Source organism: Micromonospora trifolii (genome assembly GCF_022229005.1).
GTDB lineage: Bacteria > Actinomycetota > Actinomycetes > Mycobacteriales > Micromonosporaceae > Micromonospora > Micromonospora trifolii.
Genome location: NZ_JAKKFD010000011.1, coordinates 170,610 through 223,722 on the forward strand (window position 1 = coordinate 170,610; position 53,113 = coordinate 223,722).

General features: G+C 70.9%; 68 protein-coding genes (2 of these 68 only partly in view). 35 read left to right on the forward strand and 33 right to left on the reverse strand.

The genetic code is table 11. The features are described 5' to 3' along the window. The 6 genes from NIE79_RS08430 to NIE79_RS08455 form a co-directional block, all read left to right on the forward strand. Positions 1-47, forward strand: partial view of a lysophospholipid acyltransferase family protein gene (locus NIE79_RS08430; protein WP_238678068.1) — the 3' end only. 724 nt of this gene lie to the left of the window's left edge; the window shows 47 of its 771 coding nt (coding positions 725-771); its start codon lies off the left edge, out of view; its stop codon occupies positions 45-47. A gap of 177 nt (positions 48-224) precedes the next feature. After that, positions 225-1,067: an SDR family NAD(P)-dependent oxidoreductase gene (locus tag NIE79_RS08435; protein ID WP_238677994.1), complete on the forward strand. Its 843-nt coding sequence runs from the start codon at positions 225-227 to the stop codon at positions 1,065-1,067. 62 nt (positions 1,068-1,129) lie between these two features. After that, the gene (locus tag NIE79_RS08440) at positions 1,130-1,696 is read left to right on the forward strand and encodes a hypothetical protein (RefSeq protein ID WP_238677995.1); all 567 of its coding nucleotides are present in this window, start codon (positions 1,130-1,132) and stop codon (positions 1,694-1,696) included. 169 nt (positions 1,697-1,865) lie between these two features. Next, on the forward strand, positions 1,866-2,633 hold the full coding sequence (locus NIE79_RS08445; RefSeq protein ID WP_238677996.1) for a glycerophosphodiester phosphodiesterase family protein: 768 nt from the start codon (positions 1,866-1,868) through the stop codon (positions 2,631-2,633). A gap of 17 nt (positions 2,634-2,650) precedes the next feature. Further along, positions 2,651-4,045 carry an MFS transporter gene (locus NIE79_RS08450; protein WP_238677997.1) on the forward strand — a complete coding sequence of 465 codons (1,395 nt, stop codon included), beginning with the start codon at positions 2,651-2,653 and terminating at the stop codon, positions 4,043-4,045. A gap of 56 nt (positions 4,046-4,101) precedes the next feature. Beyond that, positions 4,102-4,818 (forward strand): thymidine kinase, encoded by a 717-nt coding sequence (locus NIE79_RS08455; RefSeq protein WP_372471426.1) that lies wholly within the window; start codon positions 4,102-4,104, stop codon positions 4,816-4,818. A gap of 73 nt (positions 4,819-4,891) precedes the next feature. Here NIE79_RS08455 and NIE79_RS08460 read toward each other — a convergent pair whose 3' ends face one another. Together NIE79_RS08460 and NIE79_RS08465 are read right to left on the reverse strand one after the other, a co-directional pair. After that, complete coding sequence (locus tag NIE79_RS08460; RefSeq protein WP_308193157.1) at positions 4,892-6,028, reverse strand: low temperature requirement protein A; 1,137 nt, start codon at positions 6,026-6,028, stop codon at positions 4,892-4,894. Between the two features lie 52 nt (positions 6,029-6,080). After that, positions 6,081-6,539: an Rv0361 family membrane protein gene (locus NIE79_RS08465; protein WP_372471427.1), complete on the reverse strand. Its 459-nt coding sequence runs from the start codon at positions 6,537-6,539 to the stop codon at positions 6,081-6,083. A 146-nt stretch (positions 6,540-6,685) separates the two neighbouring features. On the opposite strand from NIE79_RS08465, the gene NIE79_RS08470 reads away from it, so the two are divergent. Then, on the forward strand, positions 6,686-8,389 hold the full coding sequence (locus NIE79_RS08470) for an acyl-CoA dehydrogenase family protein (protein WP_238677998.1): 1,704 nt from the start codon (positions 6,686-6,688) through the stop codon (positions 8,387-8,389). 31 nt (positions 8,390-8,420) lie between these two features. After that, positions 8,421-9,593, forward strand: coding sequence for an outer membrane protein assembly factor BamB family protein (locus tag NIE79_RS08475; protein ID WP_238677999.1), 1,173 nt, complete (start codon positions 8,421-8,423; stop codon positions 9,591-9,593). An 8-nt stretch (positions 9,594-9,601) separates the two neighbouring features. On the opposite strand, the gene NIE79_RS08480 is transcribed toward NIE79_RS08475, so the two are convergent. Continuing rightward, positions 9,602-10,447 (reverse strand): LLM class flavin-dependent oxidoreductase, encoded by an 846-nt coding sequence (locus NIE79_RS08480; protein ID WP_238678000.1) that lies wholly within the window; start codon positions 10,445-10,447, stop codon positions 9,602-9,604. 88 nt (positions 10,448-10,535) lie between these two features. Here NIE79_RS08480 and NIE79_RS08485 point away from each other — a divergent pair, with 88 nt between their 5' ends. Both NIE79_RS08485 and NIE79_RS08490 read left to right on the forward strand, forming a co-directional pair. Then, a complete protein-coding gene (locus NIE79_RS08485) occupies positions 10,536-10,907 on the forward strand; it encodes a VOC family protein (protein ID WP_145788419.1) in 372 nt (123 codons plus the stop codon). Positions 10,908-10,939: 32 nt separating this feature from the next. Continuing rightward, on the forward strand, positions 10,940-11,347 hold the full coding sequence (locus tag NIE79_RS08490) for a RidA family protein (protein ID WP_238678001.1): 408 nt from the start codon (positions 10,940-10,942) through the stop codon (positions 11,345-11,347). A 29-nt stretch (positions 11,348-11,376) separates the two neighbouring features. On the opposite strand, the gene NIE79_RS08495 is transcribed toward NIE79_RS08490, so the two are convergent. The 8 genes from NIE79_RS08495 to NIE79_RS08530 form a co-directional block, all read right to left on the reverse strand. After that, positions 11,377-12,375 carry a tyrosine-type recombinase/integrase gene (locus NIE79_RS08495; protein ID WP_238678002.1) on the reverse strand — a complete coding sequence of 333 codons (999 nt, stop codon included), beginning with the start codon at positions 12,373-12,375 and terminating at the stop codon, positions 11,377-11,379. 71 nt (positions 12,376-12,446) lie between these two features. Continuing rightward, positions 12,447-12,872 (reverse strand): Hsp20/alpha crystallin family protein, encoded by a 426-nt coding sequence (locus NIE79_RS08500; protein ID WP_238678070.1) that lies wholly within the window; start codon positions 12,870-12,872, stop codon positions 12,447-12,449. A gap of 102 nt (positions 12,873-12,974) precedes the next feature. Next, complete coding sequence (locus NIE79_RS08505) at positions 12,975-13,469, reverse strand: GNAT family N-acetyltransferase (protein WP_238678003.1); 495 nt, start codon at positions 13,467-13,469, stop codon at positions 12,975-12,977. A gap of 33 nt (positions 13,470-13,502) precedes the next feature. Beyond that, complete coding sequence (locus NIE79_RS08510) at positions 13,503-13,742, reverse strand: hypothetical protein (RefSeq protein WP_238678004.1); 240 nt, start codon at positions 13,740-13,742, stop codon at positions 13,503-13,505. Positions 13,743-13,810: 68 nt separating this feature from the next. After that, positions 13,811-14,224 (reverse strand): DUF6069 family protein, encoded by a 414-nt coding sequence (locus NIE79_RS08515; protein ID WP_238678005.1) that lies wholly within the window; start codon positions 14,222-14,224, stop codon positions 13,811-13,813. 76 nt (positions 14,225-14,300) lie between these two features. Next, the gene (locus tag NIE79_RS08520) at positions 14,301-14,777 is read right to left on the reverse strand and encodes a MarR family winged helix-turn-helix transcriptional regulator (RefSeq protein ID WP_238678006.1); all 477 of its coding nucleotides are present in this window, start codon (positions 14,775-14,777) and stop codon (positions 14,301-14,303) included. A 52-nt stretch (positions 14,778-14,829) separates the two neighbouring features. Continuing rightward, positions 14,830-15,345, reverse strand: coding sequence for a DUF2087 domain-containing protein (locus NIE79_RS08525; protein ID WP_238678007.1), 516 nt, complete (start codon positions 15,343-15,345; stop codon positions 14,830-14,832). A gap of 55 nt (positions 15,346-15,400) precedes the next feature. Further along, positions 15,401-15,916: a MarR family winged helix-turn-helix transcriptional regulator gene (locus NIE79_RS08530; RefSeq protein WP_238678008.1), complete on the reverse strand. Its 516-nt coding sequence runs from the start codon at positions 15,914-15,916 to the stop codon at positions 15,401-15,403. Between the two features lie 68 nt (positions 15,917-15,984). Between NIE79_RS08530 and NIE79_RS08535 the strand changes: the two genes are divergently transcribed. Next, positions 15,985-17,214 (forward strand): MFS transporter, encoded by a 1,230-nt coding sequence (locus NIE79_RS08535; RefSeq protein ID WP_238678009.1) that lies wholly within the window; start codon positions 15,985-15,987, stop codon positions 17,212-17,214. A 12-nt stretch (positions 17,215-17,226) separates the two neighbouring features. Here the strand turns inward: NIE79_RS08535 and NIE79_RS08540 are convergent, their stop codons facing one another. Then, a complete protein-coding gene (locus NIE79_RS08540) occupies positions 17,227-17,946 on the reverse strand; it encodes a DUF8817 family protein (protein ID WP_238678010.1) in 720 nt (239 codons plus the stop codon). Between the two features lie 281 nt (positions 17,947-18,227). On the opposite strand from NIE79_RS08540, the gene NIE79_RS08545 reads away from it, so the two are divergent. The 3 genes from NIE79_RS08545 (at position 18,228) to NIE79_RS08555 (ending at position 21,820) form a co-directional block, all read left to right on the forward strand. Then, a complete protein-coding gene (locus tag NIE79_RS08545; protein ID WP_238678011.1) occupies positions 18,228-19,469 on the forward strand; it encodes a hypothetical protein in 1,242 nt (413 codons plus the stop codon). Next, positions 19,456-20,352, forward strand: coding sequence for a hypothetical protein (locus NIE79_RS08550; protein WP_238678012.1), 897 nt, complete (start codon positions 19,456-19,458; stop codon positions 20,350-20,352). Before NIE79_RS08545 ends, NIE79_RS08550 begins: the two co-directional genes overlap by 14 nt. A gap of 187 nt (positions 20,353-20,539) precedes the next feature. Next, the gene (locus NIE79_RS08555; protein ID WP_274523771.1) at positions 20,540-21,820 is read left to right on the forward strand and encodes an MFS transporter; all 1,281 of its coding nucleotides are present in this window, start codon (positions 20,540-20,542) and stop codon (positions 21,818-21,820) included. Between the two features lie 5 nt (positions 21,821-21,825). On the opposite strand, the gene NIE79_RS08560 is transcribed toward NIE79_RS08555, so the two are convergent. The 3 genes from NIE79_RS08560 to NIE79_RS08570 are packed head-to-tail and all read right to left on the reverse strand — an operon-like array spanning position 21,826 to position 23,966. After that, positions 21,826-22,407 (reverse strand): GNAT family N-acetyltransferase, encoded by a 582-nt coding sequence (locus tag NIE79_RS08560; RefSeq protein ID WP_238678014.1) that lies wholly within the window; start codon positions 22,405-22,407, stop codon positions 21,826-21,828. A gap of 24 nt (positions 22,408-22,431) precedes the next feature. Beyond that, positions 22,432-22,938 carry a DinB family protein gene (locus tag NIE79_RS08565; RefSeq protein WP_238678015.1) on the reverse strand — a complete coding sequence of 169 codons (507 nt, stop codon included), beginning with the start codon at positions 22,936-22,938 and terminating at the stop codon, positions 22,432-22,434. Continuing rightward, a complete protein-coding gene (locus NIE79_RS08570; RefSeq protein WP_274523772.1) occupies positions 22,935-23,966 on the reverse strand; it encodes an aldo/keto reductase in 1,032 nt (343 codons plus the stop codon). Before NIE79_RS08570 ends, NIE79_RS08565 begins: the two co-directional genes overlap by 4 nt. A 122-nt stretch (positions 23,967-24,088) precedes the next feature. On the opposite strand from NIE79_RS08570, the gene NIE79_RS08575 reads away from it, so the two are divergent. Further along, the gene (locus NIE79_RS08575; protein ID WP_238678016.1) at positions 24,089-25,642 is read left to right on the forward strand and encodes an ArnT family glycosyltransferase; all 1,554 of its coding nucleotides are present in this window, start codon (positions 24,089-24,091) and stop codon (positions 25,640-25,642) included. Positions 25,643-25,671: 29 nt separating this feature from the next. Here the strand turns inward: NIE79_RS08575 and NIE79_RS08580 are convergent, their stop codons facing one another. Continuing rightward, a complete protein-coding gene (locus NIE79_RS08580) occupies positions 25,672-26,151 on the reverse strand; it encodes an RrF2 family transcriptional regulator (protein ID WP_238678017.1) in 480 nt (159 codons plus the stop codon). A 125-nt stretch (positions 26,152-26,276) separates the two neighbouring features. Between NIE79_RS08580 and NIE79_RS08585 the strand changes: the two genes are divergently transcribed. Continuing rightward, positions 26,277-27,017, forward strand: a complete 741-nt coding sequence (locus NIE79_RS08585) for an SDR family oxidoreductase (protein ID WP_238678018.1) — start codon at positions 26,277-26,279, stop codon at positions 27,015-27,017. A 37-nt stretch (positions 27,018-27,054) separates the two neighbouring features. Here NIE79_RS08585 and NIE79_RS08590 read toward each other — a convergent pair whose 3' ends face one another. Genes NIE79_RS08590 through NIE79_RS08600 form a run of 3 tightly spaced genes read right to left on the reverse strand, consistent with a single transcriptional unit; the run spans position 27,055 to position 28,879 of the window. After that, positions 27,055-27,627: a GNAT family N-acetyltransferase gene (locus NIE79_RS08590; protein WP_238678019.1), complete on the reverse strand. Its 573-nt coding sequence runs from the start codon at positions 27,625-27,627 to the stop codon at positions 27,055-27,057. Then, positions 27,627-28,622, reverse strand: coding sequence for an MFS transporter (locus NIE79_RS08595; protein ID WP_238678020.1), 996 nt, complete (start codon positions 28,620-28,622; stop codon positions 27,627-27,629). The genes NIE79_RS08590 and NIE79_RS08595 overlap by 1 nt, the downstream gene beginning before the upstream one ends. Then, on the reverse strand, positions 28,610-28,879 hold the full coding sequence (locus NIE79_RS08600; RefSeq protein WP_238678021.1) for a hypothetical protein: 270 nt from the start codon (positions 28,877-28,879) through the stop codon (positions 28,610-28,612). The genes NIE79_RS08595 and NIE79_RS08600 overlap by 13 nt, the downstream gene beginning before the upstream one ends. A gap of 120 nt (positions 28,880-28,999) precedes the next feature. On the opposite strand from NIE79_RS08600, the gene NIE79_RS08605 reads away from it, so the two are divergent. The 4 genes from NIE79_RS08605 to NIE79_RS08620 all read left to right on the forward strand — a co-directional run bounded on the left by NIE79_RS08605 (position 29,000) and on the right by NIE79_RS08620 (position 32,303). Continuing rightward, complete coding sequence (locus tag NIE79_RS08605) at positions 29,000-29,932, forward strand: LysR family transcriptional regulator (protein ID WP_238678022.1); 933 nt, start codon at positions 29,000-29,002, stop codon at positions 29,930-29,932. 108 nt (positions 29,933-30,040) lie between these two features. Then, complete coding sequence (locus NIE79_RS08610; RefSeq protein WP_238678023.1) at positions 30,041-30,379, forward strand: ArsR/SmtB family transcription factor; 339 nt, start codon at positions 30,041-30,043, stop codon at positions 30,377-30,379. Positions 30,380-30,382: 3 nt separating this feature from the next. Then, complete coding sequence (locus NIE79_RS08615; protein WP_238678024.1) at positions 30,383-30,658, forward strand: hypothetical protein; 276 nt, start codon at positions 30,383-30,385, stop codon at positions 30,656-30,658. 28 nt (positions 30,659-30,686) lie between these two features. Next, positions 30,687-32,303: a serine hydrolase domain-containing protein gene (locus tag NIE79_RS08620; RefSeq protein ID WP_238678025.1), complete on the forward strand. Its 1,617-nt coding sequence runs from the start codon at positions 30,687-30,689 to the stop codon at positions 32,301-32,303. Positions 32,304-32,469: 166 nt separating this feature from the next. On the opposite strand, the gene NIE79_RS08625 is transcribed toward NIE79_RS08620, so the two are convergent. Continuing rightward, the gene (locus NIE79_RS08625) at positions 32,470-33,165 is read right to left on the reverse strand and encodes an NAD(P)H-binding protein (RefSeq protein ID WP_238678026.1); all 696 of its coding nucleotides are present in this window, start codon (positions 33,163-33,165) and stop codon (positions 32,470-32,472) included. Positions 33,166-33,248: 83 nt separating this feature from the next. On the opposite strand from NIE79_RS08625, the gene NIE79_RS08630 reads away from it, so the two are divergent. The 10 genes from NIE79_RS08630 to NIE79_RS08675 all read left to right on the forward strand — a co-directional run bounded on the left by NIE79_RS08630 (position 33,249) and on the right by NIE79_RS08675 (position 40,700). Continuing rightward, positions 33,249-33,962 (forward strand): TetR/AcrR family transcriptional regulator, encoded by a 714-nt coding sequence (locus NIE79_RS08630; protein ID WP_238678027.1) that lies wholly within the window; start codon positions 33,249-33,251, stop codon positions 33,960-33,962. A 196-nt stretch (positions 33,963-34,158) separates the two neighbouring features. Continuing rightward, on the forward strand, positions 34,159-35,613 hold the full coding sequence (rox, locus tag NIE79_RS08635) for a rifampin monooxygenase (RefSeq protein ID WP_238678028.1): 1,455 nt from the start codon (positions 34,159-34,161) through the stop codon (positions 35,611-35,613). 400 nt (positions 35,614-36,013) lie between these two features. After that, entirely contained in the window at positions 36,014-36,337 is a 324-nt protein-coding gene (locus NIE79_RS08640; protein WP_238678029.1) for a hypothetical protein, read from the forward strand. Between the two features lie 4 nt (positions 36,338-36,341). Beyond that, the gene (locus NIE79_RS08645) at positions 36,342-36,836 is read left to right on the forward strand and encodes a WXG100-like domain-containing protein (RefSeq protein ID WP_238678030.1); all 495 of its coding nucleotides are present in this window, start codon (positions 36,342-36,344) and stop codon (positions 36,834-36,836) included. Then, positions 36,829-37,404, forward strand: coding sequence for an endonuclease (locus NIE79_RS08650; RefSeq protein ID WP_238678031.1), 576 nt, complete (start codon positions 36,829-36,831; stop codon positions 37,402-37,404). Before NIE79_RS08645 ends, NIE79_RS08650 begins: the two co-directional genes overlap by 8 nt. Further along, positions 37,401-37,940: a hypothetical protein gene (locus NIE79_RS08655; RefSeq protein WP_238678032.1), complete on the forward strand. Its 540-nt coding sequence runs from the start codon at positions 37,401-37,403 to the stop codon at positions 37,938-37,940. Before NIE79_RS08650 ends, NIE79_RS08655 begins: the two co-directional genes overlap by 4 nt. Next, positions 37,937-38,476, forward strand: a complete 540-nt coding sequence (locus NIE79_RS08660; RefSeq protein WP_238678033.1) for an SUKH-4 family immunity protein — start codon at positions 37,937-37,939, stop codon at positions 38,474-38,476. The genes NIE79_RS08655 and NIE79_RS08660 overlap by 4 nt, the downstream gene beginning before the upstream one ends. Positions 38,477-39,026: 550 nt before the next feature. Next, positions 39,027-39,269: a hypothetical protein gene (locus NIE79_RS08665; protein WP_238678034.1), complete on the forward strand. Its 243-nt coding sequence runs from the start codon at positions 39,027-39,029 to the stop codon at positions 39,267-39,269. Then, positions 39,266-39,715 carry a GIY-YIG nuclease family protein gene (locus NIE79_RS08670; RefSeq protein WP_238678035.1) on the forward strand — a complete coding sequence of 150 codons (450 nt, stop codon included), beginning with the start codon at positions 39,266-39,268 and terminating at the stop codon, positions 39,713-39,715. The genes NIE79_RS08665 and NIE79_RS08670 overlap by 4 nt, the downstream gene beginning before the upstream one ends. Before the next feature lie 322 nt (positions 39,716-40,037). Further along, positions 40,038-40,700, forward strand: a complete 663-nt coding sequence (locus tag NIE79_RS08675) for a nucleoside/nucleotide kinase family protein (RefSeq protein ID WP_238678036.1) — start codon at positions 40,038-40,040, stop codon at positions 40,698-40,700. Positions 40,701-40,775: 75 nt separating this feature from the next. On the opposite strand, the gene NIE79_RS08680 is transcribed toward NIE79_RS08675, so the two are convergent. Continuing rightward, positions 40,776-41,237: an HNH endonuclease gene (locus tag NIE79_RS08680; RefSeq protein ID WP_238678037.1), complete on the reverse strand. Its 462-nt coding sequence runs from the start codon at positions 41,235-41,237 to the stop codon at positions 40,776-40,778. A gap of 137 nt (positions 41,238-41,374) precedes the next feature. Between NIE79_RS08680 and NIE79_RS08685 the strand changes: the two genes are divergently transcribed. Continuing rightward, a complete protein-coding gene (locus tag NIE79_RS08685) occupies positions 41,375-41,767 on the forward strand; it encodes a hypothetical protein (RefSeq protein WP_238678038.1) in 393 nt (130 codons plus the stop codon). A 90-nt stretch (positions 41,768-41,857) separates the two neighbouring features. Here the strand turns inward: NIE79_RS08685 and NIE79_RS08690 are convergent, their stop codons facing one another. Genes NIE79_RS08690 through NIE79_RS08700 form a run of 3 tightly spaced genes read right to left on the reverse strand, consistent with a single transcriptional unit; the run spans position 41,858 to position 43,321 of the window. Beyond that, positions 41,858-42,418, reverse strand: a complete 561-nt coding sequence (locus NIE79_RS08690; RefSeq protein WP_238678039.1) for a dihydrofolate reductase family protein — start codon at positions 42,416-42,418, stop codon at positions 41,858-41,860. 4 nt (positions 42,419-42,422) lie between these two features. Next, positions 42,423-42,911, reverse strand: coding sequence for an SRPBCC family protein (locus NIE79_RS08695; RefSeq protein ID WP_238678040.1), 489 nt, complete (start codon positions 42,909-42,911; stop codon positions 42,423-42,425). Then, positions 42,911-43,321: an ArsR/SmtB family transcription factor gene (locus tag NIE79_RS08700; RefSeq protein ID WP_238678041.1), complete on the reverse strand. Its 411-nt coding sequence runs from the start codon at positions 43,319-43,321 to the stop codon at positions 42,911-42,913. Before NIE79_RS08700 ends, NIE79_RS08695 begins: the two co-directional genes overlap by 1 nt. A gap of 35 nt (positions 43,322-43,356) precedes the next feature. On the opposite strand from NIE79_RS08700, the gene NIE79_RS08705 reads away from it, so the two are divergent. Next, a complete protein-coding gene (locus NIE79_RS08705; RefSeq protein ID WP_238678042.1) occupies positions 43,357-43,602 on the forward strand; it encodes a Rossmann-fold NAD(P)-binding domain-containing protein in 246 nt (81 codons plus the stop codon). A 22-nt stretch (positions 43,603-43,624) separates the two neighbouring features. On the opposite strand, the gene NIE79_RS08710 is transcribed toward NIE79_RS08705, so the two are convergent. From NIE79_RS08710 to NIE79_RS08720, 3 genes are read right to left on the reverse strand one after another with little or no spacing between them, the layout of a single operon-like run. Beyond that, positions 43,625-44,407, reverse strand: coding sequence for an ABC transporter permease (locus NIE79_RS08710; protein ID WP_238678043.1), 783 nt, complete (start codon positions 44,405-44,407; stop codon positions 43,625-43,627). Between the two features lie 31 nt (positions 44,408-44,438). Next, positions 44,439-45,197, reverse strand: a complete 759-nt coding sequence (locus tag NIE79_RS08715; protein WP_238678044.1) for an ABC transporter permease — start codon at positions 45,195-45,197, stop codon at positions 44,439-44,441. 15 nt (positions 45,198-45,212) lie between these two features. After that, the gene (locus tag NIE79_RS08720) at positions 45,213-46,190 is read right to left on the reverse strand and encodes an ABC transporter ATP-binding protein (protein ID WP_372471428.1); all 978 of its coding nucleotides are present in this window, start codon (positions 46,188-46,190) and stop codon (positions 45,213-45,215) included. Between the two features lie 112 nt (positions 46,191-46,302). On the opposite strand from NIE79_RS08720, the gene NIE79_RS08725 reads away from it, so the two are divergent. Beyond that, positions 46,303-46,779 (forward strand): hypothetical protein, encoded by a 477-nt coding sequence (locus tag NIE79_RS08725; protein WP_238678045.1) that lies wholly within the window; start codon positions 46,303-46,305, stop codon positions 46,777-46,779. 16 nt (positions 46,780-46,795) lie between these two features. Here NIE79_RS08725 and NIE79_RS08730 read toward each other — a convergent pair whose 3' ends face one another. After that, positions 46,796-47,779, reverse strand: a complete 984-nt coding sequence (locus tag NIE79_RS08730; RefSeq protein WP_238678046.1) for an AraC-like ligand-binding domain-containing protein — start codon at positions 47,777-47,779, stop codon at positions 46,796-46,798. Between the two features lie 103 nt (positions 47,780-47,882). Between NIE79_RS08730 and NIE79_RS08735 the strand changes: the two genes are divergently transcribed. Continuing rightward, complete coding sequence (locus NIE79_RS08735) at positions 47,883-48,458, forward strand: maleylpyruvate isomerase N-terminal domain-containing protein (protein ID WP_238678047.1); 576 nt, start codon at positions 47,883-47,885, stop codon at positions 48,456-48,458. 156 nt (positions 48,459-48,614) lie between these two features. Here the strand turns inward: NIE79_RS08735 and NIE79_RS08740 are convergent, their stop codons facing one another. From NIE79_RS08740 to NIE79_RS08750, 3 genes are all read right to left on the reverse strand, one after another. Then, positions 48,615-49,904 carry an MFS transporter gene (locus tag NIE79_RS08740; protein WP_238678048.1) on the reverse strand — a complete coding sequence of 430 codons (1,290 nt, stop codon included), beginning with the start codon at positions 49,902-49,904 and terminating at the stop codon, positions 48,615-48,617. Between the two features lie 146 nt (positions 49,905-50,050). Next, positions 50,051-50,593: a GNAT family N-acetyltransferase gene (locus tag NIE79_RS08745; protein WP_238678049.1), complete on the reverse strand. Its 543-nt coding sequence runs from the start codon at positions 50,591-50,593 to the stop codon at positions 50,051-50,053. A 32-nt stretch (positions 50,594-50,625) separates the two neighbouring features. Continuing rightward, complete coding sequence (locus NIE79_RS08750; protein WP_238678050.1) at positions 50,626-51,117, reverse strand: DnaJ family domain-containing protein; 492 nt, start codon at positions 51,115-51,117, stop codon at positions 50,626-50,628. A gap of 230 nt (positions 51,118-51,347) precedes the next feature. Here NIE79_RS08750 and NIE79_RS08755 point away from each other — a divergent pair, with 230 nt between their 5' ends. Further along, complete coding sequence (locus NIE79_RS08755; RefSeq protein WP_238678051.1) at positions 51,348-51,998, forward strand: LysE family translocator; 651 nt, start codon at positions 51,348-51,350, stop codon at positions 51,996-51,998. A 9-nt stretch (positions 51,999-52,007) separates the two neighbouring features. Here NIE79_RS08755 and NIE79_RS08760 read toward each other — a convergent pair whose 3' ends face one another. Continuing rightward, positions 52,008-52,838 (reverse strand): SDR family NAD(P)-dependent oxidoreductase, encoded by an 831-nt coding sequence (locus NIE79_RS08760; RefSeq protein ID WP_238678052.1) that lies wholly within the window; start codon positions 52,836-52,838, stop codon positions 52,008-52,010. Beyond that, positions 52,835-53,113: part of a flavin-containing monooxygenase coding region (locus NIE79_RS08765; protein WP_238678053.1), annotated on the reverse strand (this coding region is incomplete at its 5' end). Its footprint extends 875 nt past the window's final position; the window shows 279 of its 1,154 annotated nt. The genes NIE79_RS08760 and NIE79_RS08765, both read right to left, overlap by 4 nt.

A 53,113-nucleotide genomic window follows, 5' to 3' on the forward strand; every position in this document is an offset into this window, starting at 1 on the left:
CCGGTCGCCCGAGCGATCCCAGCCGCGCCCACCGCCGGTCGCGTTGACGACTGCGGCGGCGGTGCGCTGGTGATCGACTCGGCTTTCTGGAAATCGGGCATTCCCGCGTCCCGGACACCCCGCCTCGCAGGAAACCGAGTCGATCGCCTTCGGACACCAGTCCGGCCGTAACCTGCAGTGACGTCCAGCGCGGGTTGGTCGCTATGGCACGAAGGTAGGAGCTCATGAGCGAGCAGACGGTGCTGATCACCGGCACGTCCACCGGTATCGGCCTGGAGATCGCGCTCGGCTGCGCCCGCGCCGGCTGGCGCAGCGTCGCCACCATGCGCGACCTCGGCCGCTCCGACCGGCTACGCGCCGCCGCCGACGCCGCCGGGGTCGCCAACCTGATCGACGTACGCCGCCTCGACGTCACCGACCCCGACTCCGTGACCGCCTGCGTCGAGGAGGTGGCCGGCACGTACGGCCGGCTCGACGCGGTCGTCAACAACGCCGGCGCCGGGCATGTCGGCACCCTGGAACAGGACAGCGTCGACGACATCCGGGCCGTCATGGAGGTCAACTTCTTCGGCGTACTGCACGTCAGCCGCGCCGCCCTGCCACACCTGCGGGCCAGCCGGGGACGGCTCGTCACCGTCTCCAGCGTCGGCGGGATCGTCGGGCAGCCGTTCAACGAGGCGTACTGCGCCGCGAAGTTCGCCGTCGAGGGATACATGGAGTCCCTCGCCCCGCTCGCCGCCACCACCGGCGTACGGGTCACCGTCGTCGAACCGGGTGCGGTGGCCAGCGAGTTCGTCGCCAATATCGGCATCGACGCCGACGCCGCCAGCGCCGCCGCCGGGGTGTACGGGCCGGCGCTGCGCGCGTACCTGGCCCGCACCGGGCAGGCGTTCGCCGCCGCGCAGTCCCCCGCCGACGCCGCGGCGGTGGTGGTCGCCACGCTGACCGACCCGACGCCGCCGGTACGGGTGCAGACCTCCGACGGCGCCCGGCAGTTCGTCGGAGTCAAGCTCGCCGACCTCGACGGCGCCGCAGTGGCGCGGATGACCGGCGGCTGGCTGGCCTGAACCCCTGGGGTCTGCACGACGCCGGGTCGGCGGTGCCGCTGGGCGACGGGGACAATGATCATGTGTCGCGCCGCCCTCTCGTCCTCGTCGCAGTCGTACTCCTCGTCATCGGCTACGCCGGGCTGCGGACGGCGTACCACCACACCAAGGACCAGCGGGACCTCGCCGACCTGACGCGGTCGTCACCGTGGTCTCGCGATCAGCTGTTGATCCCCGACGACGTGACCCGCGCCGGCGCCGTCGGCTGGCTGGAGCGTGGCGGCCTCGACATCGCCTACCCGCTGCGCACCGCTGACGGCCGCGCCGTGCCCGTGCTCTGGCGGTTGCGCGTGCCGCATCCCGCGAGCGGGCTACCCGACGGCGTCGACTGCGGCTCGCCGCGGCTGCGCACCTGCACCGACCTGGGCGGCGGGAGCACGCTGATCGTGACTCACGAGACCGACAACAGCGACCCGTCCATCGCCCTCTATCGCACCGAGGGCGCCACCGTACGGGCGATCGAGGTGCAGGGGCCGGACCCGGTCGGAGTCGACGAGTTGACCGCCGCGCTCACCCACGCCCACCGGCCCAGCGACGCCGACCTGCTGGACCTGTTGCGCCACGACGGCTACCACACCGACTGGAGCTGAGACAGGCGGGAAGATCGACTCGGTTTCCCGCAAACCGGGGCATGCCCGCGCCGCGGACGCCCCGACTTTCAGGAATCCGAGTCGATCACCGGGCAGGGCGGCGGCGCGAGCGGGCGACAGACGCCGGCCGGCCACCCGCCGGCCACCAACCGCAGGCATACTGCGTCGCGTGTTGACCCGATTCGGCTACCTCGACGCGCCGGCGCCGCTGGCGTTCGCCCACCGTGGCGGCGCCGCCGAGGGCGACGAGAACACCACCGAGGCGTTCGCCCGGGCCATCGGGCTGGGCTACCGGTACGTGGAGACCGACGTGCACGCCACAGCGGACGGCGTGGCGGTGATCTTCCACGACCCGACGCTGCGCCGGGTCACCGGTGAGGCGGGGCGCATCGCCGAGATGAGCTGGGCGGACCTCGCCTCGGTACGGGTCGGCGGCGCTGCCGTCGTACCCCGGCTCGACGAGGTGTTGGGGGCGTGGCCGCAGGTCCGCTTCAACATCGACGTGAAGGCCGACGGCGGTGTCGAGCCGACGGTCGCGACAGTGACCCGGGCCGGCGCCGGCGACCGGGTGCTGCTCGCCTCGTTCAGCGACGCCCGGCTGACCCGGCTGCGCGCGCTCACCGAGGGTCGGGTCGCGACCAGCCTGGGCATGCGGGGCGTCGCCCGGCTGCGCCTGGCCTCCCTGCACGGGCGTCCGTTGCGGCTGCCGCCGTCGGTGGTCGCCGCGCAGGTGCCACCGCGCTACGGGCGGGTGCCGGTGGTGGACCGCCGGTTCCTCGACTACTGCCACCGCATCGGTCTGCAGGTGCACGTCTGGACGATCGACGAACCAGCCCAGATGCACGAGTTACTGGATCGTGGCGTGGATGGCATCATGACCGATCACGTCGGCGTGCTGCGCGACGTCTACCGCAGCCGCGGCCACTGGGCCGCCTGAGGATCGAAGGACCCCCGATGGCCGAGACCGTGACCCCCACGGTGGACGACACCCCGCCTCCGGCGAGCACTCGCCGGGAGCGGCGCGGCTGGTACATCTACGACTGGGCGAACTCCGCGTTCCAGACCACAGTCATCACTGTGTTCCTGGGCCCGTTCATCACCACCGTCGCCGAGTTGGCCGCCGGGTGCGAGTTGGGCGCGGACACCTGCGACGGGTACGTGCACCCGCTGGGCATCCGGGTGGCGGCCGGGTCCTACTACCCGTACCTGATCTCGCTGTCGGTGTTCCTCACCGTGTTCGTGCTGCCGGTGATCGGGGCGATCGCCGACCGGTCGACGCACAAGAAGCGGCTGCTCGGCGCCGCCGCGTTCACCGGGGCCGGCGCGACCATCGCGATGATCTTCGTCACCGGTGACCGCTACCTGCTCGGCGGGGCACTCTTCCTGGTCGCCAACATCTCCTTCGGCGCGGCCGTCGTGGTCTACAACTCGTTCCTCCCGCAGCTCGGCGGCCCGGACGAACGCGACGGCATCTCCAGCCGCGGCTGGGCGCTGGGCTACCTGGGTGGTGGTCTGCTGCTGGCGTTCAACCTGGTAGCTGTCACCCTGTTCAGCGAGGACGACAACCCGCAGCGCACCCTGGACCTGGCCCGCTGGTCGATCGTCTCCGCCGGGGTGTGGTGGGCGGTGTTCACCCTCGTGCCGCTGCGCTGGCTGCGGGAACGCCCCAGCGCGGCGGCTGCGCTGGCCCGGCGCGGAAACGTGCTCACCGACGGGTTCCGGCAGTTGGGCCGCACCCTGCGGGAGATCAAGGCGTACCCGTTGACGCTGTTCTTCCTGCTGGCGTTCCTGGTCTACAACGACGGCATCCAGACCGTCATCACCCTGGCCAGCCAGTACGGCACCGAGGAACTGCGGCTGGACCAGAGCACCCTGATCGTCACCATCCTGCTGGTGCAGTTCCTCGCCTTCGGGGGCGCGTTGAGCCTGGGCGCGCTGGCCAAGCGCATCGGCGCCTGGAAGACAGTGCTGCTCAGCCTGGTCCTCTGGACCGGTGTGATCATCGGCGCGTTCCGGCTACCGGCCGAGGCGCCGGTGCCCTTCATGGTCCTCGGCGCGGCCATCGGCCTGGTCCTCGGCGGCAGCCAGGCGCTGAGCCGGTCGCTGTTCAGCCAGCTCATCCCAGCCGGCAAGGAAGGCGAGTACTACGGCTTCTACGAGATCAGCGACAAGGGCACCAGCTGGCTCGGCCCGCTCGCCTTCGGCCTGGTGTTCCAACTCACCGCCTCGTACCGGGTGGGCCTGGTCTCACTGCTGATCTTCTTCGTGGTCGGGTTCCTGCTCCTCGCCGCCGTGCCGATCCGCCGTGCCATCGTGGCCGCGGGCAACACCCCACCCCGGGTGCTCTGAGCACGGGTCCCGCACCCGACCAATTCGGGCCGATCAATGGGCTAGGCTGCCCGACCGTGACCGACGACGACGCCACCGCCCCGACCTGCCTGGCCCACCCGTTCCCCGGCCAGCCCCACGCCCCGGCCGGGTGCGCGGCCGCGCGCGGGCTCGACGGGCGTCCGGTGCACGCGGCGGCGTTGAAGTTCTTCTGGGGGCCGATGGACTGCGGCAAGTCCACGATGGCGTTGCAGATGAACTACAACCACGCCCGGCAGGGCCGGCGCGGGCTGGTCACCACCCGCATCGACAGGTCGCTGGGACCGCAGGTCACCACCCGCATCGGCCTGGCCCACGAGGCCATCGAGGTCACCGACGACCTGGACCTGCGGGCCCTGGTGCGCGGCCGGTGGGCCGACGGGGTACGCGTCGACTACCTGATCTGCGACGAGGCGTGCTTCTACACAGTCGAGCACGTCGAGCAGATGGCCGAGCTGGTCGACAGCTACGACGTCGACGTGTTCGCGTTCGGCCTGGCCACCGACTTCCGGTCGCGGCTGTTCCCCGCCGCGCAACGCCTGTTCGAGCTGGCCGACGAGGTGGCCCGCATCCAGGTCGAGGTGCTCTGCTGGTGCGGCCGCGAAGGGTTGCTCAACGCCCGGGTGGTCGACGGGCGGGTCGTCCGTGAGGGCGCCCAGGTCGTCATCGGCGACACCGTCGACACCGCCGAGGTCCGCTACCAGGTGCTCTGCCGCCGGCACTACCGCAGCGGCGACCTCGGCCCCCGCGACTGAGGCGCCCACCCGTACACGGCGACCGCCGTCGACGTGGTGGTGACCAGTTGCAGGCCCGCCCACGCCCGGCCGGTCAGGACGCCTGGCGGGCGTGGGCCCGTACCCGGAACCGGTCGGTCAGGATCACGGCGACCGTCACCGCCAACGCCACCGCCGCGCACACCGCGACGGGCGCCCCCAGCACCACACCGACCGGCATCAGCGCCAGCAGGACCACCACCGCCGTGACCCGGCTGGTCGGCAGGGTCCGCCACAGCAGCGCCTTGTAGGCGGCGTGCCCGGCCAGGAACAGCGCGGGACCACCGAGGGTGAGCAGCACGTCGACAGCGGTGGCCGGTGCGCCGGGCTCCCGCAGCAACCGCTCGTCGGCCGCCGACGTGACGACGACACCGGCGACGATCACCGGGTGCAGGAAGTTGAACGCGACCCGGCTCAACGCGCCGGTACGCTCCCCGGCGTTGGCGATGACCTCCGTGGCGGCCGGGGCCGAACGGGCGAAATAGACCCACCACAGCGCCACCGAACCGCCGAACGCCAGCACGAATGCACCGGACGTCACCAGGTCCACGTGCGACGTGAGGGTGCTGCCGGTGACCAGGATCGACTCCCCCAGCGCGATCAGGACGAACGCCGCGCACCGCTCGGCCAGGTGCCCACCCTCCACCATCCACCGCTCAGGTCGGCTACGTCCCCGTCGCGGCAGCGGATAGCCGATCGAGAGGCCGACCACCTCGATCACGATCACCGCCGCCCACACCGCGTCCCGGGCGGCCCCGCCGACCAGGCCACCCAGGACCACGAGCACCGACGTCCCGGCGATCCACGGCAGCGACTGCTGAAATCCGGCCACCAACCACGGACTGCCCTGCACCGCCCACAACGCGAACATGGTGCGGCCCACCTGCACGATCACGTAGACCAGCGCGAAGAGCAGGCCGGTCGACCCGAACGCCTCCGGGATCGCCGCCGACAACAACAGGCTGCCCAGCCCCACCCCGATCAACATCGTCCGCACCGGCCCCTGATCCGGTTGCAGCCAGTTGGTCAGCCAGGTGGTGTAGACCCAGACCAGCCACACCAACGCCAGCAACAGGCCGGTACGCGCCGCGCCGCGCCAGTCCAGGTGCGCGATCAGGTAGTGCGACAACTGGGTGATGGTGAAGATGAAGACCAGGTCGAAGAAGAGTTCCGTCGAGGTGGTCGGCTGCACCCCCTCGCGTGGTCGCAGAAGCTGTGGGCGTATCGGGGCGGCGACCGGGGGCCTAGAAGGGGTCACCGCACACCCGCCAGTTCCCGTCCTCACGGACCACCGGCAGGCGACGTTCCTCGCTGAGCCCGCCGTCGCGGGTCACCTTCACCGTCACAGTGCCGTGCGGTCGTCCGCTGCGGGTGGCGACCGACACGTCGGTGATCTCGTAGTCGGTGACCATCGGTGGTGTCCGCACCCAACTGGTGAAGCCGATCGCGCTCCACCGGCTGCGCGCGTCCTCGCAGAGCCGCTCGTACGCCCGGTTGCTGTCGCCGAGGGCCACCTCGTTGAGGAAACCGTCGGCGGTCTCCCGGATCGGGCCGGCGGCCTGCCGGACGGTCTGGAGGTTCCAGGCGCCCAACCCGGCCACCCCCACGCAGCACAGCGCCACACCGAACCCGGCGAACGCCAACCCGGTGCGCATCGGGCGGTGACGCCGGGCCGGTCGGCTCCACGACTGGCCCGCACCCACGACTACCGACCGTAGAGAACACGCTCGCACCGACGGGCGACAAGCCGGAAACTGGGTGCGCCCGATGGGCGGGTGTGCCCTGTTCGCGGCGGCCCCGCATCGTCTACCGTCGGCGCACACCCCCGAGCAGTGCCAGGAGCCGATCGATGAGCCGCTTCGTGCAGCCGGTACCACTCCCCGTCGACCCGTACGCCGGCGATGGCCTGCTGCGGTCCTGGCTGGAGCGTCACCTCGGCCCGGGCGGGCACGCCGCCGCGAAGGGCCGTCTCGCGGACCTGGCCGCCGACGTCACCGGCCCGCTGCGCGCCGCGCACGCCGACGCGGAGGCGCACCCGCCGACGCTGGTCCGCTACGACCCGTGGGGTGCCCGGATCGACCGCATCGACACCTCCGCCGGCTGGCAGGCGCAACGCGCGGCAGCCGCCCGACACGCCGTGGTCGCGCTGCCCTACCTGCCGGACGCCCGGGGCACCTGGGGCGCCGCCGCGCGGGTCGTGCAACACGCCCTGCTGCACCTGTACGGGCCGGAGTCGGCGACGTTCTCCTGCCCGGTGGCGATGGCCGACGGGGCGGCGGCGCTGCTCAGCATGCCCGACGTCGACGCCACTGTCCGCGACGCGTGGCTGCCCCGGCTGGTCTCCACGGACCCGGCCACGGCGATCACCAGCGGGCAGTGGATGACCGAGTCGCAGGGCGGCTCCGATCTGGGCCGCTCCAGCACCCTCGGCCGACCCGCGGCGGACGGTTCGTGGCGGCTGACCGGGGAGAAGTGGTTCTGCTCCGCCGCCGACGCGGCGATGGCGGTGGCGCTGGCCCGACCGGAGGGCGCCGGGCGGGGCAGCCGGGTGCTCGCCCCGTTCCTCGTTCCCCGGTACGCGGTCGACTCACCGTTGGCCGACGGCGCGGCGCCGGGCGCACCCGCACCGGGTGTCACGGTGCACCGGCTCAAGGACAAGCTCGGCACCCGGGCGCTGCCCACCGCCGAGATCGGCCTGCGCGACGCGTACGCCCTCCCGCTGGGTGACCCGGCGGTGCCCGGTCTGGTCCGGGCGATGACCCTGGTGGTGGTGACCCGGGTGCACAACGCCGCGGCGGCGGCCGGCGGGATGCGACGGGGTCTCGCCTACGCCCGCGCGTACGCCGAGGTGCGGCACGTCGCCGGTGGCCCGCTGGTGTCCTCGCCCCTGCACCGGGCCACCCTGGGCACCCTCGCTGTCGACGCGGCGGGCGCATTCGCCCTCGCCGGGCACGCTTTCGCCCTGCTCGGGCGGGTCGAGGTCGGCGCCGACCCGGAGGCCGCGGCGGAGTTGCGCATCGTGGCGCCGTTGGCGAAGTTGGCCACCGGACGGCTCGCCGTCAGCTCCGCCAGCGAGTACGTGGAGAGCCTCGGCGGGGCCGGCTACGTGGAGGACACCGGCGTGCCCCGGCTGCTGCGCGACGCCCAGGTGCTGCCCATCTGGGAGGGCACCACCAATGTGCTGGCCCTGGACGTGCTGCGCGCGTTGACCCGGGAGGACGCCGGGGCGCCCCTGCTGAGCCGGCTGGCCGCCGCCGTCGACCTGGCGCGGCCGCTGTCGCCGGTGCTGGCCGACACCCTGGCCGCCGTCGCCGCGCAGGTGGCGGAGACCATCACCGCGGTGACCATCGACCCGGAGGCGTCGGCGGTGCTCGCTGGCGCCCGCGGTCTGGCGTTGCGCCTGGCGTACGCGCTGACCACCGCGTTGCTCGTCGAGCACGCCGCGTGGGGCGACGAGCAGGCGGAGTTGGCCGCCCGGCTGTGGGCGCGCCGCTGGCTGCGGCACGAGGAGATCGCCGAGGACGCCCACCACCACCTCGACCTGCTCTGCTGACCGGCCGGCGCGAACGGACGGGTGGGCGCGCGTGTCGGTGCTGATCGAGCTGGGTGACGACCGGGGCGCGCCCCTGGAGGAGCGCAGGCCACCACCGCAGGTGTCCCGCCGGTGGCGGGTGGCGGCGCTGGTGGCGGCCTGTGTCCTGCTCGGCGGCGCCGCGCCGGCCGCGGGCCTGACGCCTCAGGTGGGGCCGGCGGTGCCCGCCCGGGCGACAGTGCTCGGCGCGGGGCCGCTGCTGCTGGTCGTCGACCCCGACCGGAACCCGCCGACGTTGAGCGCCTACGACTCGGCTGCGCCGAACGGCCCGCCGCGGTGGCGGGTGACAGTGCCGCCCGCCGCCGGATGGTCCGCCGAGGTCGCTGGTGACCTGTTGCTGCTGGTCGAGCGCGACCAGGCGCTCGGGGCGCGGGTGACCACGGCGCGGTCGTTGCGTACCGGCCAGCCGGTGTGGCGGCGACCCGAGCGGGTGTACGCGGCCGGGAACGAGGCGGTCGCCGTGAGCGAGGTGCGCAGCGCCGCCGAACCGGGACGGCGGGTCGAGGGCACTGTGCACGGCGTCGACCCGACCACCGGCGCAAACCGTTGGTCGGTCCCGCTGCCCTCCACGGCGGTGCTGCGGGCGCTGCCCGGCCTGCCCGGGCGGGTGCTGCTGGTGCAGGACGACGGGCTGGTCCGGCTGCTCGACGCCCGCGACGGCACCGAACGCGGGCGGGGACAGCTTCCGCCGGCCGACTACGGCCCGGACAATCCCCAGGTCGTCGACGCGCATCTGGTGCTGCGCCACCCGAACGGCGGCGCGGTGGCGTTGACCGGCTACGACCTACCCGGCCTGGCACAGCGCTGGCGGGCGCCGGCGCAGCCGGGTGAGTTGACGCTGCGGCCCTGCCAGGGCCTGATCTGCGGTCAGGACGAGCAGGGACGCTGGGCCATCGACGCGGGCACCGGGGCGCGGGTGTGGACGTGGCCGGCCGGGGCACGCTGGCGCACAGTGGGGGGCCCACGGGTCGCCACGGAACCGTTGGTGGTGCTGGGAATGGCGGCGGACGGCAGGCGTTCCCTGGTCGCCACGCTGGGACGCGACGGTCGTCGGGTGTCCGCGGTGCTCCCGGCGGGTGTGACCGACTGCCGACGGGTCGGCGCCGGGCTGATCTGCCGCGACGGCACGGCCCGTAGAACGTTCTGGCCCCTCGACACCCCCTGACCCCCGGGTCAGCGCAGGGGGCGTCGGGCAACGGCGGCGCGCATCGTCGCCGGGTCGCCGGCCGGAACGAACTCCAGCCACCAGGTGGCGCCGGCGGCGGCCAGCTCAGCGAGGTAGGCCCGTTCGGTGCGCTCGTCGGACCGACGCCGCCGGCCGCCGATCGCCACGTCGAACGGCTGACCGTCGGCGCGCGTCGATGGCAGGGCGGTCGCCAGGTCGTGTACCTCGTCGGGGGTGAAGTCGGACCACCCGTCGGTGTCGGTGAGCTTGTACGGCACGATGCCGTCGGCGCGGGCGGCCCGACGGCGCACCGCTCCGGCCTGGGTGCTCCCGCCGACCCAGACCGGCACCCGCGGGGACTGCACCGGCGCGGGCCGCAGCGACACCCCGTCGGCGCGGTAGTGGGTGCCCCGGTGGCTGACCCGTCCACCGCTGAGCAGCCCGGTCAGCAGGTCGAGACCCTCGTCGAGCATCGCGGCCCGCACGGACACCTCGGTCTGCTCGCCGAAGGCGACCAGACCCCGGTCGCCCGGGTCGCCGACACCGACCGCCACGGTGGCCCGGCCCGCGCTGAGGTGGTCGAGGGTGAGGACCTCCCGCGCCAACTTCGCCGGGCGACGCCGGGGCAGCGCGGTGACAGTGGTGCCGAGTCGCACTCGCTCGGTGCGCCCGGCGATCGCGGCGAGGACCAGCCACGGGTCGTAGGTGAACGGCTCGTCGCCGGAATAGTGGATCAGATAGTCCTCCAGGAACACGCCGTCCCAGTCGGCGCGCTCGGCCAGTTCACCCAGCTCGACCAGGGTGGACACCGCGACCGAGGCCCCGCCGCAGGAAATCTCCAGACCGTGTCTCATCCGTCGACCGTAGGGCGGGGGCCCGACACTCGGACGCGGCGAGCGTCGGGTGGCCGGAGTTGTCGGGCCTCGGCGGCATACTGCCGACGTGACAGCTTCTGCCGACCTCGCGATGGTCAACCTCGACAGTTCCGATCCCGCCGGCCACGCCGCGTTCTACCACGAGGCGCTGGGCTGGGAGGTCACCCACAGCCAACCGGAGTACGCGATGATCAGCTCCGGTGGCGTCTCCATCGGCTTCGGGCTGGTCGAGGGCTACCGACCGCCCTCCTGGCCGGACCAGACCGGCGACAAGCGCTACCACCTGGATCTCTACGTCGACGACCTGGCGGCGGCGGAGGAGAAGTTCGTCGCCGCGGGCGCGTCGAAGCCGGCCTTCCAACCCGGTGGTGAGCGGTGGGTGGTGCTTCTCGACCCGATCGGGCAGCCGTTCTGCATCTGCCCCCGCCCACAGAGCTGAGACGGCCCGGCGCAACGACACAAGGAGTCAGCATGGCCATCACTCTTGTCAATCCGGACGGGTTACCGAAGCCGGACGTCTACCGTCAGTTGTCGATCGCAACCGGGTCCAAGATGGTCTTCCTCGCCGGTCAGGTGGCCCGCGACGCCGAAGGGCGCAAGGTCGGCGAGGGAGACTTCGCCGCCCAGGTCGAGCAGTGCTATCTCAACATCGGCACCGCCCTGGCCGAGATCGGTGGGTCCTTCGGCGACGTGGCGAAACTGACCATCTACGTCGTCGACTGGTCGCCCGACAAGATGCCACTGTTGGGCGAAGGCGTCGCTCGGGCGGGTGCGAAGCTGGGCGTTGACCTGGTCAAGCCCATCACACTGCTGGGTGTCAGTGCTCTGGGCGAGCCTGACCTCCTCGTCGAGGTCGAAGCCACTGCGGTCCTCGACTGATCGACAACCCGACGTCGGGCAGGTGGCACTCAGCCGCGGCGACGTGACCGGGCCGCCCACACCGCGTAGGCCGGGTCGCGGTCGAGGTTGTGCCGGTCCCGGTCGTAGCGGCGGGTGGTGCGCGGGTCGGCGTGCCCCATGGCGTCCTGCACGTCCTCCAACGGCACGCCCTCGGAGCGGGCCGTGGTGGCGAAGGCGTGCCGCAGCGAGTGTGGGGACAGCTTCGCCCAGGCCGGGATGCCGGCGGCGCGGGCGAGTCGACGGACCATCCGGAACACCGAGTGCCGGTCCAGGCGGGCGCCGCTGGCGGTGACCAGCAGTGGGCCGGTGAGCTGCGGCACCGGCACGCCGGTGGCGGCGGCCCGCTGGGCCAGGTAGGCGTCCAGGGCGTGCCCGGTGCCGGGGGTGAGGGCGCGGCGACGTTGTTTGCCGCCCTTGCCGATGAAGCGCACGCTGCGGTGACCGCGTTCGGTGCCGAGGTCGGTCAGGTCCAGCGAGATCAGCTCCCCGACCCGCAGACCCAGGTCGGCGAGGAGCGCGAGCGCCGCGCGGTTGCGGACGGCGGTCGCGCCGGTGTCCGCGTCGGCGGCGCTGAGCAGGGCGTCCACTTCCTCGGGGGTGAGCCCGACGGTGGCGGAGTGGTCCCGGTCGACGCGGGGGCGGTCGGCGCCGGAGACCGGGTTGGCCGGCACTGCGCCCAGTTTGACCAGGAAGTCGTACCAACTGGACAGCGCCGAGAGTCGGCGTGCGACGGTCGCCGGGGTCAGTGGTCGGCCGCTGCGTGCGCCGACGCTGCTCTCCAGCGCGCGGGCGTATTCGTTGACGTGCAGGAACGTGGCCCGCAGCGGGTCCAGGTCGTGGCCGGCGCACCAGGTGAGCCAGCCGGTGACGTCGCGTCGGTAGGCGTCGCGGGTGTGCTCGGACAACCGCCGGTTGCGCAGCCACGCCTCGGTGACCTCGACCGGCCCGCTCGGCAGCGCCGGTGGCGCGGACGGGCGGGCGAGCACCGGAGCGTCGGAGAACACCATGTGAAAAAGGCTCTCAGTCTCGGGTGGGATCGGCGTGCAGGCGCGCCGATCCCACCCGTCACCGTGTCGGATCAGGCGTTGATCTCTCGGCGGGCGGGCCCGTTGGCCTGGATGGTCACCCGCCGGGGCTTGGCGCGCTCGGCGACCGGGATGCGCAGCGTCAGCACCCCGTTCTCGTACCCAGCCTCCAGTTTGTCGGTGTCGAGCGTGTCGCCGAGGAACAGTTGCCGGGTGAAGGTGCCCATCGGGCGTTCGGCGGCGACCAGTTCGACGCCGTCGCCGGCGGGTCGGCGACGCTCGGCGCGGACGGTGAGCACGTTGCGCTCGACGGTGCAGTCGATGGTGTCCGGATCGACGCCGGGCAGGTCGAACGCCGCGTAGAAGTGGTCGCCGTCGCGGTAGGCGTCCAGGTGCATCGTCGCGGGACGTGCCGCCGTACCGAAGAACTGCTCGGCGAGCCGGTCGATCTCGCGGAACGGGTCGGTACGCATCAACATGGTCATGCCTCCTCGGTTCTCCTGGCCGAAGGTGATGAGTTGAGCCGGGGTGACTCAACTTCCTCTTCTTATCTAGCGCGTCCGCGCGCCGACGTCAACTGCTCAGGACAGCCGCTTTTCAAACCAGTGTTCGGCGTAGGGGCCCCGCGAGTACGCCGGGATCTCGGCGTAGCCGTGCCGGGCGTACAGGGCGCGGGCCTCGATCAGGTCGTGCCGGGTGTCGAGCCGGATCCGATCCGCCCCGGCTGCGCGGGCGCGCTCCTCGACGGCGGCCAGCAGCGCGGCGCCTCCACCGGCGCCGCGATGCTCGGGGCGGAGGAACACCCGGGTCAGCTCGGCCCAGCCCGGTTGCCAGCGCAGCCCGGCGCAGCCGGCCAGGTTGGTGCCGTGGTGCGCGAGCAGAAGCAGCCCGCTCGGCGCGGCCAGGTCGTCGCTGGGCAGCTCGGCCAGGGCCGCGTCGACCTCGCCGGGCAGGGCCGGGCGACGGTGATAGCGAACCACCATCTCGGTCATGTACTCGCGCAGCAGAAGCACCGCGTCGGGGTGGTCGGGCCGACTGGTGCTGGTCGTCCAGGTGGGCCGGGCGGTAATGGTCACCTGTTGATCATCACCGCCCGGTCAACGCCTTTATCAGGTCGCCCGGATCGTCGTACCCGGTGTCGCGGGCTCGCCGATGCGCAGCAGCGGCCAGTCGGCCAGGTCCCGCAGCAACTGCCGGTCGTGGGTGGCGACCACGACGGCGGCGCTCGTGTCGCGGATCGCGGCGGTCAGCCCGTCAGCGAGGGTCGACGACAGGTGGTTGGTCGGCTCGTCGAGGAGGATCAGCGTGGGCCGCCGGGCCAGCACCAGCGCCAGGTCGAGGGGGCGCATCAACTCCCGAGGGTTCGCCCACCCCGTGGTCAGCGCGACACGAGGTGGGCGGGGGGAATGGCTTCCGCTTATCGGCGGGGGCGGGGCAGCAGGGCGATCAACGCGACCGCCACTGCCACGTGCGTCGCGCCGAGGGCCAGCTTGGCGCCGCCGGTGGCCTCGACGCTGAGCACGGGGACGAAGGACAGCACCGTCACGACGATGGCCAGCGAGATCCAGACCGGTCGAGCGACCCGGCTGGCGAACCGCTCCAGCAGCGCCAGCAACGCCCAGCCGAGCAGGGCGGCCCCCAGGGCGATCATGACGATCGCGCCAGCCCCGATGACAGTGGCGGGCTGGCCCGGGCTTTCGACCGTGTAGTCGACTCCGGCCAGCGCGCCGATCACCCAGATGGCCAGGGGCGCCACGACGGCGACAGCGACGCCGAGGGCGCGGCGGCGCAGTGGTGAGGGGGTGGGGGTCGTGACGGTGACAGCACTCATGACGGCTCCTCGTTCAGGGGAAACGAACGAGTACGACCGTAACAGATAGTCTTGTTCAGAACTATCTCTCTCGGAACTAACAGCCGGAGCGGGCCCCCGGCGCGTACGGGGAGGTGTTGGCCAAGGGTCCGTTCACCAGCCCCAGAAGAGCCCGCAGGAACACCTCCCGGTCCTGCTCGGGCAGGGTTGCCAGCAGGTCGTCCTGGATGCGCCGGACCACCTGTTGCGCCTGCCGCAGCACCTGCTCCCCCGCCGGAGTCACAGCGACCATCCGGGCCCGTCGGTCCGTCGGCACCGGACGGCGCTCGGCCAGGCCGGCCCGCTCCAACTGGTCGAGCGTCACGACCATCGTGGTCTTGTCCACACCGCACCGCTCGCCGATTTCCCGCTGGGTCAGCTCACCGGTGTGGGCCTGTGCCAGCACGTAGTGCGCCCGCGGCGAGATGCCCAGCTCGGCCAGCCCGGCGGCGTGCTCGGTCTGCAACGCGTGACTCGCCCAGGAGAGCAGGAACAACAGGTCCGGCGGGCCATCGGAGGGCGTGCAGGAGGTCATGCGCCGAGGCTAGCAAGATCCTCCGCAACGAGACTGTTCGCGCGGCGGACGATCAGAGCAGTTGGTAGACGCCGTGCTCACGGGTGAGCAACTGCTCGTCGATCAGATACCGGCGCAGCGTCGCGTGATCCGACCCGCCTGCGGCGCACCACGGCTTGAGCGCGTCGTCGACGGCCCGCTCCGGATAGCGGGTGCCCGGCTCGAACGACTGCTCGGCGATGTGCGCCAGCAGCACCCGCCGTCGACCCCGCTGTGCGGGAAGACCCACCAGGGCGCCCGCCCGCAGGAAGGTCCGCAGCACCGGGTCGACGCCGGGTTCGGCGTCGTCGGCCGGGCGGCTGTCGCGGGCGGTGGCCCGCAGCGACGGCTCATCGGCCACGAGCGCGCCGTCCGCGCCGGTGACGAGGCCCGCGTCGGTGAGCCGGCGGACCCCGGTGAGCACCGCCCGCGCCGGCAGGCCGGTCCGCTCGGCGACCTCGGTCGCGCTGGTCGCGCCCAGCACGATCGCCGCGAAGATCCGTCGCCGTCCGTCGTCAGCCAGGGCCCCGGCCAGCACATGCGCAGTCACGCCGGTCACCCTTGCATCAGCGGTACGCGGACCGCCAGGCGATTTCCAGCCCCGCTCAGTCGGTCTGCGGCGCGCTCCGCGGCTGCTCGGCGACGAGCAGCACCCGGCGCAGCAGGTCGGAGAGGTGCCGCCGCTCGGTCGCGGTGAGCGCGCCGAGCAGACGGTGCTCCTCGGCGCCCTGGACCTCCATCGCCCCGCGCCACGCGGCCTGGCCCGCCTCGGTGAGCTCCACGTCGACGCGTCGCCGGTCGACTGTCGACGGAATCCGGTGTACGAAACCCCGCCGCAGCAGCGCGTCCACCCGCGCGGTGATCGAGGCCGGGGCCATCGTGAGGTCCGCGGCGAGGTCGGAGGGTGCGGCCCGTCCACCACGGCCGGCCAGGGCGTGCAGGGTGTCGTACTCGTGGGCCGGCAGGTCGAGGTCGACCAGGACCCTCTCCTTGACCGCCCGCAGATGCCGGGTCAGTCGGATCATCCTGGTCACCGCCCCCTCGACGTCCGCGTCGAGGTCGGGCACCACGGGCAGCCAGCGCTCGACGTGCCGGTCGACGGCGTCCTGAGTAGCGGTCACCGTGCCAGCTTACCTCAGCATCGAAATATTCATTGCCGAAACATTCGACGTCGAAGTATGTTGTGGCGATGGCTCACCCCCTGCGCGACCACTCCTTCCGGCTGCTGTTCCTGGGCCGCACGATCTCCGCCCTCGGCGACGCGGTGGTGCCCGCCGCACTGGCGCTGGCCGTGCTGCGGGCGACCGGCTCCACCGGCGCGCTGGCCGTCGTCCTCGCCGCGGCGGTCGTCCCCCGGCTGGTCCTGCTGCCGTTCGGCGGTGTGGTGGCCGACCGGTTCGACGCCCGCCGGGTCGCCCTCCTGGCCGACCTGGTCCGCTGCGCGACGCAGCTCGCGGTCGGCGTGGAGCTGCTCGGCGCCGACCCGTCACTGACCACAGTGGTGGTGGCGTCCGCGCTCGGCGGCACCGCCTCGGCGTTCGCCATCCCGACCGCGTCCCCGCTGGTCGCCGGCACTGTCGAACCGGCCGACCGGCAGCGGGCCAACGCCCTGATGGGGATCACCGCCAACACCAGCCGCCTCGCCGGTCCGGCGCTGGCCGGGGCGCTGATCTGGGCCGCCGGGCCGGGCTGGGCGTTCATCCTGGACGGCGCGTCGTTCGCGCTCAGCGCCGCGCTGCTCGCGCTGGTGCGGGTCCGCCACGTGCCGGTGCCCCGCCGTTCCGTCCTCGCCGACCTGCGGCACGGCTTCGGCGAGGTACGCGCCCGCGACTGGTTCTGGACCAGCCTGCTCGGGCACGGCGTGTGGAACGGCGCCGCCTCCGTGCTGATGACCCTCGGGCCGGCCGTCGCCATCGACAGTTTGGGCGGCGAGACGACCTGGGTGCTGCTGCTGCAGGCCGGCGCGATCGGGATGCTGACCGGGTCGCTACTGGCCGGGCGGGTCCGGCTGCACCGGCCGGTGCTGCTGGCCAACCTCGGGCTGGCCTGCTACGCCGCGCCGCTGTTCCTGCTCGCCGTCGCCGCGCCCGCCCCCGCGGTGATCGCCGCCTACGCGGTGGCGCTGACCGCCCTCGGTTACCTCAACCCGGTGTGGGAGACCGTCGTGCAGCACCACTTCCCGCCGGAGGTCCTGGCCCGGGTCACCTCGTACGACTGGCTGGTGTCGCTGGGCGCCATGCCGCTGGGCTACGCGCTGGCGCCGTTGGCTGCCGACGCGTTCGGCGCACCCGTGCCACTGGCCGTCGCCGGCCTGCTGGTCCTCGCCTCCTGTGCGGGCACCGCCCTCGTCCCCGGCGTACGCCGACTCACCTGGCCGGCGACCCCACAACCGCAACCGGCCGACCCCATCCGGGTCTGAGGTGACGCCGTGTCACCGCAGTGCTGCGTCGAGTTCGGCGGCGTTGTCGAACGCGAGTGCCGCCCTTTCGGATTCGTCCTGCGTGAGCGTGACGGACTGAGCGCGGGCCAGCATCGTGGCCGCAGTGTTTGGATCATGCAGCACCATCGCGAGTTCGGCGCGATAGACCAGGACCTCGACCTGCTCGACCGGGTCGTCGTCGGCGTGCTGTCGGGCCAACGCGCCGTCGAGGATCCGAACGGCCTGTCCGACGCTTCCCCTGGAATCGGCCTGCACGACAGCATTCGCCAGGGCCTTGGCCAGCCGCCCGGCAGGCGTGGCGGCCGGCATGGGCGCGGCGGCGACGTCCCGAAAGACGCGGATCCAGTTGCCGCCCGGGTCGATGACGCTGAATCCGCCCACACCGTCGGCGTTCTTCCTCGCCCTGGGCCGGGTCATCCGCGGCGTCCCGGACACCAGTACCTTGCCGTACGCGGCGCGCATGCCGGCTGCGAATGCCCGATGCAGTCCCTCGATGTCAGCGGTGAGGACGAGACAGGAGCCGTAGGACTGCTCCGGGTCAAATCCGGCGATCTCGAAGAACTGCAGATGCAGGTCTTCGCGCTGCACCCCCACACACGCGTTGGGCTTGCGTTGCTTGTATGTGGTGCGGAAACCGAGAACCCCGTAGAAGGTTTCGATGTCGTCAATGGATGCGCACGGCAGCAGGGGAACGGTCCGCTCGTTGGTCATGCCTCCTTCCTAGGCGTCGCAGGGTGTCCATCGCACATGGAAATAGCCGATCATCGCCTTCGATCATCCGATCGGCTGATGACCCAACGCGAGGGCATCAGCCGACGTTGGTATCCGGGTCGCACAGCGGCCTCGGCCGCTGCCCGATCTGACCCCGCGCTTTGTCGGCTGGGCGGAGACCCGCTGAGGCGGTCGTCAGCCACCCCCAGGGGGTCTGTACACGTCCGCGCGATGCGAGAGACTGACGGCGTGACGACCCGCCCCGGGACGAGGTCGGCCAGATGAGCCGACCATTCAGGATTTTCGTCGCCGTGTTCTCGACGGCGGGCCCCATCTCCCTCTATGTGGTGGTCGCCGCCAAGGCTCGCGCCATGACGGGCCCGTTCACCGTCGCCCGGACCGCTGTCGACCTTCCGACGTTCCTCGGGAAGGGGATGGCCTTCTTCGCCCCCCTCGACCCCACGATCGCTCCCATGATGGACGCGGTGACGCCGCTGATCCGCTGGGTGGTGGTCCTGCTGATCGCAGTGTCGACGTACCTCGCCTGCGGCCTGGTCACCCGGCGGACGCACCCGTTCGTCGCGGCGATGGTCGGCGCGGCCGCCGCCCTCACCGCCACGGCGATCGGGGACCTGCTCTGGTGGGCCACCCTCGTGGTCCGTGTGCACACCGCCCCCGCCGGTTGGTACGCCAACGAGGCGCTGGACCATTCCACGCTCCTCGCCAGCGCGCACCTGACGCTGACCGGCTGGACGTCCGACGCCCTCTTTCTCGGCTGCCTGTTGGCGTTCACGAACGCTTCCCTGGTCGGTGGCACCAGCCTGGCGATACTGCTGCTGAACCGGCTCGACAGAGACGCCGACGAGACCCAGGTCGCGGTTGTCGATCCCGAGAGCCGCGTTCCGCTGATCGGCGACGTACGGGGGCGCGGCGCGAACCTTGCCCTGGCCGGCGTCCTTCCGGTGCTGGTCCTCATACTGGTCAACGGCACCCAGGCGGTGTGGGACAGCTATTCGGGGAGAGGTTTCCTGGCGCTGCTCCGGGTGTTCCTGTCCCGCCCCGCCCTGTCCCCGCCGCCACGCGAACGCGATGACGTGGAATACCGGCTGACCCATGAGATCGATCCGAATCCCCTGTCGATGGACGTGTGGGTGTACCGGTCGGTGCTCGCCCTCGCCCTGCTGTTGGTGCTGTGGCTCCTGCTCTGGGCGCTGCTCCCCGGCCTGCCGAGCTCCGGGCACCGCCTCGGGCTCGTCGTCGTCTGTTGGGGTGCCACGATCGCGGCGTCCGCGCTGACCGCGACGTCCGATGTCCTCGTCGGCTGCGCCATCTCGGACTCCCCCACCGGTTGCGCCCCGTGGGAGTCCCTCGGCGCGCAATTGACCTCCTCGCTGCGGTTCGGCGCGGCCTGGGGTTGGCTCGTCGCGCTGCCCGTGCTGCTGGCCCGTCGGCTCTTCGACACCGACACGTCCACTGACACGTCCACTGACACGCAGGAGACTCCGGTCCATGAGCCCGCGTAACAAGCGCCCACGTCGCCGTAAGGCGGCCCCCGCGCCGGCAACCGTCGCCTGGTGGAAACGCCCCGTCACCTGGCTGCTGACGATCGTGGTCGGTGCCGTCGCCGCCTGGCTCGGCGCCGTCGTTCTCGCCGCCATCAACCAGTGGAAGCCCGCGAACGAGCTGGCCGAGCAGTTGGCCGGCCGGGGACCTGTCGTCGTCCTGGACCTGAAGCACGTTCCCTACCCACAGGAGGGTGCGCTCGACTACGTCTACCCCGCCGGCGCCGACCTGGCTCCTCTGGACGCCGAGCGGCCGGACGATCCGACCGTCGAGGCCGGCGCCGTCGACATCGAACGGAGCACCTGGGAGATCACCCTCGTCGGCACCCGGGAGCAGGCCGCCGAGGCCGTCGACCTCCGGCCCGTCCTCGTCGAGCCCTGCCGCCCCCCGCTCACCGGGATTCGGGAGCCCAACCGCTCCCAGGGCGACTCCCAGAAGATCGTCCTCGTGACACACGTGGACCGACCGAATCCCCGCATGCTCGTCGACGACCCGGATGGCGAGGATGCGGGTGCCCCGTTCTTCTCCACCCACAAGATCACCCTGCCTAAGGGTGAGAAGAACGTCATCCAGGTACGAGCGCTCAGCGCGAAGCAGCACTGCCGATGGCGACTGGAGCTGGACTACCTCGCCGACGGACGACGCCAGACGATGGTGATCTCGGCACCCGGCGACAAACCGTTCGAGGTGACCGGGCGTGCTGACGACTCGGCCTACGCCTGGGTCTACCTCGACCCGATCGACGGCTGTCGGGCCAAGGACGGCAGCAAGACCGATCGGCTGCGCATCACCGGCGCCGAGTACGCGCAGATGGTGCGCGACGGGCGTACCTGCCCCTACTGACAGCCGGCCGTCCGCCAACTGCGGCCCCCACCCCGGACCACCGGCGCGAGCCGCAGCTCCCCGACAACCGTAAATACCGCGCTCACCGACGCTCTGATGGCTACCTTCACCCACAGGCTGGTTCACCCGTCCCGGGCATCGGCAGCACGACGCCGCACCGCAGCCTCAGCGACAGGGGACGTTCGAGATGTCCGGCGCAGCGACCACCACGGCAGACGCTGCGCCGTTGCGTCCCATCCAGCTGCTTCGCCGCAACAGGCCATTTCGAACGTTGTTCTCGGCGAGGCTCGTCTCGTACGCCGGCGATTCGCTCAGCCTCGTCGCGCTGATCTTCCACGTCGCCGAGACGACGGGTAAGGGGCTGGCAGTCGCGCTCCTGCTCCTAGTCGGGGATTTCGCTCCATCCCTGTTGGGTCCCTTCACCGGCGCCCTCGCTGATCGGCTCAATCTCCGACGGCTGATGGTCGTCTGCGAACTCATCCAAGCTGTGGTCCTGCTGGTCATCGTGCTGACAATGCCCTCGCTGCCGATGCTGCTGGCTCTCGTCGCGGTTCGGGCCACAGCGTCGCAGCTCTTCCAGCCGGCGTCTCGGGCGGCGGTGCCGGCACTGGTCGGTGACCGTGACCTGGAGACCGCCAACTCCACCCTCGGGTTCGGCTCCAACGCGGCAGAGGCGGTCGGCCCCCTGCTCGCCGCGGCCCTGTTCCCGTTGGTCGGACTGCGTGGTGTGCTGCTCGTCGACGCCGTGTCGTTTCTGGTCTCGGCCGTGCTGCTCGCGACGCTCCCCTCACTTCCGGCGGCAACCGGCGACGGGCACCAGCCGTCCCTGCTGCGACAGGCCAGGGCGGGCATCGGTTATCTGTTGAGTGTTCCGACGGTGCGGGTGATCTTCCTTGGCTTCACTGCGGTGGTCGCCTTCAACGGGGTCGACGACGTGGCCCTGGTGCTGCTGGCCCAGGAGACCTTCCACGTCGGTGAATCCGCTGTCGGGCTGCTGCTGGGGGCGGTCGGTGTCGGACTGGTGGCCGGTTACGCCATGTTGTCCAGGTGGGGCACCCGGGCGTCGATGCCGCTGCTGCTGATCGCGGGCTTCGCCGTCAGCAGTGTCGGCAACCTGCTGACCGGGCTCGCCTGGGCCGTCGCCGCCGCGATCGGCCTGCAAGCAGTCCGTGGGTTCGGGTTGGCGGCCATGGACGTCGCCTCCAGCACGTTGCTGCAACGCACGGTGCCAGCGGGCATGCTCGGCCGGGTCTTCGGCAACCTGTATGGCGCGATCGGGGTCGCCGCCGCGACGTCCTACCTCGCCGGTGGCGTCCTGCTGGACGCCACCTCCGCCCCGGTGACCCTGATCGTCGCGGGCGTCGGCGGCCTGGTGGCGACCGGCGTCGTCGCGCTGCGACTGCCACGGGCGATGCGACGCGCCGACGCGGATGACGCGACCCCGACACCATCCGCGCCGCCCATCTGATCGGATCAGGCGTCGGTGCGTAGCCGTGCGTGCAGGTGCATGTCGTGCCAGCCGTCGGCGTGGCGAACCGACCCCCGGAGCACACCCTCCACCGCAAAGCCGGCCCGCGTGGCCACCCGGCACGACGCCGCATTGGCCGTCGAGTGCTCCAGGGCCAGTCGGTGCAGACCGGCCCGCGTGAAACTCCACCGGGTGAGTGCCCCCAGCGCGTCGGTGGCGATGCCCCGGCCACGCGCGACGGGCACCAACCAGTACGACAGCTGCGCCGACGCCTCGCTCATCAGCACACCGCGCAACCCGATCTGACCGACGGGCCGGTCGTCGGCGTCGACGACGGCCCAACTGGCGGCCGTCTCGTCGTGCCAACGACGGGCCCACTGCGCCGTCCACGCCAGCGCCTCATCGCCACCGTCGAGACGGCGTACGTGCCATCGCTGGATCGCCGGACAGTCGAAGGCGGCCCGGACGGCCGGGGCGTCGTCGTCGCGCCACGGCCGCAGGGCCAACCCGGGGCGTACCGGAAGGTGGGGTTGCTCATGGGCGGCGAGGCTCCCGGCGGACAGGGCTGGTGCGACGAGCAGCGGCATCAGCCCATTATCGAGCCGGCGGCCTCACTCTCCGGTCGGGCCGCCCGCGAGTTCGGCGACCACGTCCAGGTGACCCAGGTGGCGGGCGTACTCCTGCACCAGGTGGAACAGCACCCGCTCCAGCGACGCCGGGTCCGCGCCTCTCCAGCGCGGGCCCGGCGCACCGATCTCGGCCAGGTCGTGCGCCATCACCACCGCCGTGGTGTGCGCGCCCTGCGCCCGCAGTGCCGCCACCAGATCCGCGCGGGTCTCGTCGGGGCCGACGTACCAGCGGTCGTCGCGGCGGTCGCCCCACGGCTCGGCGACGTCCCGGCCCTGGAAACCCCACTCGATCCACCGCAGCTCGACGTGGCGCAGGTGTGTGAGCAGTTCCAGTGGGGTCCACCCGGACGGCAGCCGGCTGCGCCGCAGCTCCGGCTCAGCCAACGCGGACACCTTGTCCACCACGGACTCCCGGAAGTAGTCCAGGTAGCGCAGGAAGACCTCGGTGCGGCTGCCGGCCGGGTTGGTGGGCTCGGGGAACGCGGTCATGACCCGGTCGGCAGGTCACGGGCGCGCTGGCGCACACCCGCACCGCCGTACGGGTAGTCGCCCACCAGCGGGGCGCTCGCCTCGTCCAGCAACCGCATCTGCTCGGCGTCGAGGACCAGGTCGGCGGCGGTCAGGTTGTCGTCGAGCTGCTCGGTGGTTCGCGCGCCGAGGATCACCGAGGTGACCGCCGGTCGGGCCGCCAGCCAGGCCAGCGACACCGCCGACATGGACACGCCCCGGTCCTCGGCGACCTGGCGGACCGCGTCGAGCACCCGCCAGGTGCGTTCCTCGGCGTTGCGACCCGCGTACGCCTCGACGCCGCGCTGCGGGTTCTCGCCAAGCCGCGTCGCGCCGGTCGGCGTGCTGTCGCGCTGGTACTTGCCGGTCAGCCACCCGCCGCCCAGCGGTGACCACGGCAGGATGCCGATGCCCTCGTTCTCGCAGACCGGCACCAACTCGAACTCGATCTCCCGGGCCAGCAGGTTGTACTGCGGTTGCAGGGTCACGATCGGGGTGAGGTTGAGGTGCTGGGTGAGCAGGGCGGCCTTCTGCAACTGCCAACCGGTGAAGTTGCTGACCCCCGCGTAGCGGATCTTGCCGGCGCTGACCGCGTCGTCGAAGAACCGCAGCGTCTCCGGCAGCGGGGTCAGCGGATCCCAGGCGTGCGCCTGGTACAGGTCGACGGCCTCGACTCCGAGTCGGCGCAGGCTGGCGTCCAGGGCACGGGTGAGGTGCACCCGGGACAGGCCGGCGTCGTTGGTCCCCGGGCCCATCGGGAACCGCCCCTTGGTGGCGATCACCAGGCGGTCACGCACGTCGGGTCGGCTGCGCAGCCAGCGACCGATGATGTCCTCCGAGATGCCGGTGGAGTAGACGTCAGCGGTGTCGATGAAGGTGCCGCCGGCCTCGACGAACCGGTCCAGTTGGGCGAAGCTGCCGGCCTCGTCGGTCTCCGCGCCGAAGGTCATCGTGCCCAGACACAGGGTCGACACCACGGTTCCGGTGCTGCCCAGAGTGCGATAGCGCATATCGTCCTTTCGGTCCGAGTGACAAAGCCGATCTTCGCACCCGCCCCGACCACCCGCATTCGGGACTGTGCCGAACGCCGTACGGGCACCCGTGCGGCCACTCCGCCGGTCATCATGAGCGGGTGAGCGATCCCGCGATCGAGATCGACCGACCTCAGCGGCCCACCCAGTCGACGCCGTCGGCGGTGCCACCCGAGCCCGGCGCACCCACCCGTGGCCCGTGGCTGGTGGCCGCCGCTACCACCGTGACACTCCTGCTGCTCGCGGGCCGTTACGGCTATCACCGCGACGAGCTGTACTTCCTGCTCGCCGGCCGGCACCTCGACTGGGGCTACGTCGATCAGGGGCCACTGGTCCCGGCGCTGGCCCGGCTGCTCGACACGATCGCGCCGGGCAACCTGGTGGTGCTGCGTACCCCGTCGGCGGTGCTGGCCGGCGGCGCGGTGCTGCTGGTCGCCGCCATCGCTCGGGAGTTGGGCGCCGGCCGGGGCGCGCAGCTCTTCGCGGCGGTACTCGCCGCGCTCTCCGGCATCGTGCTCGCCAGTGGCCACCTGCTCAGCACCACCACCGTCGACCTGCTGGTCTGGCTGGCCGCGGCGTGGTGTGCGGTGCGGTTGCTGCGTACCGGTGACAGCCGCTGGGCGCTGGGCATCGGGCTGGCGCTCGGTGTGGGCATGCTCAGCAAGCTGCTGCCGGCGCTGCTGGCCGTCGGCCTGGTCGCCGGGGTATCCATCGCCGGACCGCGCCGGCTGCTGCGCGACCGGTGGGTGCTCGCCGCGGCCGGGATCACAGTGCTGCTGGCCGCACCGAACCTGATCTGGCAGGCGGCCAACGGTTTCCCGCAGCTCGGCGTTGCCGGATCTATCTCCGACGGCGACAGCTCCTACAGTGGTCGGTTCGAGGCGTTCACCCTCCACTTCGTCATCATCAGCCCGTACGCCGTACCGATCTGGATCGCCGGTCTCGTCGCGCTGCTGCGCCGGCCGGCGTGGCGGGCCTACCGGGCGGTGGGTTGGGCGTGGCTGGTGGTGGTCGGCATCGTGCTGATCGCCGGCGGCAAGGGTTACTACGACGCACCGCTGTTGCTGGTCCTCACCGCCGCCGGCGCGCTGGTCACCGTGGCGTGGGCCTCGCGCGGATCGCTCTGGTGGCGTCGGGGGTTGCTCGCGTTGGGTGTGGTGCCGTTCCTGCTGCCCAACGTCGTGCTGCTTCTCCCGGTGCTGCCGGCCGACCGGCTGCCCGGTTTCGTGGTCGACGTGAACTACGACGCCGGCGAGACGATCGGTTGGCCGGAGTTCGCCGACTCTCTCGCCGCCGTCCATCGCGGACTGCCGCCGCAGGAGCGTTCGCGGGCGATCGTCCTCACCGGTAACTACGGCGAGGCCGGCGCGGTGGCCCGCTACGGGCCGGTCCGCGGTCTGCCCCGGGCGTACTCCGGGCACAACAGCATGGTCGACTTCGGTCGGCCGCCCGCCGACGCGGACGTGGTCATCGCCGTCGGTTGGGAGCGCCCCGACCAGCTGAACACCTGGTTCGAGCAGTGCACGCTCGCCGGGCGGGTGGACCAGCGCGTCGAGGTGGAGAACGACGAGAACGGCGGCCCCATCCACGTGTGCCGGGGGCTGCGGCGTCCGTGGGCGCAGATCTGGGACACCGAGGTACGCCACACCGGTTGACATTGTTCACCCGGGTCTGCCGGGTCGGGTCAGGCTCCGCCGGTCAGCCACGCCTGGATGCCGACCAGCGCCTCGGGGCCGGAGGTGGCGTCGACGTCGCGGGCGAGATCGGCGATCGTGACCGCGGCGAGCGCCTGGTGCCACGCGTCCTCGGCCGCCCACATGGCGCGGGACACCGGACACGGCGTGGTGCAGGCGTCGGCCGGGGTCGCGAAGGGGCCGCGCTGGCGGATCTCCGTGCAGACAAAGGACGGTCCGGGCCCGTCGATGGCCCGGACCACGTCGAGCAGGGTGATGCTCTCCGGCGCGCGGGTCAGCACGTAGCCGCCCGACTTGCCCTGCACGGAGTGGATCAGGCCGGCGCGGGCCAGCGCCTGGAGCTGCTTGGCGAGGTAGCTGCTGGAGACGTCGTGCAGTTCCGCCAGCTTGGCCGCCGGCACGGGCGTGTGACTGGCCGTGAGCACCACGCAGCAGTGCAGCGCCCACTCGACCCCGCCGGACATCTTCATGACGTCACCCTAGTCACCCCGCTACTCGGACCCATCGTATCCGAGTATAGTTCTCGGACAAGGAAGGTCCGAGTATCGCTGAACCTTGGCAGTCGGACCACACAGTCACGGGAAGGTGCATGGGAATGAAAATCGCCGTACTGGGCGGGACCGGTCTCATCGGGTCGCAGGTCGTCAAGATCCTGCAGGCCGCGGGACACGAGGCGGTGCCGCTGTCGCCGTCCACCGGGGTGGACCTGCTCACCGGGCAGGGCCTGTCCGACGGGCTCTCCGGCGCCGAGGTCGTCGTCAACCTGACGAACTCGCCGACCTTCGACGAGGCCTCGCCCGCCTTCTTCCAGACGACCATGGACAACCTGCTGGCCGCCGCCGCTCGCGCGGGCGTCGGCCACGCGGTGATCCTCTCCATCGTCGGCGTCGACAAGGTGCCCGACCTGGACTACTACCGCGCCAAGGCCCTCCAGGAGGAGATCCTCACGGCCGGTCCGATTCCGTACTCGATCGTCCGCGCCACCCAGTTCTTCGAGTTCGTCGAGGCGATCATGTCCTGGACGGCCGACGACACCACAGTCCGCCTGCCCAGCACGCCGGTGCAGCCGATGGCCGCCGCCGACGTGGCGCAGGCCGTCGCCGAGGTCAGCATGGGCGCGCCGTTGCAGGGCATCCGCAACGTCGCCGGGCCCGACGTCTTCGCCCTCGACGAGCTGGGGCGGATCACCCTCGCCGCCCGCGGTGACCAGCGCACAGTCACCACCGACGACGGCGCCGGCATGTTCGCCGCCATGTCCGGCGATGTCCTCATCGCCGGCGACGACGCCGTCATCGCGCCCACCGCCTACCGGGAGTGGCTCGGCCGCCAAGCCTGAGGTGTCGACCTGATCCGCACGTCGCCGTGGCCGACGATCACGACGGCGGCGTGCGGGTCCCGGCCTGCCACTCGTGCGCCAGGATCGCGAAGACGAGCTGGTCGGCCCACTCCCCCTTGAATCTGTAACTCTCGACATGGCGGGCCTCCTGCCGCATGCCGAGTCGCGTCATCATCCGGGCCGACGCGGCGTTGCGACAGTGGCACCGCCCGTAGACGCGGTGCAGCCCGAACTCGGTAAACCCCCACGCCAGCACCGCGGTGGCGGCCTCCGTGGCCAACCCGCGACCGCAGTGGTCGGGGTGGAAGACAAAGCCGAGTTCGGCGGTACGGTCGGACTGGCTGCGCCACACCAACTCCACGATCCCGATCACCCCGGCGTCGGTGACCACGGCCACCGTGAGGCAGTCACCCTCCGCGCGCCACGCGTCCTCGCCCGCCATGGCGAGCACCGACACCCGCGACTGCTCACGGGTACGCGGCTCCGCGCCGAGCATCCAGCGCACGACGTCGGGTCGACGCTGAAACGCGTACACGTCGTCGAGGTCGTCGATCGTGACCGGGCGCAGGGCGAGCCGTGCGGTCCGGATCGGGTAGGTCGGCTGGAACATCACGCGATGGTAGAGACCCGCGCGGAGCGCTCCGGTGCCGGTCGATCGGCGTCCGGGCGCCGGGGCAGCAGCAGCGGGCTCGCGAAGATCACCAGGCCCGCGACCATGATCGCCGTGCGAGGGCTGGTGACCTGCGCGAGCAGCCCACCGAGCGCGCTGAGGGCGGCGATGGTGGCGCTGCTGCCGATGGACCAGGCAGACAGGGTGCGGACGATGCGATCCTTCGGGGTCTGTTGAAGGCGGTAGGTGGCGAGCACCGGGTTGTACAGGCTCATGCTGATGATGATCGCGAACTCGACGGCGATCACGGTGGCGAGACCGAGCACGCCGGGTTGGACGAACGCGAGGCCGATCAGCCAGATCGCGCGCAGCGCGCCCACGGTGCGGATGATCCGGTGCTGGCCGTGGCGCGCCACCACCCGACGGGCCAGGCGTGACCCGATGAGGCCGCCGACGCAGGGCACGGCGAAGGCGAGGCCGTACTGCCAGGGCGGAAAGCCCAGCTCGCCGAGCAGGAGCACGGCCAGCAGCGGCTCGGTGGCCATGATCAGCCCGCCGACGAGCAACTGGTTGAGGTAGAGCGCCCGCAGGCCGGGGTGGGTGAGCAGGTGCCGCCAGCCGTCGAGCAGCTCACCGGCCCGGACCCGGCCCGCGCCGGTGGGCCGGGGGTGGTCCTCGTGCCCGCGAATGGCGGTGAGGCCCAGCGCGGAGAGCAGGTGGCTGAGCGCGTCGGCCACGATGGTGACGACCGGCCCGAACAGGCCCACCGCCGCCCCGCCCAGCGGCGGTCCGAGCGCGATCGCGCCCCAGGTCGTCGACTCGAACCGCGCGTTCGCCACCAGCAGGTCGTCCGGCCGGACGAGGGCCTTGAGGAACGCGCCGCTGGCCGCGTTGAAAGCGATCTTGGCGGTGGCGACCACTGCCGAGACGACCAGCAACTGCCCGAAACTGAGCCGGCCGAGGGCGTACGCGACGGGGATCGTCAGCAGGACCACGAACCGGCCAGGTCCATCGCGATCATCACCCGCCGCTTGCGGTGGAACTCCACCCACGGCCCGAGCGGCAACGCGATCAGCGCGCCCACCGCCGGCCCCAGCGCGGCCAAGACGGACACCTGTGCGGGGCTGGCCTGCAACACCAGCACGGCGATCAACGGCAACGCCCCAAAACCCAGCCCGGAGCCGTAGGCGCTGACCGCGTACGACGCCCACAACCAGCCGAACCGCCGCCCCAGGGATCGCCTCGCGCCCACACCTCCCGCCTCAACAACTCGGCGTTGACCGTGAGGATCAAAGCAACCCCGCTCACCCGGGATCAAACAACCGCGTGAGCGGCGAGCTACAACCAGACGTTGTATCAGTAGGGTTGCCGGGTGAATCTCGACGCCGTCCGCACCTTCGTCGCCGCCGTCGACGCCGGCCAGTTCCAGGACGCCGCCGCCGCGCTGTCGATCACTCAGCAGGCCGTCTCCAAGCGCATCGCCGCACTGGAGAAGGACCTCGGGGTGCGGCTGTTCACCCGCACCGCGCGCGGCACCCACCTCACCGTCGACGGTCAGACCTTCCTGCCGCACGCCCGTGAACTGCTCCGGGCCGAGGCGCGCGCCGACGCCTCCGTACGTCCCGGCCGACGGGCACTGCGCGTCGACGTGCACAGCCGACGGATCGCACCGGCGGTGCTGTTGCAGGACTTCCACCGCGCGCATCCCCGCATCGAGCTGGACGTCGTCACACTCGACGCCGACGTCCACGCCGCGATGGCCGCCGTCGAGGCGGGGACTGTCGACGCCACCTTCCACGCCGTCACCGTCGCTCCGCGTCACCTGCCCGCCGCGATCAGAACCACGCGCGTGATCGACGAGCACCACGAGCTGCTCGTCGGCCCCCGCCACGCGCTCGCCAACGCCCGCACCGTCACACCCGCGCAACTCGCCGAGCACCGGATCTGGATGCCCGGCATGGCCCCCGGCACCGAATGGGCCGACTACTACGACGAACTCGCCGCCGCGTTCGGCCTCACCATCGACCTGGTCGGGCCGGTCTTCGGTAACGAGGCGCTGCTGGCCGAGATAGCCGACTCCGCGCAGCTGGCGACCCTGGCGGGCGAACGCACCCGGTACCTGTGGCCGGACAGCTACGACCTGCGGCGCGTACCGGTGCGGGACCCGGCGCCCATCTATCCCATGTCGCTCATCTGGCGCGACGACAACCCGCACCCCGCGCTGCGGGTATTGCGCGACTACCTCGCGTCCCGGCGAGCACAGGCACTGGACATCGAGGTCTGGCTACCGCCCTGGGGTCAGTGACCGGCGCGCGCTACGGCGTCCGTTGACACCTGCGGCCCTCCCCTGTCAGACTTGCCTGACAGGGGGTGTCAGAGAAATCTGACGCCTTCGTTGAGAAGGGAAACCAGGATGAGCGGCACCTCGCCAACCGGTGACGAACTCGTGTCGCTGCTGGCCGCACTGGCCAGCCCGCACCGGCTGCGAATCCTGGCCGCCGTGGCCCGGCAGCGGACCTACGTCAGCGAGTTGGCGCGGCAGCTACAGATGAACCGGCCGCTGCTCTACATGCACCTGCAGAAATTGGAAGCGGCCGGCCTGGTGAGCGGCGAACTGGTGACGGCACCAGACGGCAGTTCGGTGAAGTACGTCCAGGCGGTGCCGTTCACCGTGGCCCTGGACCTGGACGCGATCGCGCTGGCCGCACAGAACCTGACCGGCTCGGGGCCGGCCGCAGAACAGGAGAAGTGAGCAATGACCCATCAGGTGGCGTTGGACATCGCGCAGACCTCCACCATCGCCGCGGCGGTGATCGTGACGGCGGTGATCGTGGTCGCCGGTCTCATCGGGACCGGCATCTACCGCGCCCGGTACGCGGCGGCTCGCGAGGAGGGCTACCGGGTGCTGGCCGAGCGCAGCGCCACCGGAGCCCAGGCCACGGCGGACGAGATCAAGGGCATGCGGGACGAACTCGGCGAGGTTCGGCAGCGCCTGGCCGCGCTCGAGAAGCTGCTGAGTCAGATCGGCTGACGGCCCACCGACAGGGAGGACCCGCCACATGAGCACCTGGACTGACGCGCTGACGCAGACCCGACGGCTCATCGCCGCGGCCGGCTGCCTGATGGCGACAGCCGCGGGGCTGGCCACCCCGGTCGCGGCCAGCCCCGCCGCCGTCGACGACCTCGCCGCCGGCGAACGCTACCTGCGCACGTACCTGAAGCAGATCAAGGCACCCGGGCTGGCGTACGCGGTCATTCGCGGCGACGAGGTCCTCCAGCGAGGCACCTGGGGCGTCGACGGTGACGGCCGACCGATCACCCCGCAGACCCCGTTCCTGCTCGGGTCCACAAGCAAGTCGTTCACCGCGCTGGCGGTGGCACAACTGGCCGAGGCCGGCCGGGTCGACCTCGACACCACCGCGTCCACGTACCTCCCGTGGCTGCGACTCGGCGGCGCGGACACCGCCCGGACGATCACCGTCCGCCACCTGCTCACCCACACCAGCGGCCTGCCACAGGTGTGGAGCACCGACCTGACCGACCGCTACGACAACCGCCCCGGCGCGCTGGCCCGATCCGTACGGGACCTGGCCAGTGTGCGGCCCACCGCCTCTGCCGGACGGACCTATCAGTACAGCGACGCCAACTACATGATCCTCGGCGCGCTCGTCGAGAACGTCACAGGCGACACCTTCGGCGGCTACCTACGCCGTCACGTGCTGGACCCGCTACAGATGACGCACTCCGCGGCCACCGCCGACGAGGCCCGGGCCGTCGGCATCCCGGCCGGGCACCGGTACTACTTCGGCCGTCCGCAGCGCTTCGCCGCGCCGTTCGACACCGCCGGAGTGCCCTACGGCTTCCTCGCCGCCAGTCTCGACGACCTGTCCCACTACGCCGTCGCACAGCTCAGCGGAGGCCGCTACGGTGACACCCAGATCCTCGGACCGCAGAGCACACGACAGCTGCACACCGGCACCGTGGCCACCGGTCACGGCACCTACGGGCTCGGTTGGAAGAACAGCACCCTGGACGGCGTCGGCACCCGCATCGTCTGGCACGCCGGCGCGACCCCGGACTTCTTCACCCACATCGTGCTGGCACCCGACTCGAACCTCGCCGTGATCATCATGACCAACATCTACGGCCTGCACATGGACGCGCCGCTCAGCGCAGGGGCGTTCAACCTCGCCCGCATCCTGCACGGCGGCTCACCCGCGACCGCCACCGAAGACCCGATGCAGGTCTGGGCTCTGGTCGGGCTGCTCGGAGTCGCCGCAGTGCTGCTCACCCTGCTGGCCAGGTCCTGGGCTCGCGTCCTCCGCAGGCGCCGGGGCGACGGTGCCCCGCCGGCCCGTTCCCGTGGCCGAACGATCGCCGCCACCACCACCTGGATCGGTGCCTGCGCGCTGGTGGCCGTCGGCGTCGCCTGGCAGGTGCCGGCCTTCTGGGAGGGCGCCGGGCTGGCCAAACTCCAGCTGTGGGCACCGGACGTCGGTAACGGTATTCGCGTCGTGCTCGTCCTGGCAGCCGCACTCGCGCTGACCCGGCTGGGTCTGGGCGTGCACGCCGTGCTCACCGCCCGCCCGCCGACCTCGCCCCCGACACGAGCGCGCCCACGCGACGACTACCCCATCACCACCACCGGACGTCGGGCGGGCCTGTCGGACCGGTGACTCCACGCCGCGTTGATCGCGGTGAGCGGAAAACGTTCGACCCCGACCTCCAGTTCGCCGCGCATCGCCAGTTCCACCAGGTGCTGGTAGGTCTTGGCCCGTAGCGAGGCAGGAGCATGGAAGCTGACATAGCCCCGCAGGTCGATGTTGCGACTGCGCAGGACCGCTAGGTCGAGGTTTCGGTCGACGCGCTGCGCTTACCCGCGATGTCTCGGCGTGTTGACACGCGTTCATGCGGCACTACATTTTCGAGGTCGAGCATCTCCGACGCGGTCAGCGGTGCCGTGACCCCGTCCAGTACGCCGTCCTCGGTGAGGGCGACGGCTGCGGCCTCGGCCAGGTCGGCGTGCGCGGTCCAGGACACCGGGCCGTCCGCCGGTGCCACGAGTTGCCCGGTCTCCAGCGCCGTGCCGATGGAGAAGCTGAGCGTGCTCGCGTAGAACCCGTTGCGCAGGGCGGTGAAGGCAACCCCCAGTCCGGCCAGGTGCTCCTCGGTAGCGGCGTGCGTGGGCTGGGCGGCGAAGAGCGAGTCCCGGGAGGCGGCCTGGTGGCTGGTGTAGAGGATTCGGTTGGCTCCCGCGTCGCGGGCGGCGTCGATGGCGGCGTGGTTGGCGGCGATCGCGCCGGAACCGCGGATGGCGGCGGACACGACGAGCACCTTGTCGGCACCCTCGAAGGCGTGCCCCAGCGTGGCCGGGTCGGTGAAGTCCGCGGCGCGCACCCGCACCCCCCGCTCCGCCAGGCCGGCGGCCCTGTCGACGTCGCGAACGCTCACGCCCACGGCGTCGGGTGGCAGCCGGTCGAGCAGCCGCTCGACGATCTGGGACCCGAGCTGACCAGTGGCACCGGTGACGACGATCATGACGAACTCCTTGTTATCGACGTTACGCTGCCGACGTTAGCACTGATAATTCGTGGATAACAAGACGCTGTTAGCATCGGTTCATGGTGACGACGCAGGACACCCGCGACGACGTCCGTGCCGGCATCGTCGCGGCAGCGACCCACCTGCTGCGCGAGAAGGGCGCGAACGCCGTGACGACGCGCGCCGTCGCTCAGGCCGCGGGCGTGCAGGCGCCGACCATCTATCGCCTGTTCGGCGACAAGGACGGGCTCATCGACGCCGTCGCCGAGCACGTCATGGCCACCTACGTCAGCGGCAAATCGGTCGCAGCGGACGGCCCGACGGGCGACCCGGTCGCGGACCTGCGCGCCGGATGGCGCGCACACGTGGAGTTCGGCCTGACAAACCCCGAGCTGTACGCGCTGATCGCCACGCGGGGGAGCGGCGCACCCTCGCCGGCAACTGTCGCCGGCCTCGACGTGCTCCGTCGTCGCGTCCGGCGACTCGCCGCGACCGGCCTTCTCCGGGTCGACGAGGAGCGCGCACTCCAGATGATCCACTCGGCGGGTAACGGAACCATCCTCACGCTGCTGGGAGTGCCCGCCGACCAGCGTGACCTCGGTCTGGGCGAGGCCATGCTCGATGCCGTGCTCACCAGCATCCTGGCGACAACTCCGGCAACACACGACACCACGGCGAACGCTGTCGCGGTGACCTTCGCGACGGTGCTGCCCGACCTTGCGGGGCTCACCGCCGCCGAACGCGCGCTGATGGCCGAGTGGCTCCACCGATCACTGACTCACCCGACGCCGTGATCACCCGGCGAGGAACGACTCGACGGGATCGCGCCGGGGGAGATAGCTTGCAGTTGACCGCGACACCGCCCGAGGAGGTGAGACCCATGAACGTTGTAGCGATGTGGGTGCTCCCCCTTGCCGTCACGGTCGGGCGATTGACATAGGTGTCGCCGGGAGCGCCCTGCCAACACGGCACTCCCGAGAGGCAACACCTATGCACCCTCAGCAATTAACCACCGAGCCGCCGTACGACGTGATCATCGCCGGGTGCGGGCCGACCGGTGCGATGCTCGCCGCCGAACTGCGACTGCACGACGTACGGGCCCTCGTCCTGGAGAAGGAAACCGAGCCGGCGTCGGCCGTCCGCATCGTCGGCCTGCACATCCGCAGTCTCGAGCTGATGGCGATGCGCGGCCTGCTGGACCGCATCCTCCCGCACGGGCGGCGGCGTCCCGCCAGCGCCTTCTTCGCCGCCATCGCCAAGCCCGCGCCCAAGGGCCTGGATTCCCGGTACGCCTACCTGCTGGGTATTCCACAGCCGGTCATCGAACGTCTGCTCGAAGAACACGCCATCGAGCTGGGCGCGCAGGTCCGGCGCGGTGGCGCGGTCACCGGTCTCGAACAGGACGACGAGGGGGTGACCGTCGAACTGTCCAACGGGGAACAGCTGCGTTCGCGCTATCTCGTCGGTTGTGACGGCGCGCGCAGCACGGTGCGCAAACTGCTCGGTGTCGGCTTCCCCGGCGAGCCCGCCCGGACCGAGAGCCTGATGGGCGAGATGGAAGTGGGCGTACCGCAGGAGCAGATCGCCGTCACGGTGGCCGAGATCCGCGAAACCCAGCAGCGATTCTGGCTCCGGCCCGCGGGCGTCGGGGTCTACAGCGTCCTGGTGCCCGCCGCCGGGGTCAGCGACCGCGCCGAACCGCCCACCCTCGAGGACTTCAAACACCAGTTGCGCGCCATCGCCGGGACCGACTTCGGCGTGCACTCCCCGCGCTGGTTGTCCCGCTTCGGCGATGCCACCCGGCTTGCCGAACGGTATCGGGTCGAACGGGTGCTGCTGGCCGGCGACGCGGCGCACATCCATCCGCCCATCGGCGGACAGGGCCTCAACCTGGGCGTCCAGGACGCGTTCAACCTCGGCTGGAAACTGGCCGCGCGGATCCGCGGCTGGGCGCCGGACGCCCTGCTGGACACCTACCAGGCCGAACGCCGTCCGGTCGCCGAGGCGGTGCTGGACAACACCCGAGCCCAGACGGAGCTGCTGTCCACCGAACCGGGCGCACAGGCCGTGCGGAGACTGCTCACCGAGCTGATGGACTTCGACCAGGTGAACCTCCATCTACTGGAGAAGATCACCGCCATCGGCATCCGCTACGACTTCGGCACGGGCCCCGACCTGCTCGGTCGCCGCCTGCCCGACCTGGACGTGAAACAGGGCCACCTTTACGGTTTGCTGCACCACGGCCGCGGCCTACTGCTGGACCGCACCGAACGCCTCACCGTCGGCGGCTGGTCAGACCGGGTCGACTACCTCGCGGACCCCACTGCGGCACTGGACGTTCCGGGTGTTCTGCTCCGCCCCGACGGCCACGTCGCCTGGATCGGCGAGAACCAGGGGGACCTGGACGAGCACCTCTCCCGCTGGTTCGGCAAGCCCGCCCACTGATCTCGGCTCCTCAGGGCCTGTCGGTGAGAAGCAGTCGCCATCCTGGCGACGGCGACACCTGCCGACGCGCCGGCAGACGGTCAGCTCGTCGTCTGCCGGCGCGTCACCACTGATCCAGCAGCGGATCGATCGCCTGTGGATGCTGACGCCTTCTGCCTCGCCTCAACGGGTGTCGATGAAGGACGGCTCGGTTGTATTCTCCGGTCAAACGGGGAGGGCACATGTCAATGAGTCAATCGACGGGCGGGGAGTGCGTCCGCACGCTGGCCGCGACCGTCGGTCCGCTGCGGGCCGCCGGTCCTGCACCAGAGGATGACGAGACCGTGCGCCGCCCGTGGCCGGGCGAGTTCAAGCCGGCGTTGACTGAGGCGCAGGCGCAGACGTCAAGGGGTTGCGTCGGGTGAACGGCTTCGAGGTCGATCCGGTGTTGCTGCGCTCCGGCGGGGACGCCGTGATCGACGTCGCCCAGGGGTTCATTGGTGAGCTGGAGAGTTTCGAGGCACAGATGCAGGGCTTCGGCGAGCCGTGGGGTGCCGACGACATCGGGTCGCTGATCGGCATGGCGTACACCACTGTCGCGGCCTGGGTGCTCGACTGTATCGGCGAGGCGGCCGAGGAGATCGGGTCGGCGGGCAGCGACCTGACGTTGATGGCCGACAACTACGAGGCCGCCGAGCAGGACGCGGACGGCATGATCCAGGCCCTCCGCGGGCAGTTGGACTGACGGCATGGGCCTCCAACTGCCGGGTGAGCTGATCACCGCGCTCGGCTGGCTCGGGTACAGCTGGCCCGAGGCCGACGAGGAGAAGATCTTCGAAATGGGCCAGGCTTGGCTTGCCTTCGGCGGTACCGTCGGGAACGCCGCGGGCCAAGCCGGGTCAGCCGCGACCGCGGTGTGGTCGCAGCACAGCGCCGAGTCGGTGCAGGCGTTCCAGAAGTGGTGGACCGACGCCGAGAGCGGGCCCGGCACCCTGCCGAGCTACTCCCAGGCGGCGATGCTGATCGGCACCGGTCTGATGATCTGCGCGGCGATCGTGCTGGCGCTGAAGATCCAGATAATCGTGCAGCTCGCGATTCTGGCGTTTCAGGTGGCGCAGGCCATCGCGACGGCGGTCGTCACCTTCGGCGCGTCACTCCTCGAGATTCCGATCTTCCAGATCATCATGCGGGAGATCGTTGGCCTGCTGATCGACCAGGTCCTCTCGGAGCTGCTGAATGCCTAGCCACAAGCCGAAGAGCTCGAAGCCACGCGGCGGCGTGCCGAAGGCGAAGGTCGGCAAGCTGGTGGGCAAGGCGGTCGAGGCCGCCGCCAAGAAGCCGAAGAAGCGGATCCCGGCGCCGCCAGTGACCCGCAACAACGACCTGCCCGAGTTCGTCCTCAAGATCAAGCGCAAGCCGTCGTACAAGAAGGGACCCTTCGACCGCAAGGTCAGGGCGCTGCAGAAGCTCAGTGACGAGGGCAAGCTGTTCAAGCAGGCTAACCCCCTCGACAAGGACCCCGAGCTCACCAAGGCGTACCGCGAGCGCGTCCGACAGGCGATCTTCGCCAAGTACTGGCCGCCGGGCGGCACAGCCACCGCGGAGGGCAAGGCCATGGCGGAGAAGCTTCTCGCCCGCCTGGACCGGGTCGACGCCGATCATGTCTGGGATCCGCAACTAGGCGGTCCAGACACAGTCGATAATCTGAGGTTTCTGGACAGCCATACGAACCAGGACATGGGCAGCGAGATCTGGCAGAAGATTCGGAACCTGCCGGACGGTACGCCGATCCGAATAGAGGTGATTCCTTGAATCCCGACCTGCGGGACCTCATCGTGGAGTTGCGCGCCGACCTGGAGGCGGACCAGCCCGCGACGTTGCTGTGGGGGCAGATCAATCAGGGTGCGCCGGCCGACAAGATCTCCGACGACGTGCCGCAGCCGGTTCGCGAGCTGCTGGAGGTCGCCGACGGCGTCCGGGCCGGCGACTTCGAAATCCTGGGCACGGCCGACCTCGACTACTGGCGCAACCTGCTCGGCCACATGCCCGAGTTCAGCGGAGTGGCCGACGAGCCTGCCGAGTGGTATTACCTCGGCCTCCTGGCCCGGGAGCCGCTGCTGCTGCGGCGCGACACCGGTGCGGTCTGGTGGTGCCCGCAGACCAGCAATGACCCGTTCTACGTGCGGGAGGAGTTCGAGGAGTTGATGCCGAACCTCGAGTACTTCCTCGCCGCCTACGTGTTCGGTCCCCTGTACATCGATGTCGCGGGCGACGACGGGTGGTGGGAGTTCCTCGACGAGCACGGGCTGACCACCGTCGATGAGGACGACGAGGAGCCCGACGAGTGAGCGTCACCTACGAGCAGCTCATCGACCTGTGGGGCACCGACGGTATGCTGCACTTCCCGGTCGACAGGTTCGACGACATCCTCGGCCCGATCCGGCCGGAGACCTTCCCACCCAACGGCGCCTTCCCGACGGACGTACCGATCCTGTTCACAGTCGACGTTGCCGTCGAAGGCTTGGAGCTGTTCTCCAAGCTGCGCATCGAGATCGGCGACGAGGGGCCGCGCACCTACCTCGTCCTGGGCAGCTCACCGGAGGACAGTCAGATGCTGTTCTGCCTGGACACGCTGGCCGGGGGCGTCGAGTTGCTGGACCTGGAGTCGCCGAACTTCGAGCCGGTGAACACGACGTTCGCGGCGTTCGTCGAGTTCCTGTACCGCCTCGGGCAGCTGATCGCGAACGACCCAGGTGGCCGGGAGCGTGCGGCCCGCGCCGCAGCTATCCGCGCCGACCTGACGATGGTGGACCCGTCCGCGTTCGCTGATCCGGAAGCGTGGTGGAGCCTGGCTTTCGGTCAACTGGAGTCCACCGGCCACTGACGACCGCTCCGCTCGCTCACGGCGTCCTTCGAACCTCGCGGACCATCCTGACGGGATTACTGGATTGTTATTACCGATAATCCGGTAAATACCTGCCACATAAGGGGCGAAACGGACGCACATCATAATGACAGTTCTTGTGCGTAAGGCATCAGTCTGGTGTGAGTGGCCGGACGCGGCAACCGTCCTGTTGAGCGCCAGCCGTACTTCAGCGGCCGAAAACGCGGCGTCCAGCAGGGACGGCATCGCCCTTCAATACGCACGTCACGGATCTTCAGCGACTCGATCTTCGGGCTTGAGGAAGATCGGTTCGGCGATCCTTCCCTAACGGCCTGACCAGAAGGGCTCTCCGATTCAAGCGGGGGCAGGGCCTCAAGGGACACTGCGAGGTGGTCCGAGAAGAACCGCTTCCTCGACAAGATCAGGACGTGTTGAAGTCCGAGGTTCTCTGCACGAAACCGATGGCCGTGACCAGCCGCCGTGCACGGGAGGGTGAACTTTCCACTGGTCTGGACTCGGGTGCACTACGGTCGATGTGTTCCGTACTCCTATGTGCGACAGTGAGGGCCTGGGCATGGTCGATGAGCCGGCGTTACTCGAGCGAGGTGTGCTGACCACACCCGCGAAGGTCTGGGACCTGGCGGTGCGCCGGGCCGAGGTGATCGGCCGGCTGGCCGCTGGCGCGACGTTCGGGCATGCCGCTGCCGATGCGGCCGGGGTGGCGCTGAGGGTGTCGCGGCGGCAGACCGGCCTGGCCGCGACCCGCGCTGCTAGGCAGAGTCGCAAGCGATGACCACCTACGACGAATACCGAGACCGGCAGCGGCTAGTCGGCCGATACCGACAAAAGATCCGCGGGTACGGCACCCTTGGCGACCCGAACGAAGCCATGATCGAAGCCAGCCAGGAGGTCTTCGGCGACTTCGGCGACCCCGGCCTGGAGCACTGCTATGCCGGCGTGTACTTCGTCGCCAGCGACCCCTACATCAAGATTGGTGAGACCGGCGACGGCCCTTACGAACGGATGCGCTCCTTCCACACGGGCAACCCCCACGGCCTAAAGGTGCTGCACGTCATCGCTGAAGACCGCAAGAAGGAACGCAAGCAACTGGAAGATCAGCTCCATGAGCGCTTCGCCTACCTGCGCCTACCTGACAGCGAATGGTTCCATCCCGGCCCCGAGTTGACGGAGTTCATCGCCTCCAGCTGCGCCAGGGAGTGCTACCCGTCGCTGACCTAAATCTGGCCCTAGTTCCGAGATCGCCCTCCTCCAGAACAGCAGCGTCCCCGCCGACGTTGCTCAGGTAGCCCGTCACGGTAGCCCGAAGGTGCGGATGGAGCCGGCCTCGACAATCACCGCGTCGAAGGGGTAGCGAGCGAAGGCTTGGGGCAGGACGAAAGGACAACGCCCGGTTCAGGATCGTGCGGATCTCGGCGTCGGTGTAACGCGCGGCATGTGCGGCACGAGCCAACCCGCTGAAACTGATGCGAGGTGACCGGCCAGGATGACTGCCTCGCTCCGTGGGCGTGCTGCGCTTCCGGTCGATGATGGGAGGAATGGCGTGGGCGTCGTGCGGGGGCAGGTGCTTGACGAGGTCGCTGACATGGTTCCGACTTTCCCCGCGCCGCAGTGCGTGCGGGTGGCCGTCGACGGGGTCGACGGGGTGGGTAAGTCCACGTTCGCCGGGGAGTTGGCCGCGGTGCTCAGCGACCAGGGACGTCATGTCGTGCACGTGTCGGCGGACGACTTCCATCACCGCCGGGCTGTGCGACATCGCCGGGGAAAGGATTCGCCGGAAGGCTTCTGGCTCGACAGTTACGACTACGGAGCCCTCGTCCAGAACGTGCTGGGGCCGTTCGGTCCCGGGGGCTCTCGCCGTTACCGTCCCGCTGCCCATGATCTTCGGACGGACGAGGTCCTGGATCTAGCGTGGCAGACCGCGGTGCCGGGCACGGTACTCATCGTCGACGGGCTGTTTCTGCACCGTGACGAACTGGTGGAGTTCTGGGACTTGTCAGTCTTTCTTGATGCGCCGTTCGCGGTCACCGTGGCGCGGATGGCCCGACGCGACGGCTCGCATCCGGATCCCGAACATCCCAGCCTCGGCCGCTACGTCGGCGGCCAGCGGCTGTACTTCGCCGCCTGCGCGCCGCACGAACGCGCGAACGTCGTCATCGACAACCAGGATGTGACTCGACCGGTCATCACCAAGGTCGGCAGCTGATCACCGGGTTGCGGGGGCGCCGGCTATCGCGGCTCTCGTCACGCACCGGGGAAACTGGTCATCCCAGAACGATCACTACGAGCGGCCGTACGCGGCGCGGGCCTGGGCTACCTCGGCGGCCTCGCGTTCACGCCAGCGGCGCTGGGCCTCCCGGTTGCAGGTCCGGCAAACCCGACGGTACCGGCCGGTGGCCGGGTCGAGTTCACGGTCGTGGCCGTTGCGGCACTGTGCTGCCTGGGTTCGGTTGCGGCAGGCCTCGGTCCGGCTGACCTGACGCAGATGCGTCGGCTCGATACAGTCGGCGGCGCCGCAGGTCTGGTCAACGTCGAGGGCCGGATCGTACCTGCCGACGAGGACGACGTACGCGGCGATGTGCGCCCACGCGCGACCGGCGACCTTCTGGTGCACCCCGCGTCGCCGCCCGTAACCTTCGATGACCAGGCAGCCGTCGTCGGTGCGGTGTGAGCGCTCCAGCAGGTAGGCGCGCAGTGACTCCTCGGTGTGGTACCGAGACAGACCCTTCACGGTCGAGAGCACGCCGTCACCGTACCCATGTCACGCAGCGTCGCCGAATCATGCCTGACACGCTGGCGTGCCTGCTCGGCGAAAGGCCGCGCGCTCCGGCCGGTAGCCGGCTGCGCTGTCCGCACCAGAGCTGCCGTAGCGTCGCCCGGGTGGGTCTGCTGTTGGTGCTGCGCGCTCCGCTGCCACGTCCGAAGAGCCTGCGTCGGGCGACCCGCGCGCAGCGGCGGGAGCGCTATCGCGCCGACGCCGAAGAGTGGGCCACGGCGCGGGAGCGCGGTGTGCTGCTCGACGTGCCGGTGGAAAAGTTGCTGCCGTTGCTGAACGCGGCCGGCGGCAACCGACTTCCGATCTTGGGTCAGCTGAACCCGTGGTCGGATGGCGTACTCGTTCATGAGGATCTGCCGCAGCTCGATGCTGACGTCGACCGTCTGGGGGCGGCGGCGGCTGACGACACGGAGCGTGGGCTGGTGGCGGGACTGAAGGCGTTGCTGGCGCGTTGGCGGGACGAGCCTGGCCTGACGCTGCACTGGTATGGGGACTGATGGAGATGCGAACGCTCGCATCGAGCGAGCTGGGCGACGCCCCGTCGGCGTCACCGACACATGTCAGGGTCGGTGACGCCGACGACCGTCTCAGGTGCGGATGCCGTAGTGCACGTACACCACACCGCTGCTGAGTCGGCGATTGCCCAGTAGCTCCAGGCCGAGGCGGGTGCCGCTGGGCAGCCCGGGCTTGCCTGCGCCGGTGAGGACGGGGTGGATCAGCAGGTGACACTCGTCGACCAGCCCGGCCCGGAATGCCTGCGCCGCGAGGTGTGCGCCTCCGATGGTGAGGTCACTGGTGGCAGAGGCTTTCACGGCGCGTACCGAGGCGGGGTCGAAGTCCCTTTCGAGCCGGGTCCTGGCGGTTGATGTCGCGTCCAGCGTGGTGGAGTAGACGACCTTGTCCGCTGCCTGCCAGACGTCGGCGAAGTCGGCAGTGAGCTTGGACTGCGCGGCGAGTGCGGGGTCGGTCTCCCAGAGGGCCATCGACTCGTACAGGCGCCGGCCGTAGAGGTAGGTGCCCATGGGCCGAACCAGGTCGGTGATGAACGCGAGGTACTCGTCGTCGGGTGGGGTCCAGTCGAATCTGCCGTGTTCGTCCTCGATGTGACCGTCGAGGGACACGTTGGTCACGTAGGTCAGCTTGGCCATGGCGCTACACCTCGACGTCGACGGCGACGGGGCGGGCATTCCGCACTGTGGCGTCCAGTTTGGAGAAGGCTTCGTTCCAACCCTGGTTGGCGGGAGCAGCCAGGTGCTCGGGGAGCCACTGACGGATCTCGAGTCGCGTCCGTCCATCGGCCTCGTCGTGGAATTCGACCCGCATCCTTGTCTCGTGCGGCCGAAGGCCGTCCGGCAGTTGGCCGGTGACGTGCGCGATGCCGTCGAGCAGTTTGCCGTCGACGACGTCGGTGAGGTCGATGTGGACCTCGACGCGAAGGTCGGGTCGGGTGGGGAACACCTCGGTCCACCGCTGGTAGCCGCCAGGGCGGACGTCGAATTCCATCTCCTCGCGGGGCAGTGAGTTGCCGATCGGCCCCCACCATGCCGCCAGGTGGTCCGGGTCGGTGAAGGCGCGGTAGACCAGCTCCCGTGGCGCGTCCACCACGCGTGAGATGACGATTGGCGGCTTGTCGCTGTCCATCAATTCTCCTTCTCGTGAGCCTTGTTCGGGGATTCCCTGTCGGGAGTCGCCGGGCCGTGGGCCGTTCGGTCCGTTGGGCGGCCGGCGGCCTGCACGGCCGCGAGGTGGGCGTCGAGGCGGGTAAGGGACGTGTCCCAGAGCCGCCGGTAGCGCTCGATCCACTCGGCCGCTTCGCGCAGCGGGGCGGCCTCGATGCGACTCATCCGCAACTTCCCCGAACGGGTGCGTGAGATGAGCCCGGCGCGCTCAAGCGCCTTCAGGTGCCGCGACACCGCCGGCATCGAGATCGGAAGGGGAGCGGTGAGCTCGGTGACCGTGGCGTCGCGATCGGCCAGCTCGGCGAGAATCGCCCGTCGAGTCGGGTCGGCGAGCGCCGAGAACACCGCGCTGAGTTGATCGCTGCCAGACACCAGGGCCCTCCAGTCACTTAACCAACACGTTAGCGGTGGCCGCCCTCCTCAGCGACATCACGGGCCGCACCGTCGAGCGTGTCGTCGTGGAGGACGACGAGTGGCGCACGGCCGCCATCGAGCGAGGCATGCCCGCGGGGGCGGCCGACTTCACTCTCGGCATGTACCGCGCGGCGCGAGGAGAGGAGTTCGCCGTGACCGATCCGACGCTGGAGACAGTCATCGGCCACCGCCCGGTCCCCGTCCGCACGGTGCTGGAGGCCATCGTCGCCCAGCGATGAGCGGTCGAGGGCGCGGCGGTCGTCAGCGCAGCATCGCCCGGGTCATTCGACGGGTGGCGACGTACATCGCGATCGAGCCGAACGCGACGAGGTAGGCCACCGGGATCAGCAGCTCCCAGCCGAGGTGGCCCAACGCGGGTTCCCGGACCAGTTCGATGCTGTGGTAGAGCGGCAGCGCCTGGATCAGCGGCCGCACCGCCTCCGGGTAGACCGACAGGGGGTAGAACGTCGTCGCGAACAGGTACATCGGCAGCATGAACAGCTGGATGTACTGGAAGTCGGGGAAGTCGCGCAGGTACGTGGTGACGGCCAGCCCGCCGGCGGCGAACGCGTACGAGATCAGCAGCGACGCCGGTAGGGCCAGCAGCACCCAGGCCGAGGTGACCAGCCCACCGACGGCCATGAGGGTGAGGAATCCGATCGACGTCAGCAGCCCGTTGATCATCGCGCTGGTCACCTCGCCGACGGCGATGTCGGTGACGGAGAGCGGTGTCGGGAGGATCGCCTCGTAGGTCTTCTCGATCCTCATCCGGATGAACACACCGAAGCTCGTCTGGTTGAACGCCGTGTTCATCGCCGTGGTCGCCAGGATCGCCGGGGCAACGTAGGCGGCGTACGGGACTTCGACGCCGGGGACCGTGCCGACGAGCATCCCGACGCCGACGCCGATCGACAGCAGGTACAGGATCGGCTCGACGAGCGCGTTGAGCAGCGGCGTGACCGACCGGCGGTAGATCATGAAGTTGCGTTCGATGAGCGCCAGGGCCCGGCGTCTGGTCCAGGCGGGTACGGCGACGGTGGTCATGGTGCCTCCACGGGGCTCTGGGCGTGGGCCGTCACGGGTGCAACCGTCGGCGGTAGGTGACCCGAGCGAGCAGGAAGCCGCCGATCGCGAGTGCCAGCAGGTAGCCGATGTGCACGGAGCTGCCGGTGATCGTCGCCGTGCCGAGGCTGAGCGTGCGGCACAGCTCCACCCCGTGCCACAGGGGCAGCAGGTAGGACACCGGCCGGATCCACTCGGGTAGCTGTGAGACCGCGAAGAACGTGCCGGAGAACATGTAGAGCGGCATGATGACGAAGCGGAACACCGTGTCGATGTGGCGCAGCTTGCGGACACCGACCGCCCACGCGGCGGCGGGTGCCGCGAACGCGACCCCGGTCAGCGTCGCGCCGAGCAGGGCGCCGAGGGCCCACCATCCCCCGATCAACCCGAACGCCGCCATCACCACGATGAAGGCGCCGCTGGCGATGAGCACCCGGAAGGTGATGAAGAGCAGGTGCCCGGCGGCGAGCTGCTCCGGCCTCAGCGGCGTCGGTGTGGCACTGCGGTACGCCCCGAAGCCGGCAGCGCGGGCGACCCCCCCGGCCCCTTCCAGGAACGCGTTCTGCATCGCGGCGGCGGCCAGCATGCCCGGGGCGAAGAACGCCGCGTAGGAGACGCCGGCGATCTGGGCGGGTGCGTTGTCGTCGACCAGCGCGCCCAGCCCGGCGCCGATGCCGATGAGGAACAGCAACGGGTTCAGCACGTTGATCACGATCGAGCCCCGCCAGGTACGCCGGTAGCGCGTCAACCAGTACCTGAATACACGTAACACCAGTGAGCTCTCCTGCTACTCGATGAGCGATCGGCCGGTGAGCTTGAGGAACACGTCCTCCAACGTCGCGCGACGGACCAGTGCGGTGAGCGGCGTGAGCGACATGGCGTGCACGGTGGCGAGGGCCGCCTCGCCGTCGGCGGCGTAGACGAGCACCCGGTCGGGGAGCAGTTCGACGCGGCCCTCGGCGTCGTTGCCGCCGGTGGCCAGCCCCGACGTGCGCAGTTTCTCCGCCGCGGTGTCGCGTTCGTCGAGGCGGAAGCGGAGTTCGAGAACCTCCCGCGTGGCGTACCTCGTGATCAGTTCCTGGGGTGAGCCCTGCGCGACGATGCGGCCGTGGTCGACCACGATGATCCGGTCACAGAGCTGCTCGGCCTCGTCCATGTAGTGCGTGGTGAGGATGAGGGTGACGCCCTGCTGTTTGAGCTGGAAGAGCCGGTCCCACAGGATGTGTCGGGCCTGCGGGTCGAGGCCCGTGGTTGGCTCGTCGAGCAGCAGGATGTCCGGTTCGTTGATCAGGGAGCGGGCGATGGTCAGTCGCCGCCGCATGCCGCCGGAGAGCGTCTCGACCTGGTCGCCGGCCTTCTCCTGAAGCTGGGCGAAGTCGAGCAGTCGGGTCGCGCGGTCCCGGATCACGGCCCGCGACAGGCCGAAGTATCGCCCGTAGATGTGCAGGTTCTCCCGCACGGTGAGTTCGTTGTCCAGGTAGTCGTCCTGCGTGACGACGCCCAGCCGGGCCCGGATCTCCGGCCCCTGTCTCATCGGGTCCATGCCCAGCACGCGCAGGCTGCCGCCGCTGATCGGCGACGTGGCGGCGATCATCCGCATGGTGGTGGACTTGCCGGCGCCGTTGGGGCCGAGGAGCCCGAACGACTCCCCCCGCTCAAGCGCGAAGTCGATGCCGTCCACCGCGCGGAACTCCGCAGTGGACCCGCGCGCCGGATAGACCTTCGTCAGATCTCTCGCTTCGACCAGCGAATGTTCGCTCACCACGGCAGCCTAGGGAAATTCGACAGTGGAATGCAAGATCTGAGCAGAGCTTTGTAATTTTTAGACGCGGGACGGATTTGACTCTCGACCGGGTTGAGGCCCGATCATCGGCGACATGACCGACCAAGCGACCGCCGACCCGACAATGACCCGCATCATCGAAGCCGTGCAGCTCGGCCAGAGCGGCGCACCTGCCCAGGCCCGTGAACTGCTCACCGCCTTGTGGGACGAACTCGGCCCCACCGGTGACGCCCTGCACCGCTGCACCCTGGCGCACTACCTCGCCGATCTGCAGGACACCACCGAGGCGGAGCTGGCCTGGGACGAACGTGCCCTGGCCGCAGTGTCCGACCTGACCGACGAACGCGCCCAGCGGTATCTGTCCTCACTCCAGGTCCAGGCGTTCCTGCCGTCGCTGTACCTCAACCTGGCCGACTGCCACCGACGCCTGGGCAACGTCGGCCCGGCCCGCGAGCACCTCGCGCGGGCGCGCGAACACCTGGTGCGGCTACCCGACGACCCGTACGGCGAGAGCATCCGCGCCGCGGTCCGTGACTTCGTCGAGGACGATCCGACCGACCGCCGGCGGTAGCGGTCGGTCGGGCCGGTCACCGGTCCTGGCGAGCGACGCCCGTGCGGTATTCCTGCGGCGAACGTCCGTAGTGGGCACGGAAGAGGCGGCTGAAGTGGGCCTTGTCCGGGAAACCCCAACGGGCGGCTATGACCTGGATCGGCTGCCGCAGCAGAGGGTTACCGAGATCGCGCCGGCACTGCTCCAGGCGCTTGGCGCGGATGAGTTCGGCGACCGTGGTCGCCTCCGCCTCGAACAGGCGGTGCAGCGAGCGCAGCGAGATGTGGTGAGCGGCGGCGACGCTGCGAGGGCTGAGCTCGTCACTGTCGAGGTGGCGGTCGATGAAGTCGACGACCCGCGCCCGCAGCGCGGTGTGCCGCGCCTCCGGTGACAAAGTGTCCTCGATGTCGAGGTACTGGGCGAGCGCGGCAGTGAGCAGGTCCACCGCCACCCCGCCCAGGATCTCGGCCTGGGCCGGCTCGAACTGCTCCGGGTGCGCCGCGATGCTGCGCAGGTGGTGGGCCAACAATCCGCCGACGCCGAGGTGCGACGGCATCGGTGTGGCCAGCAGGCGGCGGAGCCGGTCCGGGGCCAGGGGCAGCGCCGAGTGCGGTATCTGCACGGTGATCGTGGTGGCGGGACCGGGACCGTCCGCGCGGTGCCGGGCGACGTGCGGCCGCGCGGTGTCCAGGAGCGTGAAGTGGGCCCCAGCCTCCAGCGTGGACTCGGTGCGGTCCTGGATCAGGGTGCTGCGACCCGTCAGTGGTAGGGCGAGTTGATACACGTCCCCCTCGGCTCGCCGGACCAGTGTGGTGGGCCGGACCGAGTCCAGCGACGGGTAGCGCAGCGAGGTCATCCGAATGCGGCCGAGATCGATGGCCTGCGCGTAGGCCACGAAGTTGTCCAGGTGGCCGCTGCTGATGTGGGCGGGCGCGGTCTCCTGAGCGACCAGGGCATACCAGAACGCGAACCGGTCCGCCGGGGGCAGCACCGTCGTGTCCACCACCAGGTTGGGCAACACTCCGCTCGCCTCCCCCCATGTGCGAGGATGGATTCTTGCACGCCTCGACTGTCTTTACCCGCGACGCGAATCCCACGCCCGGCGCTGTCCGGAGGGTTGGCGTATGTCGGCGGTGACCGGCGCCGACCTGCGGGAGGCAGCCGACGAGACGACCCGGGTGCTGCTGCCACACCGGGATCGCGACTGGTCGGTGCCGGCCGGCTCGCTGACCTGGAGCTGCTGGACCACAGCGGCGCACATCGCGCACGACCTCCTCGCGTACGCGGGCCAGGTCACCGGCCGCCCGGATGACGGCTATCTGCCGTACGACCTGCGGGTCTCCCCCGACGCGAGCCCGACGCAGGTGCTCACAGTGGTGCGGGCCTGCGCCGGTCTGCTCGCCGCCGCCGTCGAGGCCGCCCCAGCGGACGCGCGGGCCTGGCACTTCGGTCCGTGCGATCCGGCCGGCTTCGCCGCCATGGGCGTGGCCGAGACTCTGCTGCACACCCACGACATCACAGTTGGTCTCGGCGTGCCGTGGCAGCCGCCGCAGCGCCTGAGCGCGCTGGTGCTGCGGCGACTCTTCCCGGACGCCCCGCCCGGGGCGGCGCCCGAGGTGCTGCTCTGGATGACCGGCCGCGGTGAGCTTCCCGGCCGGGCGAGGCGCACCTCCTGGAACTGGCAGGCCGCAGTCGACTGACTCGCACCAGCGTCGAGGGGCCGGGTGGTCGCCTGCCCCCGGGCGACCACCCGATTGGAGCGTCAGGGTCAGGTCCAGCTGATGCCGCGGTTGCGAACGCTGCGCATGCCCGTCTCCTCTCCCCTCGGTGACGGCCCCCGTGCCCGCCAGCTGACCTCAGCCTCGGCCACGGCCTGCTTCGGCGGTAGGGGTGTCGGCGTTCGGAGTCGTTCGGGCTTGTTCGACAGCAGTCTCGAACGTCGCAGGTGCGAGGTCGGGTCGCCGTGGCCACAACGGCACGACGGCGAGAACCGCCATCGCTCCCGACAATCCGCTGAACCCGATCACCGTGGTGGCCGGCCACCGGTCGGCGGCCAGACCCGCGAGGACCATCGCCGTCCCCTGTAGCCCACTGAGGCCGGTGATGGCCACGCCGAACGCGCGCCCCCGGTACCGCGTCGGCACCGCCCGGCCGAACAATGCGTTCAGGGGGATGGCGAAGGCGCTCGCGGCACCGGCAAGCACCAACAGCACAAGCATCATCCACAACGGAGGGACGAGCCACGCCACCGTCAGTACCCCGGCCGACATCGCGGCCAGCGGCAGGATGAGCCGTGCTCGGGCCGCCGGTGGACAGAAGCGGGTGAGCGCGACCCCGCCGATGGACATCCCCAACGGCGCCGCCGCCAGCAACAGTCCGACGGTGCCGGCGCCGCCGCCGTACTGCCGGGCCAGCGGTGCCATCAACCCCTCGGCTGCGTAGGTGAAGGCGCTGGCCATCCAGAGGACGAGAACGTAGGACCGCAGCCGGGAATCGCCGAAGATCACCCGCAGACCGACAGCCCGGCCCTGGCCGGTCGGGTTCGACTGCTGTCGAGGCGCGGGGCGGGAACGCACGCCGATTCCGATCAGAAGCGCCGACACCAGAAACGTGCCGGCATCCACCAGCAGGGCACCGCGCAGCGACAGCAGCGCCACCAGACTCCCCCCGACGGCGAAGCCGACCACCTGCACGACCTGGGCGCAGATGTTGTCCACGCCGTTGGCCACGGCGTAGCGGTCGCCGTCGAGCACTTCCGGCATCAACGCCGCCCGCGCCGCCACGAACGGTGGTCGCATCAGGTTGACCACGAAGAGCAGCACCACCAGGGCTGGCGCGGGAAGGTCCGGCAGCGCCGCCAGCGGGATGAGCGCCGCACGTCCGAGGTCGCAGGCGATCATCACGCTTCGCCTGGGGAACCGGTCGGCCAGACCGGACAGCAGCGGTCCGCCGGTGAGCCAGGCCAGGTACGAACTGGCGTAGGCGGCCGCCGCCAGCGCGGCCGAGCCGGTCTCGCTGAAGACGAGGTACGCCACTGTCACGGCCGTGAGCTGGTCGCCGGCCAGGGACAGCAGGTACGCGCCGAACAGGTGACGGTACTCGCGCACCGCGAACACCTCGGCGTACGTCGCGGCGCGCTCGGTCACCTCGCCCGTCCCTCCCGCGCCGGCGGTCGTCTGGGCGCTCGGCCCAGACCGTATCCGCGTTCGCGGCGTCGGGGCCGGGAGCAGGCGTTCGGACCTGTTCGGATCCGTTCGCACCAGGTACGGGAGGTGTCCAGCGTGCTGCCCGGCTAGCCGGCGTCGAGCGTGTGGCGGTGACCGTCGAGCGGGAAGGGCGGCCGGGCCGGCAGGGTCTCCTGGAACACGAAGCCGCACTTCTGCGCCACCCGGCAGGACGCCATGTTGTCCACCTGGTGCAGCAGGTCGAGACGGGCCACCTCGGGGAACCTGTCGAACGCCCAGCGGCTCAGCGCGGTGACCGCGCGCGGGGCGACGCCGCGGCCGCGTGCCCACGACGCCGTCCAGTAGCCCACCTCAGGGGCTGGGCGCGCCGGCGTGACCCCCTTGAGCACCACGTTGCCCACCAGCCGGGCGCCGTCGGCCTGCTCTTCGAGGACGGCGAAGGTGTACCGCCGGCCGTCGGCCCAGTCGCGCCGTGCGCCTTGCAACCACCGCCGGGCTTCGGCGGCGGTGGTCACCGGAGCGCTGGTCCAGCGGCGCAGGACCGGATCCTGGTAGGCCCGCACCAGCTCGTCCAGGTCGTCGGCGCACCACTGACGCAGGGTGACGCCCGGCGTCGAGGGCGTACCGGGCGTCCGCGATTCGATCAGCATCGGCACAGTCTGCCGTGGCAGTGCCCCGGGGGTCAGCCCCGACGGCGGCGCCACAGCGGCCACCAGCTGCGGCGGCGACGGCGCGACGGCGTCCCGACGGCCGCCGGTTCAGTGACTGTCGAGGTGACCTTGGCGCGGGTACGTTCGGCGCGCCAGCGGCGGACCACGTCCTCGGTGTTCACCGGGCGCACCGCGACCCGGGGGCCGTCGTCGGGGAAGCGCAGCCACGCCACGATCTGCGCGTTCAACTGCCCGACGAAGTCGCGGACGGACTGTTCGGTGGGCAGGTCGCGGACCTCGTCGGGGACCTGCTCGATGCGTCGGCGCAGTTGCAGCGACGTGGGCAGGAGCAGGTCACTGGGGAGCGCCTCGCGCTCCAGGAAGCTCTTGATCCACCACGCCTCGTCGTACGGCGCGCCCCGACCGGGGATCGGTTTGCCCATGCCGGGCAGGTCGTCGAACTCGCCGCGCTGGACGGCATCCTGGATCTTCGCCTCCACTGACGCTTCCCACGCCTCGGTCACCGTGCGGCACCTCCCTGGCCACCGTAACGCGACGCCTCCGGCCGGCGACACGCACTCGCCAGGGGTCAGCGCGCCCGCCACGGTGAGCATTCCCGCCTCGGTGCTGCCGGGTGGCGTCGAACGTGAATGGATCACCCGGGATCGCAGGCCACGGCTCGTCAGGTGGCCCTGGGTGGGGATGTTCAACCCGATTACGGTCGGTGGGGGATCCATCGGACGGGGGGAACGTCGTGGTGAGTACTGGTGCACTGCTGGGCATCGCGTTGGTGGCGTTGGGGCTGGTGCTCACGCCCGGCCCGAACATGGTCTACCTGGTGTCCCGCTCGGTGGCGCAGGGCCGCCGGGCCGGGCTGGTCTCACTGCTCGGGGTGGCCGCCGGCTTCGGCGTCTACCTGACGGCGGCGGTCGCCGGCCTGGCCACCGTCTTCGTCCTGGTGCCGACGCTGTACGCGGTGGTGAAGCTGGCCGGCGCCGGCTACCTGCTCTGGCTGGCGTGGCGGACGCTGCGTCCGGGTGGGCACTCGCCGTTCCGGCCCGCGCCGCTGCCGCCGGACCCGCCTCGGCGGCTGTTCACCATGGGCCTGGTCACCAACCTGCTGAACCCGAAGATCGCGATCCTCTACGTGTCGCTGCTACCGCAGTTCATCGACCCCACGCGGGGGCACCTGGCCACACAGAGCCTGCTGCTCGGTCTGACCCAGATCGCCGTGGCGCTGAGCGTGAACGCGCTGATAGTGCTCAGCGCCGGCGCGCTGGCCGGGTTCTTCGCCCGCCGGCCGGTGTGGCTGCGGGTGCAGAGGTGGGTGACCGGCACTGCGCTCGCGGCGCTGGCCGTGCGCATCGCCGCCGACCGCTCGCGCGCGGCCGTCGCCACGCCCTGACCCAGGCGGTCAGCGTCCGCGGTGGCGGTGGCGGTCGAGCATCCCGGCGGCCAGCGGCGCGGCGTCCAGGTCACCGGCGGCGAGCCGGGCGGCGAGGGTACGGCGCACCAGCCGGTCGGCCAGCGCGGGCGCGTGCCGGCCGACGGCCATCTCCAACCGGCCGCGTGCCGTGGTGGCCACGTCGCGGGGCGCCCGCCGGGCGGTGGCGGTCCGCAGGATCGCCGTGACCACCCCTTCGACGGGCTCGGGCCGGGACACCCCCCGCAGGGACAACCCGGCCTCGGCGGTGCTGTCGTGGATCGGTGAGGCGACCATGCTGGGGTAGACGACGCTCACCCCGACGTGCGTGCCCACCTCGTGGCGCAGCGCGTCGGCGTAGGCGACCAGTGCCCGTTTGCTCACCCCGTAGGCGGCGGCGAGCGGGAGGGGCAGCACCGCCATCCGGCTGGCCACGAAGATCACCCGTCCGCGTGCGGTGAGCAGTGGGGGCAGCGCGGCGGCGGTGGTGCGCCAGGCCGCGAGCAGGTTGACCTCCAGTTGCCGGCGGACCACCTCGTCGGGCGGCAACTCGGCCGGCGCGGGACCACCGACCCCGGCGTTGTTGATCAGCAGGTCGAGCCCGCCGAGCCGGTCGACGGCGGCCCGCACCGCCGCCGGCACGGCGTCCGGGTCGGTCAGGTCGCAGCCCAGCACCGGCACGTCGTCGTCGGGGCGGGCGTGCAGGTCGAGCCCCACCACCCGGGCGCCGGCCGCGCCCAGCGCGGCGCCGAGGTGGCGGCCGAAGGTCCCGCTCGCCCCGGTGACCAGCACCCGCCGACCGGCAAGTGTTCGGCCGCTCACCGGGGTGCCCCCGCCGAGGGCGCCGTGCCGGAGCGGGCGCGGCGCGTCCCGGCGGTCAACTCCCGGGCCAGCTCGGCCAGGTAGACGTCGAAGTCCACCCGCATCGCCGGTCGGCGCTGACCCCAGCGGGCGGTCGCGGCCCGCAGTTCGGCCCGGCAGACGGCACGCTGTCGGTCCGGGTCCGGCAGCGCGTACCGGCCGGCGAGGTGCGCCGCGATCAGCTTGGCCTGTGCCTCGACCAGGGGAAACGCGGAACCGGTGGACTGCATCAACCC

What these genes read in the sequence shown, in the direction of transcription:
- NIE79_RS08435 (WP_238677994.1), top strand. Translation starts at nt 225, where the DNA reads ATGAGCGAGCAGACGGTGCTGATCACCGGCACGTCCACCGGTATCGGC.
- NIE79_RS08450 (WP_238677997.1), top strand. Translation starts at nt 2,651, where the DNA reads ATGGCCGAGACCGTGACCCCCACGGTGGACGACACCCCGCCTCCGGCG.
- NIE79_RS08470 (WP_238677998.1), top strand. Translation starts at nt 6,686, where the DNA reads ATGAGCCGCTTCGTGCAGCCGGTACCACTCCCCGTCGACCCGTACGCC.
- NIE79_RS08480 (WP_238678000.1), bottom strand. Translation starts at nt 10,447, where the DNA reads ATGAGACACGGTCTGGAGATTTCCTGCGGCGGGGCCTCGGTCGCGGTG.
- NIE79_RS08490 (WP_238678001.1), top strand. Translation starts at nt 10,940, where the DNA reads ATGGCCATCACTCTTGTCAATCCGGACGGGTTACCGAAGCCGGACGTC.
- NIE79_RS08495 (WP_238678002.1), bottom strand. Translation starts at nt 12,375, where the DNA reads ATGGTGTTCTCCGACGCTCCGGTGCTCGCCCGCCCGTCCGCGCCACCG.
- NIE79_RS08500 (WP_238678070.1), bottom strand. Translation starts at nt 12,872, where the DNA reads ATGTTGATGCGTACCGACCCGTTCCGCGAGATCGACCGGCTCGCCGAG.
- NIE79_RS08510 (WP_238678004.1), bottom strand. Translation starts at nt 13,742, where the DNA reads ATGCGCCCCCTCGACCTGGCGCTGGTGCTGGCCCGGCGGCCCACGCTG.
- NIE79_RS08515 (WP_238678005.1), bottom strand. Translation starts at nt 14,224, where the DNA reads ATGAGTGCTGTCACCGTCACGACCCCCACCCCCTCACCACTGCGCCGC.
- NIE79_RS08520 (WP_238678006.1), bottom strand. Translation starts at nt 14,777, where the DNA reads ATGACCTCCTGCACGCCCTCCGATGGCCCGCCGGACCTGTTGTTCCTG.
- NIE79_RS08535 (WP_238678009.1), top strand. Translation starts at nt 15,985, where the DNA reads ATGGCTCACCCCCTGCGCGACCACTCCTTCCGGCTGCTGTTCCTGGGC.
- NIE79_RS08540 (WP_238678010.1), bottom strand. Translation starts at nt 17,946, where the DNA reads ATGACCAACGAGCGGACCGTTCCCCTGCTGCCGTGCGCATCCATTGAC.
- NIE79_RS08545 (WP_238678011.1), top strand. Translation starts at nt 18,228, where the DNA reads ATGAGCCGACCATTCAGGATTTTCGTCGCCGTGTTCTCGACGGCGGGC.
- NIE79_RS08550 (WP_238678012.1), top strand. Translation starts at nt 19,456, where the DNA reads ATGAGCCCGCGTAACAAGCGCCCACGTCGCCGTAAGGCGGCCCCCGCG.
- NIE79_RS08555 (WP_274523771.1), top strand. Translation starts at nt 20,540, where the DNA reads ATGTCCGGCGCAGCGACCACCACGGCAGACGCTGCGCCGTTGCGTCCC.
- NIE79_RS08560 (WP_238678014.1), bottom strand. Translation starts at nt 22,407, where the DNA reads ATGCCGCTGCTCGTCGCACCAGCCCTGTCCGCCGGGAGCCTCGCCGCC.
- NIE79_RS08565 (WP_238678015.1), bottom strand. Translation starts at nt 22,938, where the DNA reads ATGACCGCGTTCCCCGAGCCCACCAACCCGGCCGGCAGCCGCACCGAG.
- NIE79_RS08570 (WP_274523772.1), bottom strand. Translation starts at nt 23,966, where the DNA reads ATGCGCTATCGCACTCTGGGCAGCACCGGAACCGTGGTGTCGACCCTG.
- NIE79_RS08580 (WP_238678017.1), bottom strand. Translation starts at nt 26,151, where the DNA reads ATGAAGATGTCCGGCGGGGTCGAGTGGGCGCTGCACTGCTGCGTGGTG.
- NIE79_RS08585 (WP_238678018.1), top strand. Translation starts at nt 26,277, where the DNA reads ATGAAAATCGCCGTACTGGGCGGGACCGGTCTCATCGGGTCGCAGGTC.
- NIE79_RS08590 (WP_238678019.1), bottom strand. Translation starts at nt 27,627, where the DNA reads ATGTTCCAGCCGACCTACCCGATCCGGACCGCACGGCTCGCCCTGCGC.
- NIE79_RS08610 (WP_238678023.1), top strand. Translation starts at nt 30,041, where the DNA reads ATGAGCGGCACCTCGCCAACCGGTGACGAACTCGTGTCGCTGCTGGCC.
- NIE79_RS08615 (WP_238678024.1), top strand. Translation starts at nt 30,383, where the DNA reads ATGACCCATCAGGTGGCGTTGGACATCGCGCAGACCTCCACCATCGCC.
- NIE79_RS08620 (WP_238678025.1), top strand. Translation starts at nt 30,687, where the DNA reads ATGAGCACCTGGACTGACGCGCTGACGCAGACCCGACGGCTCATCGCC.
- NIE79_RS08625 (WP_238678026.1), bottom strand. Translation starts at nt 33,165, where the DNA reads ATGATCGTCGTCACCGGTGCCACTGGTCAGCTCGGGTCCCAGATCGTC.
- NIE79_RS08630 (WP_238678027.1), top strand. Translation starts at nt 33,249, where the DNA reads ATGGTGACGACGCAGGACACCCGCGACGACGTCCGTGCCGGCATCGTC.
- rox (WP_238678028.1), top strand. Translation starts at nt 34,159, where the DNA reads ATGCACCCTCAGCAATTAACCACCGAGCCGCCGTACGACGTGATCATC.
- NIE79_RS08645 (WP_238678030.1), top strand. Translation starts at nt 36,342, where the DNA reads ATGGGCCTCCAACTGCCGGGTGAGCTGATCACCGCGCTCGGCTGGCTC.
- NIE79_RS08650 (WP_238678031.1), top strand. Translation starts at nt 36,829, where the DNA reads ATGCCTAGCCACAAGCCGAAGAGCTCGAAGCCACGCGGCGGCGTGCCG.
- NIE79_RS08665 (WP_238678034.1), top strand. Translation starts at nt 39,027, where the DNA reads ATGTGCGACAGTGAGGGCCTGGGCATGGTCGATGAGCCGGCGTTACTC.
- NIE79_RS08670 (WP_238678035.1), top strand. Translation starts at nt 39,266, where the DNA reads ATGACCACCTACGACGAATACCGAGACCGGCAGCGGCTAGTCGGCCGA.
- NIE79_RS08690 (WP_238678039.1), bottom strand. Translation starts at nt 42,418, where the DNA reads ATGGCCAAGCTGACCTACGTGACCAACGTGTCCCTCGACGGTCACATC.
- NIE79_RS08695 (WP_238678040.1), bottom strand. Translation starts at nt 42,911, where the DNA reads ATGGACAGCGACAAGCCGCCAATCGTCATCTCACGCGTGGTGGACGCG.
- NIE79_RS08710 (WP_238678043.1), bottom strand. Translation starts at nt 44,407, where the DNA reads ATGACCACCGTCGCCGTACCCGCCTGGACCAGACGCCGGGCCCTGGCG.
- NIE79_RS08725 (WP_238678045.1), top strand. Translation starts at nt 46,303, where the DNA reads ATGACCGACCAAGCGACCGCCGACCCGACAATGACCCGCATCATCGAA.
- NIE79_RS08735 (WP_238678047.1), top strand. Translation starts at nt 47,883, where the DNA reads ATGTCGGCGGTGACCGGCGCCGACCTGCGGGAGGCAGCCGACGAGACG.
- NIE79_RS08745 (WP_238678049.1), bottom strand. Translation starts at nt 50,593, where the DNA reads ATGCTGATCGAATCGCGGACGCCCGGTACGCCCTCGACGCCGGGCGTC.